At 51.6% G+C, this 57,509-nt stretch carries 57 protein-coding genes and 1 other RNA gene (1 of these 58 running past the window's edge); 27 read left to right on the top strand and 31 right to left on the bottom strand.

What is annotated here, in order from left to right; genetic code table 11:
• Positions 1-1,491, bottom strand: the 5' portion of a protein-coding gene (locus ACO0LK_RS23520) for a TonB family protein (RefSeq protein WP_422979405.1). 474 nt of this gene lie to the left of the window's left edge; the window shows 1,491 of its 1,965 coding nt (coding positions 1-1,491); it begins with the start codon at positions 1,489-1,491; its stop codon lies beyond the left edge, outside the window.
• Between the two features lie 286 nt (positions 1,492-1,777).
• Between ACO0LK_RS23520 and ACO0LK_RS23515 the strand changes: the two genes are divergently transcribed.
• Both ACO0LK_RS23515 and ACO0LK_RS23510 read left to right on the top strand, forming a co-directional pair.
• Positions 1,778-2,335 (top strand): hypothetical protein, encoded by a 558-nt coding sequence (locus tag ACO0LK_RS23515; RefSeq protein WP_422979403.1) that lies wholly within the window; start codon positions 1,778-1,780, stop codon positions 2,333-2,335.
• A 116-nt stretch (positions 2,336-2,451) separates the two neighbouring features.
• Complete coding sequence (locus tag ACO0LK_RS23510) at positions 2,452-3,390, top strand: 4-hydroxyproline epimerase (RefSeq protein WP_422979401.1); 939 nt, start codon at positions 2,452-2,454, stop codon at positions 3,388-3,390.
• 37 nt (positions 3,391-3,427) lie between these two features.
• Here ACO0LK_RS23510 and ACO0LK_RS23505 read toward each other — a convergent pair whose 3' ends face one another.
• Positions 3,428-4,195, bottom strand: a complete 768-nt coding sequence (locus tag ACO0LK_RS23505) for a helix-turn-helix domain-containing protein (RefSeq protein ID WP_422979399.1) — start codon at positions 4,193-4,195, stop codon at positions 3,428-3,430.
• A 450-nt stretch (positions 4,196-4,645) separates the two neighbouring features.
• Between ACO0LK_RS23505 and ACO0LK_RS23500 the strand changes: the two genes are divergently transcribed.
• The gene (locus ACO0LK_RS23500; protein WP_186947439.1) at positions 4,646-5,314 is read left to right on the top strand and encodes a GntR family transcriptional regulator; all 669 of its coding nucleotides are present in this window, start codon (positions 4,646-4,648) and stop codon (positions 5,312-5,314) included.
• 161 nt (positions 5,315-5,475) lie between these two features.
• Here ACO0LK_RS23500 and trxB read toward each other — a convergent pair whose 3' ends face one another.
• The 7 genes from trxB to mrtJ all read right to left on the bottom strand — a co-directional run bounded on the left by trxB (position 5,476) and on the right by mrtJ (position 13,147).
• Entirely contained in the window at positions 5,476-6,441 is a 966-nt protein-coding gene (gene trxB, locus ACO0LK_RS23495; RefSeq protein WP_422979396.1) for a thioredoxin-disulfide reductase, read from the bottom strand.
• 26 nt (positions 6,442-6,467) lie between these two features.
• The gene (gene dsbD, locus ACO0LK_RS23490) at positions 6,468-8,348 is read right to left on the bottom strand and encodes a protein-disulfide reductase DsbD (RefSeq protein ID WP_422979394.1); all 1,881 of its coding nucleotides are present in this window, start codon (positions 8,346-8,348) and stop codon (positions 6,468-6,470) included.
• 142 nt (positions 8,349-8,490) lie between these two features.
• Positions 8,491-9,702: a DUF3570 domain-containing protein gene (locus ACO0LK_RS23485; protein WP_186947436.1), complete on the bottom strand. Its 1,212-nt coding sequence runs from the start codon at positions 9,700-9,702 to the stop codon at positions 8,491-8,493.
• A 15-nt stretch (positions 9,703-9,717) separates the two neighbouring features.
• Positions 9,718-9,948: a DUF4266 domain-containing protein gene (locus tag ACO0LK_RS23480; protein WP_422979392.1), complete on the bottom strand. Its 231-nt coding sequence runs from the start codon at positions 9,946-9,948 to the stop codon at positions 9,718-9,720.
• A gap of 17 nt (positions 9,949-9,965) precedes the next feature.
• A complete protein-coding gene (locus ACO0LK_RS23475) occupies positions 9,966-10,487 on the bottom strand; it encodes a TlpA family protein disulfide reductase (RefSeq protein WP_422979390.1) in 522 nt (173 codons plus the stop codon).
• A gap of 57 nt (positions 10,488-10,544) precedes the next feature.
• Positions 10,545-12,731: a choice-of-anchor D domain-containing protein gene (locus tag ACO0LK_RS23470; RefSeq protein ID WP_422979388.1), complete on the bottom strand. Its 2,187-nt coding sequence runs from the start codon at positions 12,729-12,731 to the stop codon at positions 10,545-10,547.
• Positions 12,732-12,760: 29 nt separating this feature from the next.
• On the bottom strand, positions 12,761-13,147 hold the full coding sequence (gene mrtJ, locus ACO0LK_RS23465) for a JDVT-CTERM system glutamic-type intramembrane protease MrtJ (RefSeq protein WP_422979386.1): 387 nt from the start codon (positions 13,145-13,147) through the stop codon (positions 12,761-12,763).
• 499 nt (positions 13,148-13,646) lie between these two features.
• Here mrtJ and ACO0LK_RS23460 point away from each other — a divergent pair, with 499 nt between their 5' ends.
• The 5 genes from ACO0LK_RS23460 (at position 13,647) to ACO0LK_RS23440 (ending at position 17,564) form a co-directional block, all read left to right on the top strand.
• Positions 13,647-14,249 carry an RNA polymerase sigma factor gene (locus ACO0LK_RS23460; RefSeq protein WP_422979384.1) on the top strand — a complete coding sequence of 201 codons (603 nt, stop codon included), beginning with the start codon at positions 13,647-13,649 and terminating at the stop codon, positions 14,247-14,249.
• Positions 14,246-14,926: a zf-HC2 domain-containing protein gene (locus ACO0LK_RS23455; RefSeq protein ID WP_422979382.1), complete on the top strand. Its 681-nt coding sequence runs from the start codon at positions 14,246-14,248 to the stop codon at positions 14,924-14,926. Before ACO0LK_RS23460 ends, ACO0LK_RS23455 begins: the two co-directional genes overlap by 4 nt.
• Positions 14,923-16,272 (top strand): S8 family peptidase, encoded by a 1,350-nt coding sequence (locus tag ACO0LK_RS23450; RefSeq protein WP_422979380.1) that lies wholly within the window; start codon positions 14,923-14,925, stop codon positions 16,270-16,272. Before ACO0LK_RS23455 ends, ACO0LK_RS23450 begins: the two co-directional genes overlap by 4 nt.
• 27 nt (positions 16,273-16,299) lie before the next feature.
• Positions 16,300-17,016, top strand: a complete 717-nt coding sequence (locus ACO0LK_RS23445; RefSeq protein WP_422979378.1) for a TorF family putative porin — start codon at positions 16,300-16,302, stop codon at positions 17,014-17,016.
• A gap of 122 nt (positions 17,017-17,138) precedes the next feature.
• Entirely contained in the window at positions 17,139-17,564 is a 426-nt protein-coding gene (locus ACO0LK_RS23440; RefSeq protein WP_422979376.1) for a hypothetical protein, read from the top strand.
• A gap of 15 nt (positions 17,565-17,579) precedes the next feature.
• On the opposite strand, the gene ACO0LK_RS23435 is transcribed toward ACO0LK_RS23440, so the two are convergent.
• On the bottom strand, positions 17,580-18,365 hold the full coding sequence (locus ACO0LK_RS23435; RefSeq protein ID WP_422979374.1) for an enoyl-CoA hydratase: 786 nt from the start codon (positions 18,363-18,365) through the stop codon (positions 17,580-17,582).
• Positions 18,362-19,294 (bottom strand): ribosome biogenesis GTPase YlqF, encoded by a 933-nt coding sequence (gene ylqF / locus ACO0LK_RS23430; protein ID WP_186947428.1) that lies wholly within the window; start codon positions 19,292-19,294, stop codon positions 18,362-18,364. The genes ACO0LK_RS23435 and ylqF overlap by 4 nt, the downstream gene beginning before the upstream one ends.
• Before the next feature lie 329 nt (positions 19,295-19,623).
• On the opposite strand from ylqF, the gene ACO0LK_RS23425 reads away from it, so the two are divergent.
• Positions 19,624-20,100, top strand: coding sequence for a DUF4952 domain-containing protein (locus tag ACO0LK_RS23425; RefSeq protein ID WP_422979372.1), 477 nt, complete (start codon positions 19,624-19,626; stop codon positions 20,098-20,100).
• Here ACO0LK_RS23425 and ACO0LK_RS23420 read toward each other — a convergent pair.
• Genes ACO0LK_RS23420 through ACO0LK_RS23410 form a run of 3 tightly spaced genes read right to left on the bottom strand, consistent with a single transcriptional unit; the run spans position 20,097 to position 22,150 of the window.
• Positions 20,097-20,636 (bottom strand): nuclear transport factor 2 family protein, encoded by a 540-nt coding sequence (locus ACO0LK_RS23420; RefSeq protein ID WP_422979370.1) that lies wholly within the window; start codon positions 20,634-20,636, stop codon positions 20,097-20,099. The genes ACO0LK_RS23425 and ACO0LK_RS23420 overlap by 4 nt on opposite strands.
• 18 nt (positions 20,637-20,654) lie before the next feature.
• Positions 20,655-21,212, bottom strand: a complete 558-nt coding sequence (locus ACO0LK_RS23415; RefSeq protein WP_422979368.1) for a GNAT family N-acetyltransferase — start codon at positions 21,210-21,212, stop codon at positions 20,655-20,657.
• Positions 21,212-22,150 carry a histone deacetylase family protein gene (locus ACO0LK_RS23410; RefSeq protein ID WP_422979366.1) on the bottom strand — a complete coding sequence of 313 codons (939 nt, stop codon included), beginning with the start codon at positions 22,148-22,150 and terminating at the stop codon, positions 21,212-21,214. Before ACO0LK_RS23410 ends, ACO0LK_RS23415 begins: the two co-directional genes overlap by 1 nt.
• A gap of 275 nt (positions 22,151-22,425) precedes the next feature.
• Here ACO0LK_RS23410 and ACO0LK_RS23405 point away from each other — a divergent pair, with 275 nt between their 5' ends.
• From ACO0LK_RS23405 to ACO0LK_RS23385, 5 genes are all read left to right on the top strand, one after another.
• Complete coding sequence (locus tag ACO0LK_RS23405; protein WP_422979364.1) at positions 22,426-23,346, top strand: AAA family ATPase; 921 nt, start codon at positions 22,426-22,428, stop codon at positions 23,344-23,346.
• Positions 23,333-24,343 carry a DUF58 domain-containing protein gene (locus ACO0LK_RS23400; RefSeq protein ID WP_422979362.1) on the top strand — a complete coding sequence of 337 codons (1,011 nt, stop codon included), beginning with the start codon at positions 23,333-23,335 and terminating at the stop codon, positions 24,341-24,343. Before ACO0LK_RS23405 ends, ACO0LK_RS23400 begins: the two co-directional genes overlap by 14 nt.
• Positions 24,344-24,348: 5 nt before the next feature.
• A complete protein-coding gene (locus ACO0LK_RS23395; RefSeq protein WP_422979360.1) occupies positions 24,349-26,349 on the top strand; it encodes a transglutaminase TgpA family protein in 2,001 nt (666 codons plus the stop codon).
• 16 nt (positions 26,350-26,365) lie between these two features.
• Positions 26,366-27,511, top strand: coding sequence for a lytic murein transglycosylase B (gene mltB / locus ACO0LK_RS23390; RefSeq protein ID WP_422979358.1), 1,146 nt, complete (start codon positions 26,366-26,368; stop codon positions 27,509-27,511).
• Positions 27,512-27,824: 313 nt separating this feature from the next.
• Positions 27,825-28,124 (top strand): hypothetical protein, encoded by a 300-nt coding sequence (locus ACO0LK_RS23385; RefSeq protein ID WP_110257001.1) that lies wholly within the window; start codon positions 27,825-27,827, stop codon positions 28,122-28,124.
• Positions 28,125-28,485: 361 nt separating this feature from the next.
• On the opposite strand, the gene cysM is transcribed toward ACO0LK_RS23385, so the two are convergent.
• The 3 genes from cysM to ACO0LK_RS23370 all read right to left on the bottom strand — a co-directional run bounded on the left by cysM (position 28,486) and on the right by ACO0LK_RS23370 (position 31,207).
• Positions 28,486-29,388, bottom strand: coding sequence for a cysteine synthase CysM (gene cysM / locus ACO0LK_RS23380; protein ID WP_422979356.1), 903 nt, complete (start codon positions 29,386-29,388; stop codon positions 28,486-28,488).
• Positions 29,389-29,679: 291 nt separating this feature from the next.
• Positions 29,680-30,123, bottom strand: a complete 444-nt coding sequence (locus ACO0LK_RS23375) for a ComEA family DNA-binding protein (RefSeq protein WP_422979354.1) — start codon at positions 30,121-30,123, stop codon at positions 29,680-29,682.
• Positions 30,124-30,313: 190 nt separating this feature from the next.
• On the bottom strand, positions 30,314-31,207 hold the full coding sequence (locus ACO0LK_RS23370) for a LysR family transcriptional regulator (protein WP_422979352.1): 894 nt from the start codon (positions 31,205-31,207) through the stop codon (positions 30,314-30,316).
• 174 nt (positions 31,208-31,381) lie between these two features.
• Here ACO0LK_RS23370 and ACO0LK_RS23365 point away from each other — a divergent pair, with 174 nt between their 5' ends.
• A complete protein-coding gene (locus ACO0LK_RS23365; RefSeq protein ID WP_422979350.1) occupies positions 31,382-32,185 on the top strand; it encodes a DODA-type extradiol aromatic ring-opening family dioxygenase in 804 nt (267 codons plus the stop codon).
• Between the two features lie 57 nt (positions 32,186-32,242).
• On the opposite strand, the gene rfaE1 is transcribed toward ACO0LK_RS23365, so the two are convergent.
• From rfaE1 to gyrA, 12 genes are all read right to left on the bottom strand, one after another.
• Positions 32,243-33,160, bottom strand: coding sequence for a D-glycero-beta-D-manno-heptose-7-phosphate kinase (gene rfaE1, locus ACO0LK_RS23360; RefSeq protein ID WP_422979348.1), 918 nt, complete (start codon positions 33,158-33,160; stop codon positions 32,243-32,245).
• A gap of 24 nt (positions 33,161-33,184) precedes the next feature.
• On the bottom strand, positions 33,185-34,564 hold the full coding sequence (locus tag ACO0LK_RS23355; protein WP_422979346.1) for a UDP-glucose dehydrogenase family protein: 1,380 nt from the start codon (positions 34,562-34,564) through the stop codon (positions 33,185-33,187).
• Positions 34,565-34,741: 177 nt separating this feature from the next.
• Positions 34,742-35,917 (bottom strand): lipopolysaccharide assembly protein LapB, encoded by a 1,176-nt coding sequence (gene lapB, locus ACO0LK_RS23350; RefSeq protein WP_422979345.1) that lies wholly within the window; start codon positions 35,915-35,917, stop codon positions 34,742-34,744.
• A 111-nt stretch (positions 35,918-36,028) separates the two neighbouring features.
• Positions 36,029-36,343 (bottom strand): LapA family protein, encoded by a 315-nt coding sequence (locus ACO0LK_RS23345; protein WP_186947414.1) that lies wholly within the window; start codon positions 36,341-36,343, stop codon positions 36,029-36,031.
• Positions 36,344-36,602: 259 nt separating this feature from the next.
• Complete coding sequence (locus ACO0LK_RS23340) at positions 36,603-36,908, bottom strand: integration host factor subunit beta (RefSeq protein ID WP_110256992.1); 306 nt, start codon at positions 36,906-36,908, stop codon at positions 36,603-36,605.
• A gap of 25 nt (positions 36,909-36,933) precedes the next feature.
• Positions 36,934-38,637, bottom strand: a complete 1,704-nt coding sequence (rpsA, locus tag ACO0LK_RS23335) for a 30S ribosomal protein S1 (protein WP_186947413.1) — start codon at positions 38,635-38,637, stop codon at positions 36,934-36,936.
• A gap of 149 nt (positions 38,638-38,786) precedes the next feature.
• Positions 38,787-39,464, bottom strand: a complete 678-nt coding sequence (gene cmk, locus ACO0LK_RS23330; protein WP_422979342.1) for a (d)CMP kinase — start codon at positions 39,462-39,464, stop codon at positions 38,787-38,789.
• A gap of 30 nt (positions 39,465-39,494) precedes the next feature.
• Positions 39,495-40,832, bottom strand: coding sequence for a 3-phosphoshikimate 1-carboxyvinyltransferase (gene aroA, locus ACO0LK_RS23325; RefSeq protein WP_422979340.1), 1,338 nt, complete (start codon positions 40,830-40,832; stop codon positions 39,495-39,497).
• A gap of 53 nt (positions 40,833-40,885) precedes the next feature.
• Positions 40,886-41,794: a prephenate dehydrogenase gene (locus ACO0LK_RS23320; RefSeq protein WP_422979338.1), complete on the bottom strand. Its 909-nt coding sequence runs from the start codon at positions 41,792-41,794 to the stop codon at positions 40,886-40,888.
• A 7-nt stretch (positions 41,795-41,801) separates the two neighbouring features.
• Positions 41,802-42,875, bottom strand: coding sequence for a prephenate dehydratase (gene pheA / locus ACO0LK_RS23315; protein WP_186947409.1), 1,074 nt, complete (start codon positions 42,873-42,875; stop codon positions 41,802-41,804).
• Between the two features lie 257 nt (positions 42,876-43,132).
• Positions 43,133-44,245 (bottom strand): 3-phosphoserine/phosphohydroxythreonine transaminase, encoded by a 1,113-nt coding sequence (gene serC, locus ACO0LK_RS23310; protein WP_422979336.1) that lies wholly within the window; start codon positions 44,243-44,245, stop codon positions 43,133-43,135.
• Positions 44,246-44,251: 6 nt separating this feature from the next.
• Positions 44,252-46,900: a DNA gyrase subunit A gene (gene gyrA / locus ACO0LK_RS23305; RefSeq protein WP_422979334.1), complete on the bottom strand. Its 2,649-nt coding sequence runs from the start codon at positions 46,898-46,900 to the stop codon at positions 44,252-44,254.
• Between the two features lie 280 nt (positions 46,901-47,180).
• On the opposite strand from gyrA, the gene ACO0LK_RS23300 reads away from it, so the two are divergent.
• The 12 genes from ACO0LK_RS23300 (at position 47,181) to ACO0LK_RS23245 (ending at position 55,883) form a co-directional block, all read left to right on the top strand.
• On the top strand, positions 47,181-47,765 hold the full coding sequence (locus ACO0LK_RS23300; protein WP_422979332.1) for an OmpA family protein: 585 nt from the start codon (positions 47,181-47,183) through the stop codon (positions 47,763-47,765).
• Positions 47,766-48,071: 306 nt separating this feature from the next.
• Positions 48,072-48,731, top strand: coding sequence for an outer membrane protein OmpA (gene ompA, locus ACO0LK_RS23295; protein WP_422979330.1), 660 nt, complete (start codon positions 48,072-48,074; stop codon positions 48,729-48,731).
• Positions 48,732-48,940: 209 nt separating this feature from the next.
• Positions 48,941-49,645, top strand: coding sequence for a bifunctional 2-polyprenyl-6-hydroxyphenol methylase/3-demethylubiquinol 3-O-methyltransferase UbiG (gene ubiG, locus ACO0LK_RS23290; RefSeq protein ID WP_422979328.1), 705 nt, complete (start codon positions 48,941-48,943; stop codon positions 49,643-49,645).
• A 58-nt stretch (positions 49,646-49,703) separates the two neighbouring features.
• On the top strand, positions 49,704-50,405 hold the full coding sequence (locus ACO0LK_RS23285; protein WP_422979326.1) for an HAD family hydrolase: 702 nt from the start codon (positions 49,704-49,706) through the stop codon (positions 50,403-50,405).
• Between the two features lie 19 nt (positions 50,406-50,424).
• Positions 50,425-50,784, top strand: a transfer-messenger RNA (tmRNA) gene (gene ssrA / locus ACO0LK_RS23280).
• 199 nt (positions 50,785-50,983) lie between these two features.
• The gene (locus ACO0LK_RS23275) at positions 50,984-52,243 is read left to right on the top strand and encodes a tyrosine-type recombinase/integrase (protein ID WP_422979324.1); all 1,260 of its coding nucleotides are present in this window, start codon (positions 50,984-50,986) and stop codon (positions 52,241-52,243) included.
• 55 nt (positions 52,244-52,298) lie between these two features.
• Positions 52,299-52,772, top strand: a complete 474-nt coding sequence (locus tag ACO0LK_RS23270) for a hypothetical protein (protein WP_422979322.1) — start codon at positions 52,299-52,301, stop codon at positions 52,770-52,772.
• A 116-nt stretch (positions 52,773-52,888) separates the two neighbouring features.
• Complete coding sequence (locus tag ACO0LK_RS23265; RefSeq protein ID WP_422979320.1) at positions 52,889-53,134, top strand: helix-turn-helix transcriptional regulator; 246 nt, start codon at positions 52,889-52,891, stop codon at positions 53,132-53,134.
• Positions 53,131-53,808: a Rha family transcriptional regulator gene (locus tag ACO0LK_RS23260; RefSeq protein WP_422979318.1), complete on the top strand. Its 678-nt coding sequence runs from the start codon at positions 53,131-53,133 to the stop codon at positions 53,806-53,808. The genes ACO0LK_RS23265 and ACO0LK_RS23260 overlap by 4 nt, the downstream gene beginning before the upstream one ends.
• Before the next feature lie 8 nt (positions 53,809-53,816).
• Positions 53,817-54,341: a hypothetical protein gene (locus ACO0LK_RS23255; protein ID WP_422979316.1), complete on the top strand. Its 525-nt coding sequence runs from the start codon at positions 53,817-53,819 to the stop codon at positions 54,339-54,341.
• 165 nt (positions 54,342-54,506) lie between these two features.
• Positions 54,507-55,187 (top strand): hypothetical protein, encoded by a 681-nt coding sequence (locus ACO0LK_RS23250; protein ID WP_422979315.1) that lies wholly within the window; start codon positions 54,507-54,509, stop codon positions 55,185-55,187.
• Between the two features lie 111 nt (positions 55,188-55,298).
• On the top strand, positions 55,299-55,883 hold the full coding sequence (locus tag ACO0LK_RS23245; protein ID WP_422979313.1) for a hypothetical protein: 585 nt from the start codon (positions 55,299-55,301) through the stop codon (positions 55,881-55,883).
• Positions 55,884-55,957: 74 nt separating this feature from the next.
• On the opposite strand, the gene ACO0LK_RS23240 is transcribed toward ACO0LK_RS23245, so the two are convergent.
• Entirely contained in the window at positions 55,958-57,127 is a 1,170-nt protein-coding gene (locus tag ACO0LK_RS23240) for a GIY-YIG nuclease family protein (protein ID WP_422979311.1), read from the bottom strand.
• 288 nt (positions 57,128-57,415) lie between these two features.
• Positions 57,416-57,509: IS3 family transposase (locus tag ACO0LK_RS23235; RefSeq protein ID WP_422974573.1), on the bottom strand; the 94-nt coding region annotated here is incomplete at its 5' end.

Below are 57,509 nucleotides of genomic sequence, written 5' to 3'. Positions count from 1 at the left end.
CAAAACAAAGGCACCGGCCTTGTCACCGTTCGAGGTGCTACCACCAGGATTACTACCGCTGGCATTGGCGTTGGGGCCTGTGCTTTGCCCCTGATTCTGGTTGGCGGAAGCGGCGTTGGCTGCTGCCGTTGCTGCGGCATTGGCTGCTGCCGTTGCGGCTGCGGCAGCGTTGGCGGCGGCCACCTTGGCAGCAGCGGCTTGCGCCAGTTCACGCTCGCGCTGTTCTGCGGCGACCTGTTCGGCACGCTGGCGGGCCTGTTCTTCGGTTTTTTGACGGGCGGCCAGTTCTTCTGCTTTCTGTTTGACCAGCTGTTCTTCGGCCCTGGTTTTGGCCAGCTGTTCATCCGCCTGTTTTTGACGGGCCACGGCAGCTTGCTGGCGCTGCTCTTCCTGCTTGCGTGCTTCCATTGCCAGTTGTTGTTCACGGGCTTGCTGTTCACGCTGCTGCTGGGCTGCCTGGGCTATCTGAATTGCCTGCGCAGCTTGCGCCAGTTGCACTTGCTGACGCTGCTCATCCTGTTGTTTTTGTTCGGCCTGACGTTTTTGTTCTGCCAGTTTTATTTCTTCAGCACGGGCAGCTTCTTGCTGCGCGCGGCGGTTTTGCTCTTCTGCTTCCAGCTGTTTTTGCAAAGCCAATGCAGCAGCCTGATTGCGCGTCGCTTCATCAGCCTGTTTGCGGTTGTCATCATCGAGCTGTCTGGCAAGTTGCTGGTTCTGTTTAGCGGCATCTGCTGCATTTTGCTGGGCCAGTTCATCAACTTGCTTGCGCATTTTTTCTTCACGCTGTTTGCGTTTCTTTTCTTGCTCGGCAGCGCGGGCAATTTTTTCCTGTTCCTGCTCCTGATCTATGCCTTCCTGTGTCATGTCATCGAACTGTTTTTTGGGTTCGGTTTCAGCTTCAGCCTTTTTCGGAATTTCATCCGGATTGGGCACGGCCACGACAAAGCTGTCGTCATGAAAGGCATCCTGTGTAATCAGGCGCGGCACATCGGGTGCCTGCACCTTGCGTGTTTTTGGCAGGGATGGCGCTGCGTCTGCCGTGTTTTTCTTGCTGGCACGCGGCTTGTTGGCAGCTTTGGCTGGCACAGCGGCTGGCACGGGTGCGGCTTTTTGCGGTGCAACCAACTGTATGCCAGCGACGGCCTGCTTGCTTTCCATGCGATCGGTTGTCGTCACTGGCGGTGTCGCTTGCGGAACAGGGGGCACTACAGAGGGCGTGACAGGTGCGGGAGGAACAGGCGTTGGCGGCACAGGCGAACTGACAGGATTAACCGGGTTGGCAGCCGGATTGTCAGCAGGTGCCGCTGGCGCTACCGGATTGGCAATTTGTATGCTGATAGCAGGGGTCTCTGCCCTGCGCTTGTTCCACGGGGCTTCCAGCTCAGGCATACCAAGCCCTGGCAAGCCAAATTGCAGTGAAAGCACAAATGCATGGATCAATAGCGAGATGATCAAACCGCCGGTCAGGCGTTTTTTGATCCCCTCAGGCATCGTGTGCTCATTTTTAGCTGGAAACAGATTCATGCAACAAGTATAAAAATTCCTTATGTCTGCCGGGATTATCGCACGGCAAATTTGCGACCCCTACTTTACCATCTGTCTGCCTGACTGAGGATGATATATTCTATGAAAAACCTGTGGTAATCATGTAGTCAAACCAGCTTTGTCATGTGTGAATATTGCTGGAGTTGCCATCGTTTCCACAACGTCCACACATCTGTACCTAAAACACCGCAATCAGGAAGAAGCGCAAGAAAAACCCCAAAAGGAAACCACCATGAACTTCACATCCATCTCATTTGCTTTTTGTGCATTATTTTTTGTCACAAGTCATACCTCGGCTGAAGTAATCAATGTCAGTCCCAACGGTTTTCTGATAAGGCATGAGGTGCAGTTGAATGTTCCCGCAGAACAGGCTTATGACTTGATGGTCAACCAGGTCAGCACATGGTGGAACCCGTCTCACACTTATTCACAGAATGCGAAAAACCTGAGCATTGATGCCCGTCCCGGTGGCTGCTTTTGCGAAAAACTGCCGAATGGTGGCGGTGTGCAGCATCTGAGCGTGGTGTATGTCGCCCCTGGCAAAACCCTGCGCATGACCGGTGCACTGGGCCCCATGCAGGGTTCCGGCCTGGCAGGCAGCATGACCTGGGATTTCAGTGCCATCAAAGCGACAGAAACTGGCAAGGCACTCAGCAAACTGGTGCTGACCTATAGCGTCGGCGGTTATATGCAGGGCGGCTTTGACAAGATGGCACCGGCAGCAGACGGCATGCTGGGTGAGCAATTGACCCGGTATAAAAACCTGGTGAATACGGGCAAACCGGATTAAATCGCCTGTTTTGGCATTGTGCCGATTTCTTCACAGCCAGTTTGATTTCATGTCAAGACAGCAGCGGCGTGCATACCCTATGCTGAAGGCCTGTGTCTCTATTATGGCAAAACAACATGAAAAAAATCACAGTCATTGATTCTCATACCGGCGGCGAACCTACCCGCATCATCGTGGATGGTGGTCCGGATCTGGGGCAAGGCAGCATGGCGGAACGCCTGCATGTTTTTCGTGAGCAGTTTGATCATTACCGACGCGCGACGGTATGTGAACCGCGCGGTTCGGATGTCATCGTCGGTGCGCTGGCCTGCACGCCGCAAGATGCTTCCTGTGCTGGTGCACTCATCTTTTTCAATAATGTCGGTTATCTCGGCATGTGTGGTCACGGCATGATAGGTTTTATCGTCACGCTGGCGCATCAGGGCAAAATAAGTACAGGCAAACACCGTATAGAAACCCCGGTGGGTATTGTGGAAGCCAAACTGCATGCCGACCATACCGTGACGGTACATAATGTTCCCGCCCACCGTTACCGCCAGGGTGTGCAGGTGGATGTGCCTGGTTACGGTCTGGTCACAGGTGATATTGCCTGGGGTGGTAACTGGTTTTTCCTCATCAATCAGCATGGGCAAGATCTTCGGCTGGACAATGTCGATGTGCTGACCGACTTTAGCTGGCGTGTCAGAACAGCGCTGGAAGCCGATAAAATCACGGGCGATGGCGGTGCGCTGATTGACCACATAGAATTGTTCGGTGCCCCTGCATCAGCAGAGAATCACAGCCGCAACTTTGTGCTTTGCCCAGGCAAGGCATATGACCGTTCACCTTGTGGCACAGGTACCAGCGCAAAGCTGGCTTGCCTGGCGGCAGATGACAAACTGGCAGAGGGCCAGATCTGGCGTCAGGAAAGCATCATCGGCAGCGTGTTTGAAGCGTCTTACCGTATAGCGGATGACGGCAAGCTGTTACCCAGCCTGCGCGGCAGTGCCTTTGTTAATGCCGAAGCCAGCCTGCTGCTGGATGAACGCGATCCTTTTGTGTGGGGCATACGCTAAACCCATGTTACCTGCAACGCTGTATCTGCCAAATTAGTCAGTCCCTGCGCACCACATCGCGGTAATCGCTGGGAGTCATTCCTACTGTCGCCTTGAAGATGCGCGAAAACGCGCTGTGGTCCTGATAGCCGCAGGCGACGGCAACGTCGGTGATGCTCAACGTTGATTCTGCCAGCATACTGGATGCGGCATCCAGCCGTATCTTGACCATCATCTGACGTGGCGTCAGTGAAAATATTTTGTGGAAATTACGTTCCAGCTGGGCCACCGATAAACCGGTCAGTTTCACCAGGTCTGCCATGGCAACCGTCTGCGTATAATTTTGATGCAGGTGTTTGACTGCTGCGGCTATCTTGGCATACACAGGGTGCCGCTGATCCGGCATGGCCAGGTCGCGTGAAATGCCAGTCATGCCAACAATCTGGTGACGCACATCGCGCAGTGGGATTTTTTGGGTCAGGCACCAGCCGGGTGTACGGTTAGGATACAGATGCAGTTCCAGCTGATCATGGATTTCTTTCTTCCCCCCCAGTACCAGCGCATCTTGCGCCGCATAGCTGGCGGCCAGTGAAGCGGGAAATACCTGCTCTGCCCGCTTGCCTACCAAGGCATCCTTGTCACGCATGCCGCAACGACGCACCAGGGTATGGTTCACCACCACATAACGCCCTTCCAGGTCTTTGACAAAAAACACGATGTCAGACATCACATCGAACAGGGCTTCAGAAAAAAATACATTCGCCAGTTGGCTGGCCAGTTGCTGACGTTTTTCCTGCGCAGGAAAAGTTGATGCATGCAGTGTCAATTAATCACTCCACAATAAAACAGGACAGCCTGCGCCACACCGGCTGACCAACATAGCCAGTACTGTAGCCAGTGCTGACGGCCACCATGCACGCGCTGCCATGTGCTTTGGGTAAGTCCAAAAAAATAAGAAAACAATGCTGCGAACCGGCAGGCACGCCTGGCATTTAGCTGCACAAGCCACAATTTAAATATATTAATATTATATTTAAAAAAGCAAGCATAAGGTAAAACATGGTCCGTAAACCATAAGTATGCTGATTTCTGTGTAATTTATGGGAAAAACTCAATAACGCATGGCAAATTCTGGCAATTGAATATATTCCAATATGGCAAAAATCAGGAATCCTTGTAGAAAAACACGCGGAATTTGATAATGACCGCATTTTACAAGGTAAAATTCGCATTCAAATAGGTAAAATCCATACAAAATACAGAACATGGATATCTGATGCTTGCTACTTCTGAAAAAATTCTGACTTTCACTCCCAAGCTGCGTGCAGCCGATGTGGCTTATGATGCCATCGAAAGCATGATCGTCACACTGCAACTGAAGCCTGGTTCTCCGGTGGTGGAGTCTGAACTGGTGGAAAGAACCGGCCTGGGCCGCACGCCCTTGCGCGAAGCACTGATGCGCATGTCATCCAATGGCCTGATTTTGCAAATGCCGCGTCGTGGCCTGATCATCAGCGATATTGAAGCTGCCGAGCACATGACGCTGATAGAAACCCGCCGCGTCATAGAACGTCTGATTGCCGCCAGCGCTGCCCGCCGCGCCACACCGCAACATCGCAAAGACATCATAGAATGCGCCGACAAAATGCTGGTTGCTGCCAAGCGCAATGACTTGAATGACTACATGGCTGCCGACCAGGCACTGGACCATGTCGTGCATGAAGCATGCCGCAACCCGTCTGCGGTGTCTGCCGTGGTCCCGCTGATCATCAAGTGCCGCCGTTTCTGGTATGCCTTCCAGCATGAAGGCGATATAGAAGAAGGTGCGCGCTGCCATATGCTGGTCGCCAAGGCGATTGCAAAAGGCAATGAAGAACAGTCAGCCAAAGCGGCTGACGGTCTGATGGATTATCTGGAATCCTTCGCCCGCAAGGTCATCGGTTAAGAACCTGTTCACGATCTTAAGCGCGGGCGCAATCAGAGACTACGCGGGGCTCATGCGCTGCTCAAAATGCTCATGTACTAGAGTACATTCCGCTTTTTGCGCTGCGCTTTATGCTGCCCTGACCCCGCAGACGTCCGCTCGCTACAGATCGTGAACAGGTTCTAAGTTTCCAAAAAGCGTTGCGCATCCAGCGCAGCCATGCAACCTGTGCCCGCACTGGTGATGGCCTGGCGATACACATGATCCTGCACATCACCGGCAGCAAACACGCCAGGTACATTGGTGGCTGTTGCCATGCCTTCGGTACCGGTACGTGTCTTGATGTAGCCGTTATGCATTTCCAGCTGACCTTCAAAAATGCTGGTATTCGGCTTGTGACCAATCGCGATGAATACACCATGCAGAGTGATAGGGGTCACTGTACCGTCTGCTGCCTTGACCTTGATGCCGGTCACGCCTGATTCATCGCCCACCACTTCATCCAGCGTATGGTTCCATTTGACTTCAATCTTGCCTTCAGCCACCTTGGCCATCAGGCGATCGATCAGAATCGCTTCGGCACGGAACTTGTCACGCCTATGGATCACTGTCACCTTGCTGGCAATATTCGACAGATACAGCGCTTCTTCAACCGCTGTATTGCCGCCACCAACGACGGCTACTTCCTTGCCGCGATAAAAGAAACCGTCACAGGTAGCACAGGCAGACACGCCTTTGCCCATGAAAGCCTGTTCAGACGGCAGGCCCAGGTATTGGGCTGATGCGCCGGTGGCGATGATCAGTGAATCACAGGTGTATTGCGCCTGGTCGCCGATCAGGCGTATCGGTTTTTCATCCAGCTTGGCGGTGTGGATGTAATCAAAAATGATTTCAGTATTGAAGCGCTCTGCATGTTGCAGAAAACGCTGCATCAATTCCGGCCCTTGCACGCCCATAGGGTCGGCGAGCCAGTTTTCGACATCGGTGGTGGTCATCAGTTGGCCACCTTGCTCAACACCGGTGATCAGCACGGGTTTCAGATTGGCGCGGGCTGCATACACGGCAGCAGAATAACCTGCGGGGCCAGAGCCAAGAATTAGTACATGAGCGTGTTTGGGCGTGGATGCGGGTACGGGAGTATTGGTCATGCTAGGCAATCTGGAATGAGTTGATTTTACAGAGCAAAATGGCGTGACAAGTGTTGTACGAAACGTTCAGGTTCCAGGTAGCCAATGATGCGGCTGTCCGGCACTTCCTTGCCGCTGCGGTCAAACAGGATGATGCCTGGCGGGCCAAACAATGAAAAGCGTTTCATCAATGCTTTTTCCATGTCGCTGTTGGCGGTTACGTCCACTTGCAGCAGGCGTACCTGCTTCAGTTGTTCGCTGACCTTGGGTTCAGAGAAAGTGAAACGTTCCATCTCTTTGCAAGACACACACCAGTCGGCATAAAAATCCAGTATCACAGGTGTGCTGGTCGCAGCCAGAGCGGCATCCAGTTCGGCGACGCTTTTGATGCGGGTAAATTTATTTTCCGCATGGTTTCCCGATGAACCCGCGTCGGCCATTTGTGCGGTATTCGCTGTACTGCGCAAATGGGCTAAAGGCTGCAATACATCCTTGCCATCGCTGGCGGCACCGATGAGTTCAAACAAACCCAGGAACAGGAAACTGATCCCCAATGCCTTTGCCACATAGGCACGCAAGCCTGCACCGGCGGGCAATGTATCAAACACATGCAAAAACACGGCGCACAAAATCGCAAAGCCACCCCATACCGCCATCATGACCTTGACCGGAAACACCGGGCTGACCATCCAGATGGCAACAGCAATCAACAACAGACCGAACAGTTTCTTGACCTGATTCATCCAGGCACCTGCGCGTGGCAACAGGCTGCCGGCAGAGATACCCGTCAACAGCAATGGCACGCTCATACCTACCGCCATGGAAAACAGCGCCCAGGCACCGATCAATACATTGCGGGTCTGGCTGATGTACAGCAAGGCACCAGCCAGTGGCCCCGCCACGCATGGGCCAACGATCAACGCAGACAGTGCGCCCATCACAAACACACCAATGAACTTGCCACCGCTGAAATTGCCACTGGCCTGACTCAGCCGGCTTTGCAGACCGCCAGGCAGTTGCAATTGATAGACATCAAACATGGACAGCGCCAGACCTACCAGCAAGGCGCCAAAGGTCAACAATACCCAGGGCTTTTGCAATGCCCCCGCCAGGCCTTCACCAGCCAGACCGGCAGCCACACCCAGCAAGGTGTACACCAGGGCCATACCCAGACAATACGCCAGCGCCAGCATGAAACCACGGCCACGCGAGACATTACCCTCACCCACAATAATCGATGACAAGATCGGCACCATGGGCAAGACACAAGGCGTAAATGACAGCAGTAAGCCAAATACCAGGAATGCCATGCCTATGCGCCACAGGCTGCCACTTTGCAGGGTACGCTGGGCCAGTGAGCTGTCATCTTCCTTGTGAGCAGATTCGCTGCCGGCGGCTGGCGCAGTGACAGTAGCTGCGGTCGCCACTGCTGGCGTCGCAGATACTGCGGTTGTCGCATCTACCGCTTGAAGTGTCAATTTTCCGGGTGTAGAAGTATCAACACGATAGTGTTGTTCTGCCGGTGGATAACAGAGACCAGCATCGGCACAACCCTGATAACCCACCTTCAGCGTAAACACCTTGTCAGCTTTGGTGATGGGCAATTCCACCAGCAGACGGTCTGCATAGGTCTCTACTTCCTTATTGAAGGTCGTATCAAATTTGCGTATGCCATCCGGTAGTTTAGGTTCACCCAAAGTGATGCCCGGTTCCGTTGCATTGAAGCTCAGACGCTCGCGGTAAAGGTGGTAATCCTTGGCAATCGTCCAGGACAGCACCAGGGTTTTCACATCGCGTAATTCAGCTTGCAACTTGAAGGCCTGTTCAGGATCCAGGAAGTCGTCTGCTGCCGCTGCATGCTGTGAAAAACCACACATCAGCAAGAGCAACGATGCGGAAAACCATTTATAGAAAAAATTATGTTTCATTCAAACTCCCGAATTTTTGGGGCAGTAAATCTTTGGGTCTATTTGCTGATGCAGGATAGTCAGGACGCAGACAGTCCTGCGCCACGCATAGTGCATGGCGCATGGCCTGTAGAACCGGCAATCATCGACTACCGTCAAGCATCTACCACTGCTTGCTGATACCCAGTTGTATGCTTTGTGCTTCCAGTGCTGCCAGCCCTGGGCTACCCTTGTGGAACAGACGCCAGTTGCCGCGCTGTTCATAGTTTTCCAGTTTCACGTCTACCGTCCAGTCACGTGTCAGTTGCTTGCTCACTTTGATGCCGAAGGTGAGTGCACCAAAGCCTGACAAACGCTGATCAGCAGAGTTGAGCTGGTTGGAAGAAAACACATAACCCGGAGGGAAAGGAGCCCCCAGTTTGGCATCGTAGACCGGATCAAAATAGAAACTGGCCGCACTTTGCGAATACATGCGCAGCGACGGTGTGACAGTCCAGCCTTGCGACAGGGGCTGCACATATTCCGCCGTCAGCGTATGCGCCTTTACGTCATAGCTGTCGCTGTAATAGCGATAACTGAAACGACCGGTGCCGCCGGTGTCCAGAAAGTGATGATTCCAGCGCGCCAGCACGGTAGTCTGGTTGCGTTCTCTGGGGCGGTTATCCAGCGCCTTGTAAGGATCGGAAAAATAACCTTCACCCCGGCTATGACTGAGCGTCAACTGCGCGATATCCTGCGCAGTGATGACCTGCGTCACACCGGCCATAAGGCTGATGGTTTTTTTGGTTTCGTTTTTGACGATCAGGTTGGTGGGATTGATGCGGTCATGGCTGCCACCCAGGCCGGCGGTCCAGGTGGTGTTCTTGTCTTCACTGGAATACGTACCGGTCAACGACAAGGCGCGTGACTCGTAATCATGCTCAGTTGAATAGGCCGTACCCACTGTCAGGCTGGCACGCGGAAAGTAACGGGTAAACGCCACGTCACCCGCCGTGCGCTGGTCATTCATGCGGGAAGCGCCAGAAATCGCGGTATGGTAACGCGGCGATGCGCCGGATACATCATCTGATGTCAGGGTCGCATCCAGCGACCATTCTGAACCCAGCGGGGTAATCAGGGACAGTGAAGGAGAATTGGCGGTAATGCGTTTCAGGCCGGCCTGTTTTTCTTCATAGTTCAGGTATTTGAGACTGAGGCTGGCATGTTCTGGCGGCGTTTCGGCACGCGCTACGCCCACGCCCAGGCCGGGTAACAACATGGCTGCGGTCAGCAATGCAGCACCTATGGCTTGCGATTCAACATTTGCTGATGTAGCTGACGCCGGCGATGTTTCAGATAAAGTCGAAACAGAAAGAGGAGCAGTTATTTTATTCATGTCGGAATTCTCTGATTAGTTGCAACCACAACCACCGCCACCCACACCGGCACCACCGGATGCCGCTTCGCGGCTGGTGTAGATGTGTTCGCTGTAGCGGGACTCGAGTCTGTCACCTTCAAATGTCATTTCCGGTTTTGCTAGCGTACCTTTTTCCCATGGTTGAACAACCTTGATCAGGCTGCATCCGGATGTGGCAAGTACACTGCTGCCGACCAGCAGCAGGCAGGCTGTTTTTTTAAACATGGTGTTCAGGCGTGACTTCATTTGATGGCTCCCAGCGAAGATTTGATTTTTGCTTCCAGTGCGCTTTTGTCAGCTTCCTTGAAGCCCGCATGTTCAAACAGGATTTTTCCATCCGGACCAATCAGAACACTGCTGGGCATGCCTTTGACACCATAGCTGCGTGGCGTGGCTCCGGCGGGGTCAAACGCCACCACAAAGCGGGCCGGTGTGGTGGTCAGGAACTGACGCGCATCTTCGTTTTTCTGATCCAGATTGACGCCGATAATTTGCAAACCCTGGGGACCATATTTGGCTTGCAGTTCATTCATCCATGGGAAAGACTGGCGGCAAGGTCCGCACCACGACGCCCAGAAATCCAGATACACCAGCTTGCCCTGGTACTTCGCCAGGTTGACATTTCCTTCTGCGCCACTCAGATCAAATGCGGGTGCTGCGCTGCCTTTGTCGAGTGCCATTGCCGAGCTCACCAGCATTGTGGCAGCCAGGCCAGATAGCAACTTGCTGATGCGTTTTTTATTCATATGTAACGTAAATTTCATCGTTCAACCTCTTTTCTTTCAAATCAGAAAAGCCGGACCGCGGTCCGGCTTCCATTATTACTTTTGCGTCGCGCCTTGGCGGGCCTGACGTCGGCGCCAAACGATGACTGCCGCAGCCAGCATTACCAGGATGGGCAACATCGGGTCATTACCATCACGGGCGACCGAGCAACCACCGCCACCTTCATTTCTGGGCACATTGCCAGTCACGACAGGCGCTGTGGCAGTCACTGCCGTGGCAGCCAGGGAAATACTCCAGGTCGTGGTGGTGTCAGATGAACTGATGACGACACTACCGTTGTTGGCACCTGCATTTGCCGGTGTATAGCTCACCACCAGTTCACAAGAAGTATTCGCCTGCAGGCTGAACGGGAAGCGTGGGCAGGATGCACTGTCCACCACTGCTGCATACGGCCCGGTGAAGGCAGCATTGGTCAGGGCGATGGCACTGGTACTTGGGTTGCTGAGCGTGAAGCGTTTGACCAGGCTGGCACTGCCTATCGTGGCGGAACCAAAGTCAAAAGATTGTGGATTGATGTTCAGCGTCACTGTCTTGACAGGGATGGCAACGCCAGTACCCGCCAGGCGAACACTCAGTTGCGCACCACCATCAGTCACCACCAGCACATCTGCGGTTTTACTGCCGGCACTGGTCGGTTTGAAGATCGTATCTATGGTGCAACTGGCCGCCGGGCTAACTGTGCCATTGACGGCGCAAGTACCTGCCAGTGAAAAGTCATTGAGCTGGCTGCCGTTCAATACCAGGCTGGTAATCTTCAATGCAGCTGTGCCGGTATTGCTGAGCGTTGTCGTATGCTTGACCGAGCTGACACCTACCTGGGTATCGGTGAACTGCACTGTGCCAGTATCAGACAACACGGGCTTGGCGACTGCCTTGCTGGTTGCCGTGCCGGTGATGGCAACCTGCAATGCTGCGGCGTTCGAAGTCACCGCCAGGCTGGCGCTTGCATCACCTTCCGTTGCCGGAGTGAATACCACAGGTACATTGCAACTGGCCCCCACTGCAAGGCTGCTACCGCAGGTACCGCCCGTACCGATCACAATCGCTGATGAACCGCTGACTTTGACAGCTGACAGTGTCAGCACCACATTACCTGTGTTTGACAGACTGATCTGCTGCGTGACAGGGTTACCACCAACGGTCTGCGCACCAAAGGCAAGCACGCTTGGCGTTGCAATGATGGCAGGAGTGGCAGCAGCGCCGCTACCGGCCAGGCTGACGACAACACTACCGTTCGAAGCATTCGAAGCGATATTCAATGCCGCAGCAAAAGCGCCCGCTGTAGCTGGGGTAGCCTGTACGGTTACCGTACATTGGCCACCGGCAGCAACGGCAGTTTGTGTGCTGCAGCTACCGCCCAGGGCAAAGATGGTGGCGTTCGTGCCAGTCAGTCCGATGGAACTGAAATTCAGGGCTGCCTGACCGCTATTGGTGATCGTGATGGTCTGTGCTGCCGATGCCGCATTCACCAGTACTGAACCAAAGTTAAGGCTGGTGGCAGACACTGCTACACCGGCCTGGGCAGCGGCATTGCCGGTACCACTGAGGCTGACCAGACTGGATCCACCAGTTGCATTGTGGCTGATGCTGATGCTGCTGCTGCGAGTGCCTTGCGCTGTCGGCTTGAAGGTAGCCAGCACAGTACAGGTCGCGGCAGGGGCCAGTGCAGCACCCGCTGCGCAGCTGCCACCAGCCAGGCTGAAGTCTCCGCTATTGCTGCCAGTCAGCGCGATGGCTGTGATGTTCAATGCGGCAGAGCCGGTGTTACTGACTGTGGTGCTGAGTGCCGTGCTGGTCTGACCTATGGTCGTACCATTAAAGCTAAGGCTGGCTGGTGATACGCTTGCAATCGGGCCGGCGGCGACGCTGGGGTTACCAATAAATGCCGCCAGATCGGCGATTTCTGCCTGGCTGAATTTATTGTTATATAAAGTGCCCATGCCGCCCTTGTTCTGGGCCCAGGCGTTGCTGATTTCGGTCGGATTATTCGCGCCTCGCAAAATACCGTTGACGTTATTGGCAGGGCTGGCACCGTGGCAGGCAGTACAACTGGTACCGCCAGAAACCGGGCCATTCAGGTACAGGCTTTTACCATTCAAGGCATCGGCAGCATAGGCCGCCGACATGCCGGTTGCCAGTTCAATGGCGATGCCTGCAGTTAAGGCCGCGCCCAGCACACCTGCCTGTCGCAATAAGCGAGTAAAACGAAAATTCAACTTCATCATAGTTTCCCTTCAATGATTAAAATAGGTCACTGCATGCAAACACCAAGAGCCATTCCATTGAAGACGGCATGCATTAACGCGCACAGCCGCCAGTCACGCGTCCACTGGTACAGCATCGCCAGCAACAGGCCGGGCACAAAAATCGCTGCCACCATCGTCCAGCCCGCTGCCACATGCAGTACGCTGAACACCGTCGCCGATATCACTACCGGTAACCAGGTCGCATTGGCACCGGATTGCCGGAACTGCCCTGTCAGGTACTGCTGCAGACCGGCACGGACCACCAGCTCTTCAAGCACAGGTGCCAGCAACAGCAGCCGCAACAACACGCCCACATCAGGTGCACGCAGTTGATTTCCGCACATCGCATGTTGAACAAAAAAAGGAAAAATTACATTCGCCTGTTCAAGCATTCAATGTCCTGCAATGCTGGTTTAAAAAAATTCGCGCGCCGTTCCGGTGATCTGAAATACGAGTTCACGCATGGTCAGAGCAGTTTCTTTTTTCATGTGTGACGACATAAAAAAAATAGACCTCTCCGTTTGTTTCAAGCGGTTAATGCGCCATTCATTCGAATTGGTTCAAAGAAAAATAAAATATTTTTTTGATGCGTGCTGAAACTGCATTGCGGCATCGTGAAATGACAGTCAGGTGCTCAAGGGAGAATCCGGGCCGGAAGAAAACAGTAGATAAAAAACCATGCGAAATGGGCGGACAAAAACAATATGCGCATATCGATGCGATACAATCGTCTGATAATCTGGCTAAGTGTCGCAGCATGTGAGACCGGCAATTCATCTTGTTATTTTTTACGCAAGCCCCCTCAAAAGCCTGACATCAACATTTTTTTAACCTGCAATGAACCTTTTCCACCTGATCAGGTATTAACGTTTCATCGAGGAGAATGCAGGCATGTTTGAGAATTGGGGATGGCGAGGTAAAACAGACAACAAGCGTCCAACTACCCCGGAAGCACAGGAAGTTCAATTGATCGCCTCGATTGCGAATGCCGATCGCCAGGCGTTTGAGGCTTTGTATCGCCTGTACTTTGGCAGACTGGCTCGTTTTCTTGACAAGATGACACGCGACACGCACCTGATAGAGGAAATAGTCAACGATACGATGCTGGTCGTCTGGCAAAAAGCGTATACCTTTAACCAGACTTCACGGGTCTCGACCTGGATATTTGCGATAGCCTATCGTCAGGCTTTGAAAGCCATACAGACATTTGATGCGGCGGTTGAATCCAATTTTGAGCATCATGCAGCAGAAACCCGCTATGAACCCGAACACCAGATGTCTGCCCAGCAACTGGAAGGTGACCTGAACCGGGCCTTGCGTGCCCTGCCCATGGAGCAGCGCGTGGTCGTCAGCCTCACTTATTATCATGAGATGGGATACAAGGAAATTGCTGAAACCATGGAATGCCCGGTCAATACCGTCAAAACCCGGATGTTCCACGCAAGACAGCGTTTGAGATTCATGCTTTCCGACAGCATGGAGGAAATATTATGAACATGAAAACAAGCCAGCCCTATCTGTCTGACGAGGCAATGCATGCCATCGTCCAGGACTTGCTGCCCTGGTATGTTGTCAATACCCTGCAGCCAGACGAAAAACAGCTGGTACAAAAACATTTACAAACATGCACGACGTGCAAGGATGATCTGCAATGGCAAATTAAGCTGCAAGCCCAGGAACCGGCGGCCAACACGGCACCCAACCCTGAGCGCGCCCTCGCCCGCTTATTGCCCAAGCTCGATACACAGAATAAACCAGTGCAGCCAGCCGGGGTTAAAGAAAAAAATAGCTTGCTGGAGCACTTGCGAACCCTGTTGCCGGCAAGTGGTACCCGATCCATGGGCTGGATCATGGCAGCACAGACAGCGATCATTGTGGGGCTGGTGGTACATCTGGCCCTGCCCACGCAGGACAATAGCAGTTATCATGTACTGGGCAGCGGCGAACGCTCGTCCGGCAATATTGTCGTCGTCTTCAAACCGGAAACCACAGTCAAAGATATACAGCGCATCATGTCATTGAACGACGCCCGCATCATCGATGGCCCAACGGTCACCAATGCCTATCTGCTCAACGTCCCTGACGACAGGTTGACGCAAAGCGTGGACGAGTTGCGCTCTGAAGCGGTGATTGAACTGGTAGAATCCCTGCAAGCCGGAGGTGCCAAATGAGTATGCGCGGCAAACCTCACGGGACCAGGCTATGGCTCAGATTCGGACTCAGGTTGTTGCTTTGTACCTTGCTGGCACTGACAGCAGGATTAAACATATCAACAGCCAGCGCCCGCAGCGACAATGAAGCAGAAGCTGTCACGCAGAAAGAGCCGGAAGCCAAACGCCGGCTACTGGTCATGTTGCATCTGCCAACACCACATTTCCGGCCAGATGTCAGCTATAGCGGCGGTTACGCCAATGATGTCAGTCGCACGGCGCGCCGCCGCATCGCTGCAGAACTGGCAACCGCGCATGGCTTGAAACTGCTGGAAGACTGGCCCATGCCCGTCTTGAATGTCGATTGCTTTGTGATGGAAGAAACCGAGACCACGTCTGAAGCGCAGATGATGGAAACACTGAGCAAGGATGCCCGCGTCGCCTGGGTGCAGACCATCAACACCTTTGACGCGCAAGCCAAGAATGATCCCTTGTTCCCCGTGCAGCCAGTCAACAAATACTGGCAACTGGATGACGTACGCAAAATTGCTACTGGTCGCAATGTGGTCGTGGCCGTCATCGACAGTGGGGTAGAAATCAAACACCCTGACCTGGCCGGACAAATCACGCTGAACCAGAATTTCATCGACGGCAACCCTTACGTAGGCGAAACCCATGGCACCGGTGTTGCCGGCGTGATCGCTGCACGCGCCGGGAATGGCATAGGCATAGAAGGCATCGCCCCCGATACCCATGTCATGGCCCTGAGAGCCTGCTGGCAAGAACCTGAAAATAAAACCAGGTGCAATAGTTTTACTCTGGGCAAGGCATTGAATTTTGCCCTGACGCAAGGTGTGCAGGTGATTAACATGAGCCTGTCCGGCCCGCCAGACCGCCTGCTGCAGCAACTGCTGGATGCAGCCATTTCCCGCAACATCAAGATTGTGGGTGCGATGGACCCAAAGCGTGCTGATGGCGGTTTCCCGGCATCGCACCCCGGCGTGTTTGCGGTGGCAGACAGCAAGACCACACAACTGGCGAATGACATCCTGGTAGCGCCGGGGCGCGATATACCAACGACTGCACCGGGGGCACGCTGGAATTTTGTGTCAGGCTCATCCTATTCGGCGGCGCATATTTCGGGGATGATGGCATTGCTCAGCGAGCTGAAACCATCGGCCAGCCTGGCGCAGGTACGTGCGGATCTGGTGGTCAATCCGGTCAACCAGAGCGATGCCAATATCAGCGGCCAGGTCAATCTGTGTGCCACTCTGCACAGGGTTACGCATAAATGTGCGTGTTCATGTCAACTGGCCACCTCTGCTGCCAGTGTGCTGCCATCCACAACCCTGGCCACCCATCCATAAGTGATGCAAATAAGTGATGCAAGATTGATGGCCATTCATAAAGGTGCGGTATTGCTTAAATTTTGTGCGATTTTCATCCTTACCCTGTTTGCTTTTGAAGGCAAGGCCCACGCACAGGTTAGCGGCAGTATCACGCTGGTATCAGATTATTTTTATCGCGGTATCTCGCTCAGTGACGGCCAGGCAGTTCCGCAGTTAAACCTGGTCTACGACAATCCCGATGGCTGGTATGCCGGTGCCTTCGGCTCAAAAGTACGGGTCAACAGCAAGAACAGTGATGGCGAACAGATCTTGCTGTATTCCGGTTTTTCACGCCGCCTGAATTCGGGCGTGGTATGGGAAGCGGGTGCCACAGGCTCATTGTTCCCCAAAGCTACGGACCTCAATTATGGGGAAATCTTCACCGGCATCATGGTAGATAATCTCAGCGCACGCATCTACTATTCCCCCAATTACATAGGTTTGGACGCAAAAACCCTGTACCTGGAAGCGAATGCAGATTATGCGCTGCATGAACGCATAGACCTGTTTTCGCACATAGGCTGGCTGACGTATCCGGATGCAAAACCAGGCCAAGTCATCAATAACCGCTTCGATGCGCGCGTCGGCCTGGGTGTCAATTTCGCCGCATGGAAACTGCAACTGGCCTATGGCATCAGCAGGCAAAGGCGTAGTTACAACACAGGTAAATACCAAAGCCCTGTACGCGACAGCCTGGTGTTCGGCGCCAGTTACCTGTTCTGATTTCCTTGCCTGGGCCACCGACCATACGGCATGTGTAAGTCTGTGTAAATGCACGCAATACAAGCAAAAATCAGCCCAAAGCTGCGCAAATCTTCAGCAGCACAGGGTATAATCCCGCCCTTATGGCTTTCCAACCCTTTATTTCCAAACCCAATCCTCACGCCATCGCGCTGGCGACGGTGTTGTATGGCTTGCTGTATTTCGTATTTATTACGGCGCTGAAGATATCGATGAGTCCGGCCGCAGATGCCGGTACAGATACAGGTTTGTGGAGTAACCCGATTTTCATGACCATTTTTGGTTACATGCAATACCTGTTGCCTGGCCTGGTGGTCGGTTATCTGGCGCGACGTTCACCCATGATGCATGGTTATTTGCTGGGTATCGCCACCACTGCGCTGGTATACACCTATGCCAGTGTCGCCTATAGCGATACACCAGATTCCCTGCCCACCACCTACACCGTGTTATATACCTGCTTCGTGGCGGGGGTATGGTGTTCGCTGGGAGCGATTATTGCTGATCACTTCAGTTCACGTAATCAATAGCTTTTCGTACTCTACTTACTTCCAGGATGGTGGGCGTTTTTCCAGAAAAGCCTTTACGCCTTCCTGCGCAGTGTCATCCATCATATTGCAGGCCATGGTTTGACCGGCCAGTTGATAAGCCGCCTCCATCCCCATTTCAAGCTGCTTGTAGAATAATTGCTTACCCATACGTATTGCCAGCGCGGGTTTGGCGATGATGCTGGCTGCCAGTCCGGCAACGCAGGCATCCAACTGTTCAGGGCTGACCACATGATTGATGAGGCCACGCTGCCATGCCGTCTGCGCATCGATAAAATCACCGGTCAACAACATTTCCATCGCCTGTTTACGTGAAACATTGCGTGACAAAGCAACCGCAGGGGTAGAACAAAACAAACCCACATTCACCCCAGACACTGCAAAGCTGGCATTGTCACTGGCCACGGCTAGGTCACACATGCCCACCAGTTGACAACCGGCAGCAGTTGCCAGGCCCTGCACGCGGGCGATAACCGGCTGCGGCAATTTCTGGATAGTCAGCATCAGTTTGCTGCATTGCTGGAACAGGGCTTTGTAATACTCTTCCGACGGTTGGGCACGCATTTGCTTCAGATCATGCCCGGCACAAAATGCCTTGCCGGTGGCAGCCAATACCACCACGCGCACGGTTTCATCAATTGCAATGGCCTTGAATTCAGCCAGCAAAGCGGCCAGCATTTCTTCTGACAGGGGATTGAAACGCTCGCCACGGTTCAAGGTCAGGGTAGTGACGCCACCCGCATCATTGCGCAATACCCAGGGCGTGTCCGCTGCAAGGTTCATTCTGCGTCTTCCGGCTCTGGCTCCATGCCTGTCTGCACGCTCTTGCCCTGACCTAGCAAGACAGGCGGCACATAGGTCGCCAGCAAATGCTCACGACTTGCCGGGGTTTCCAGGCTGATGCGACCAAGAGCACCGCTGCGGTAATCCAGCAACAGGGTATGCGAGGCCTTTTCATAATCCCAGTCGCCGCCTTTGAGTTTATAGCCGCGTTTTTTTGCTACGCCTTCAATCACAGAGACAGCATCAATGCCTTCGACTGAAAAGCCATAGCGCTCAGTGATGAATTTCGGGTAATGAATCAGCAACTGCTCAGCCAGGAAAGTGGCGATTTCTTCTTCGATCAGCGCATTCACACCCACTGCATGGCTGGCAGCCAGCATCAGGCCATCCGTAGGATGTTCTATCTTGGGCCACAGCATGCCGGGGGTGTCGGTCAAAATCATGTTCTTGCCCAGATACAGGCGCTGCTGGGTCTTGGTCACGGCCGGCTCATCACCGACATTGGCAACACGCTTTTTCAACAAGGCATTCATCAATGTCGATTTACCGACATTGGGTATGCCCATGATCATCATGCGCAAGGGCTTGGTCGGCACACCGCGATGCGGGGCCTGCTGTAAAGCCAGGCCAGGCACTTTTGCAACATCAGATGGTTTTTTGCAGCTCAGGGCGACGGCAAACACACCTTTCTGGGCATTATAAAAATCCAGCCAGGCTTTGGTGGCATTCGGGTCAGCCAGATCGGCCTTGTTCAAAATCTTCAGGCAGGGGCGCTGGCGAAAATTGCGCAGCGACTCGACCATGGGGTTACAAGAGGCTTGCGGAATGCGGGCGTCCAGCACTTCTATCACCAGATCGGTATTTTCCATGGTTTCCGCCGCCTTCTTGCGGGCGGCGTTCATGTGGCCGGGGAACCATTGTATAGACATGCTTATTCTTCTTTTTAGCAAAAACAAAGCGATATTGTACGGAAGTCTGCCCTGCTTGCGCCGGAAGTTTCTCTACTTCTGCTGCTGCAATCACAAAACCATGGGGGTATAGCAATATTTACTTCATTTTCCTTATAAGAAATCAGGTAAATTAAATATACATACCCCAGTATGTTTACCATGAAGAAGTCGCCGAATTGAGCAATACTGTTGAAGAATGCACGACAATCAGGGTATTTCGGTGGCATTTTAAACAATTTCTGCAATTTTCATGGCGCGTCGCTGGCTATGATCAAGATGACAAATACGCAAACCAGGCTGGCGATTTCATGCACATTGTTCAACAAATTTTATTGATAGGTCGGATGACCATTCCAGGCATTGCAGCTTTGCTGCTGTCAGCAAGCCTGAACATGGCATGGGCGGCAAATCCGGATGTGTCTGGAGATGACCCTGTCTGCGCGGATTTTTTACAACAAATAGCCAAAAAACCTGCCTCACTGGAATTCATGTCTTGCGAACCCACGATGCAGGCGCAAATCCATGTCTTGCGGGTCAGTTACCGTGTTGCCGGGTCAAAGGCTGCCAAAGTGGAAGCCTATTTGGTCAGGCAGGCACACATGGGAAGGATGAAACGGTTTTGCTGTATCTGGGAAACCCACCCCAGCGGGCACTTCGCCAGCGGCCATGAATTTGATTACGACATCAGCATGGCTTCGGAAGAAACCCTGGTCAGCCGCCGGGCGGACTGGCCAAAAATCAAATGGTTTTATGTGATTGTCGAACTGCCGCTGGAATCCCCTTAGGGCTTGGGCATCAGCTTCTGTTCAGCGTTTTTCTCATCCAGTTTTTTGACACCTGCAGCCAGATAATCGGTCAATTCATTCGGTACCGTCAGCGATAACTGGTAATGCATGATTTCCAGTCCCTGTGCAGTCTGCTGGATGACGCCGGTTGCCTGACAGATGCCCATCTGGGTATGTAACTGTTCATCAAACCAGATCCAGCGGCGGTCTTCTGAAAAACTGATATGCCGGTTAAAAGATTTGAAAGCCCAGGCTGAAGGGCGTTCGAAAAAGCGTTTGGCCCAGGCCTTGAATTCATCCCGCGTCCAGCGTTCGGTCTTGTCGGTGCCTATGTACACGCCGTCTTTTGCCATCTTGTCGAAATAACTGAGGCGTGCATGGGCGGCATCGTCATGCCATTCATCGATAAAGCGGGCGACTTTTTCGTTCAGCAGGGCACGTTCATCAACGACCTGCGCCGATGCGCATGTACAGGCCACTGCAAGGCCAAGTGCCAGGCTAAATTTCAAAAACGGCACTGCAAAGAATCTTTTCATCAGTTGGCTCACTGTTTTTCAAGATACTGCGTTCAGAAAATCTTCTTTTATAATGCGATAGATCAGACTCGCTTCCTGGCCAGGCACGTCATCCACGGTGCTGCACAATTGCATGCCCATGCGTTCCAGCGCGCGGCGTGACGGGCTGTTGGCGGGGCGCACCAAGCCATACACTGCCGCTTCGTCCAGTGTTTCAAACGCCACTTGCAGGGCAGCTTGTGCCATTTCACTGGCATAGCCATTGCCCCAGGCGTGGGTAGCAAAGCGGAAATACATGTTCAGGCCAGTAAAATCGCCAATCTGCTTGCGCATGATGCCACCAAAGCCCAATACCTGGCTGTCATCATCACCCGCGCAGACTGTCCAGTAGCCAAAATGCTGTCGCTCCCAAAAGCTAACCCAGTCATCCACCACGGCCACGGTTGCTTCACGCGAGCGTGCGCCACCTGGGTTATGCAGATTGGTTGCGGGGTCGCCGTGGATAAGGGCAGCGCTATCGATATCCGAGCGTTCCAGTTTTCTGAGCAGCAGGCGTTCGGTCCTGATACTGTGCAATTGCGCAAACGGATACCTCATCAATCGAGATCTGCCAATACTTTGAGATGAGCGACCACGCTCCTGCCCAGGGCCGACAGGTTGTACCCGCCTTCCAGACAACTGACGATGCGCTTATTGGAAAATTCTTTGGCGATGCCCATGATTTCCCGCGTAATCCAGGCATAGTCGGCTTCCACCAGGCCCAGCTGGCCCATATCGTCTTCACGATGGGCGTCGAAACCGGCAGAGATAAAAATCATTTCCGGCTCAAATTCCCGCAGGGCAGGCAACCATTGCTCGGTGACCAGTTGCCTTACCACGTCGCCATAGCTATGCGCCGGTACCGGCACATTCACCATATTGGTGGCTGGATGATCGGTGCCGGTATACGGATAGAACGGATGCTGAAAAAAACTGACCATCAATACCCGGTCGTCATTGCGAAAAGCTTCTTCGGTGCCATTACCATGATGCACATCAAAATCAACAATGGCGACACGCCTGAGTCCACGTGCCTCAAGTGCATGTTTGGCCGCCACGGCAACATTATTGAACATGCAAAAGCCCATGGCTTCACCTGGTGTGGCGTGGTGGCCGGGTGGCCGTATCGAGCAAAAGGCGTTTTCAACCTCACCATCCAGCACGGCATCAGTGGCGGCCACGGCTGCCCCTGCTGCCCGTAGCGAGGCACGCCAGGTATAGGCATTCAGGCAGGTATCGGCATCAAGTGGAAAGTGCTCATACTCTGATTGTTCGGACGGGCAATTCTCGCGTATGCGGTAAATCGCATCTTCCGTATGCACCCTTGCGAGGTCAGCCTCACTGGCCTGAGGCGCATCGCGATGATCAAGAAAGTCACTGATACGACTGGCGATCAACTGATCATCTATGGCTTGCAGGCGTTCTGGTGATTCGGGATGCCAGGAGCCCATTTCATGGCGTTTGCAATCAGCATGGGTGTAATACGCAGTAGTCATGTCTCTGTATGTCTCTATGCCAGGCATTGGGGAAAGCTGCCCTGAAACCCACGGTGGGCCAGGAGAATTTTACCTTTAACCTGTTTATCGTATCTGTCTTGGCATCAGTTTCACCCTATTTCACCGATTTTGCAAACCCGTGTACTTAAAACTTTTCACCCCAGGCAACAGTTTGCGACAATTCCGTTTACACTGTCTGACGTAGACAAAAGCAATCCGCCAGTGCATGACGGCCCGGATTCTTATCCGGCCAGCGCGTTTATTTGAGGAAAAAAATGTTTTCCAAAGTACATAAAGTAGCAAAGCAGGTCAATGGCATCATCATTGGCAAAGAGCAGCAAATCCGCCAGGCCCTGGTCTGTCTGCTGGCCGGCGGCCATTTGCTGATCGAGGATTTGCCGGGTGTCGGCAAAACCACACTGGCCCATGCGCTGGCTATTTCCCTGGGTCTGAAGTTCAACCGCCTGCAATTTACCAGTGACCTGTTACCGGCAGATGTCATCGGCATTTCGATTTTTGACCGGGAAAAATCACAGTTCGTATTCCACCCCGGCCCCGTGTTTACCCAGGTATTGCTGGCCGATGAAATCAATCGCGCCACCCCGAAGACCCAGTCTTCCCTGCTGGAGGCCATGGAAGAGCGTCAGGTATCCACTGAAGGCCAGACCCGCATGCTGCCACAGCCATTTTTTGTCATTGCAACGCAAAACCCGGCACATCAGGTTGGTACTTTTGCCTTGCCTGAATCGCAACTGGACCGTTTCCTGATGTGCCTGTCACTGGGCTACCCGGATGCGGCGGCAGAGCGCGCCCTGTTGCTGGGCGAAGACAGGCGCAGTTTGCTGGCCAGCCTGCCAGCCGTCATGCAGGCAGAAGAATTAATGGAAGCGCAACAACTGTTGAGGCAAATCCATACCTCGGCCCCGCTGATCGATTATGTACAGGCTCTGGCACATGCTACCCGTCAGGGTGACCTGTTTGCCGAGGGCATGAGCCCGCGTGCCTCTATCGCCCTGTTGCAGGCTGCCCGTGCCTGGGCCGCACTTGAAGGGCGTGACCATGTCTTGCCGGAAGATGTGCAGGCCGTGCTGATACCGGTGATTGCCCATCGCCTGCGCCCACTGAAATCCACCACAGGAAAAGTCAGTGCCAGCAGTGAATTACTGGCGCAGCTGATGAAGCGTGTCAGCGTCTGATGGCAGTATCATCCTTTTCAGCCCCAAGGCCATGCTGACCGCCATCAAGAAAAAGCTGCGCAAAATCATTTTTCTGGAAAACAAGCCGGAAAGCGGTGAAGTCTTCCTCAAGCAGCGGCGTGTTTTTACATTGCCCAGCAAGGCGGGCTGGTTCTTTGTAGTGCTGTTGCTGATCTTGTTTGTAACGGCCACCAATTACAGTCTGAACCTGGGCTTTGCCCTGACTTTCGTACTGGGCGGCGTCGCCATGGTGAATGCCTTCTTCGGTTTTCGTAACCTGGCTTACCTGCATTTGCTGGCAGGCCCCAGCAAATCGGTGTTTGCCGGTGAAGAAACCGAATATACGGTGTTTCTGATCAATCGCAAACCGACCCAGCGGTATGCGATCTGGGTCGGTTTTGCTGGCCACCCCGACAAGGCGGTAGATATTTCACCGAACAGTCAGACAGCGATACAACTGAGCTGCCCAACCCAGACACGCGGCCTGCAGGCCATTCCCAGAGTACGTTTGCAGACCTGGTTCCCGCTGGGTTTGTTGCGCGCCTGGAGTACCTGGCTGCCAGATGCCCAGGCCATCGTCTATCCACAACCGGAACTGAATCCACCACCACTGCCGGTTTCCGGCAAGGCCAAAAACGAGGTGCAGGGGCATGCCGGTGAAGAAGATTTTTCCGGGGTACGCGCCTATCAGCCTGGTGACCCGATGAAACACCTGGCCTGGAAGCACATCGCCAGGGTCGATACCGCACTGGGCGGGCAACTGGTGACAAAACAATTTTCCGGCGGCTCGGGCAGTGATGTCACCATCGATTTTTCTGCCCTGCCCAACCACATGGATACCGAATTGAAACTGTCACGCATGACCAGTTGGGTGCTGGAGGCCGATCAGCATGGTCTGACATTTGGATTCCGTCTGGGCCAGACTGACCTGTCCCCGGCACAGGGGCCGGAACACTGCGAAACCTGTCTGCGCGCGCTGGCGCTTTATGACTTATGAAAAGCATGCAATCCCCGTGGTTCCGCCCCATCCTGTCTCGTGACAAATCCGACACACTACTGCTGATTTTTGCCTGCTTTTGCGTGCTGCTGCCGCATGCAACCCATATCAAATGGTGGGTCAGCCTGGCCTCTGCCCTGTTGCTGATCTGGCGTGGCTGGCTGACGCTGAACGGCAAGCGGCTGCCACCATCTTTACTGCTGCTACCAATCGCCCTGTTGATGATGGGCGGGGTTTTCCTCACCCATAAAACCTTCTTCGGGCGCGAGGCCGGAGTGACAATGCTGGTTTTGCTGCTGACCTGCAAGCTGCTGGAAATGCATGCCAAGCGTGATTTATTCGTGGTGATTTTCCTGGGCTTCTTTTTGCTGCTGACCAGTTTCTTTTATCAGCAAACTATAGGCACCGCCTTTGTCACCATGCTGGCGCTATGTTTTTTGCTGACGGCGCAGTTATCCTTTCATTACACCGGCGTGGTGCCGCCCTTGAAGCAGAGGCTGAAATTGGGTGCCAGCATTCTGGGGCTGGCGATACCGGTGACGATTATCGCTTTCCTGTTATTCCCACGCATACAGGGCCCATTATGGGGCTTGCCGGGGGATGCACAAACCGGACGCACCGGTCTTTCCGGCTCCATGGCACCCGGCAATATCAGTGAATTGGTGCTGTCGGAAGATATCGCTTTCAGGGTGTTGTTTAATCAGGCGGTGCCGCAAAAATCCCTGCTTTACTGGCGCGGCGTGGTCATGACTGATTTTGATGGCCGCACCTGGTCGCAGGATGAAAGAGCCGGGCCAGTGTCCAAAAACCACGTGGTCTTCAGCGGTAACAAGATACGCCAGGAAATCATCCTCGAACCGAATGGGCAGAACTGGATGTTTGCCCTCGATGTAGCCGCAGGCCAACCACAGATAGAAGGTGCCCCTATCACCAGCACTCTGGTGAATGCGCAAATGGAAATACGCAATGCACGCAACATCAGTCAAAGGCTGCGCTATGAGGTCGATTCCTACCCCGCGTATCAGCTGGAAACCAATGCTGGCGAGAATACCCTGCTTGCAGCCCTGCGTCTGCCCGAAGGCTACAACCCGCGCACCATGGCTTTTGCCAACAAGCTGCGCGCTACCTATCCAGACAACCAGCAACTGATAGGCGCGGTGCTGAACCACTTCCGGCGTGAAGCCTTTTCTTACACGCTGGAGCCGTCACGCCTGGGTGTGCATAGTGTGGATGAATTCCTGTTTGATACCAAGGCCGGGTTTTGTGAACATTATTCCAGCGCCTTTGTGATACTGATGCGCGCCGCCAAAATACCGGCACGGGTTGTCACCGGCTATCAGGGTGGTGCCATGAATACGGTCGATGATTACTTTGAAATCCGGCAATCTGACGCCCATGCCTGGGCCGAAGTCTGGCTGGAAGGTCAGGGCTGGGTACGTGTCGACCCGACTGCGGCTGTGGCACCTGAACGCGTGATGCAATCGCTGAACTATGCAGTACCACGTCGCGGCCTGGCAGGGCTGGTAAACCTGGGACCAGCCGGCACTTCACTCTTGAATGTGGCACGCATGCAATGGGATGCCATCAATAATTCATGGAACCAATGGGTACTGAATTACAATCAGGGCTCGCAAAAAAGCTTGCTGAATTCGCTGGGTTTTCTGGATGTCGACTGGGCACAGATCACCTTGCTGTTTTTTATTACCGCCAGCCTGGTCATTGGCCTGATGGCCCTGCCTTTGATGCGCGACCGGCAGCGTACAAGCGCGCTTGATAAGGTATACTTTTCTTTCTGTCGCAAAATGGCAAGAAAAACAGCGGCACGTGAAATGCACGAGGGCCCGCAAGCCTATCTGCAACGCTTGCGTGCTGTGTTGCCAGCCACGGAAATGGCAAGCGTGGAACGTTTCTTGTTGCTGTATGCAGCAACACGCTACGGTAAAATCTCTGAGCCGGAAACCCTGGTGGTCCGGCGTTTAAAAACTTTGCTGGCTGAATGCCGCTAATTTTCGATACCGAATTTTGAACTCTTCTTATTCTTCTGTAGCAGGCCGCTTGTTGACGCTGATAGTCAGTTCCCTGCTTCTTGCACCTCAGGCTCATGCCCAGACCACGGCAATAAAAAAGCCAAAGAAAACCAGCTCGGCAGCCAGTGCATCCGCCAGCAGTGACAATACATCCGGTAAAAGCACTGTCATCAAAAAAGATGATGTGCATTTTGACCAGTGGAAAGAAGTGTCTGCCTTCATCGGCAAAATGGTCAGCAAGCATGGCTTTGTTGAAGCAGATTTGATCGCCACCTTCAAGCAGGTGCGCTATGTGGAACAGACCAGGCAATTGATGCGCCCGGCCCCACCTGGCAAACCCAAAAACTGGAAGGCATATCGCGCCCGTTTTGTTGAACCTTACCGCATTGAAGCCGGAGTTGCCTTCTGGGACAAATATGCTGATGACCTGGCGCGTGCCGAACAGCAATATGGGGTACCGGCAGAAATCATTGTCGGCATCATCGGCGTGGAAACCATCTTTGGCAAACAGACCGGCAATTTCCGCGTCATGGATGCGCTGACGACACTGGCCTTTGATTATCCGGATACAACGACACGCGATGCCCGCATGCAATTCTTCCAGTCTGAACTGGAAAATATGCTGCTGATGGCACGCGAATCTTCGCTCGACCCCTTTGTGTTCAAAGGTTCGTATGCCGGTGCCATAGGCTGGCCACAATTCATGCCTGGCAGCATCAGAAAATACGCAGTGGACTTTGATGGCGATGGCAAGATCAACCTCACTGACTCGCCTGTGGATGCCATAGGTAGCGTTGCGCATTACCTGGCTGAACATGGCTGGAAGAAAAATGTACCGGTGGCATTTCCCGCGACACTGTTGAGTCACGATAAATCAGAGGCACTTACGGCTGCAATAGGAAAAGGTTTAGCTGCCAGCTTTCAATTACAGGAACTGAAAACACTGGTCAGCACCGCCAGCAGCGATGCCCCTACCAACGTGCTGTATGGCCTGATTGATTTACAGAATGGCACTGATGCCACCGAGTATTGGCTGGGAACAGATAATTTCTATGCAATTACCCGTTATAACCGCAGCTATTTTTACGCGATGTCGGTGTTCGACCTTGGTCGTGTGATTGCAGCCGCCAGAGGGAAATAATAGACTTAACGAAATTTAACAGAAGATAAATCAGATTTTGATGTATGTTTAGAGAAGAAAGGTTAAAAAGCAATATTTATTTTGTGAATTAGTTTTCCTAATAAACATTGCTAAACGGTATGATTTAAACTAGAGTAATGTTATCTAGTTGATACATTTACGTATGAATAAGGCAATGTGTCAAGAGATTTAACAATGATTTGCTATTTTTCTGATAAGCAAATTCTATTTTAAAGATACAATATTACCGTTTGATTAATTTTTTATTGAAGCAACTAATTTCAGCATCAATAAACTAAACAGCGAGGTAATTATGGCAAATCTGACCCAGCTTGAATCCGATGAAATCGACTATGATCCAAACAATCTGTTGGATACTCTGATCAAGCAATTGCATTTGAAAAACGATGCCGCACTTTCACGGGCATTAGAAGTTGCACCACCAGTAATCAGTAAAATCAGGCATCGTCGCCTGCCAGTCGGCGCATCACTGCTGATCCGCATGCATGAAATCAGCGATGTCAGCATCAAGGAATTGCGTGAATTGATGGGTGACCGTCGTGCGAAATTCCGTATCAGCGACAAACAATTCAAACCAAAAGACGCAGCATAATTTTGTTTTGATTTGGTAGTTGCTTGATTTAAAGCTTTAAATCAAAACGGCTATTGCATATTGAAAAATACCGAAAGCGCTCCACAAGTGCGGTTTCGGTATTTTTTTATTTGCAGCCCCTTACATCGGACCTTTGGCATCGGACCTTTGAATATACAAACAATACAAAAACAGAATCAAATCTGCTTGCGGGTCTGCTTGTTTTTCTTGTCGTGCATAATTTAAAGCCTTTCAATCACCGTCAGCTATAGTAATACCACAGCTTTATGACAGCTTTGTGAAACATCAAGCTGCTTGCACTGATGCCATGGCATCAATGCACATACTTCAATCCGCCCTACTCTACTACCAAGCCGAAAAATCAGGCCGGAAAGACACCGGTAGACAGATAACGATCACCACGATCACACACCACAAACACGATGGTGGCATTTTCTACGTTCTGTGCGATTCTCAGCGCAATCTCGCAAGCACCTGCGGCAGAAATGCCACAAAAAATACCTTCTTCAATCGCCATGCGCCGTGCCATATGTTCTGCATCTGACTGGCTGACAGACTCCACCTGGTCTACCCTTGCCTTGTCAAAAATCTTGGGCATATACGCTTCAGGCCATTTGCGTATGCCAGGAATTTGCGAGCCATCTTCAGGCTGTGCACCGACGATCTGAATCTGCGGGTTTTGCTCTTTCAAATAAGCAGACACGCCCATGATGGTGCCCGTGGTACCCATGGCGCTGACAAAGTGCGTCACCTGCCCCTTGGTATCCCGCCAGATTTCTGGCCCCGTAGCTTCGTAGTGGGCCAGTGGATTGTCGGGATTGGCGAACTGGTCGAGAATGACACCACGGCCTTCAATCTGCATTTGTTCGGCCAGGTCGCGTGCATATTCCATACCACCGGTCTTGGGCGTCAGGATAATTTGCGCGCCATAAGCAGCCATGCTTTGACGGCGTTCTATGCTGAGGTTTTCTGGCATCAGCAAAACCATCTTGTAACCACGCATGGCAGCTGCCATTGCCAGTGCAATCCCGGTATTGCCACTGGTGGCTTCAATCAGGGTATCGCCCGGCTTGATGCGGCCACGTTCTTCTGCCCGCTTGATCATCGACAAGGCTGGCCTGTCCTTGACGGAACCGGCTGGATTATTTCCTTCCAGTTTGCCCAGGATGATATTGTTGCGACGCCGGTTTTCATCGCCGGGTATCCTCTGCAACATGACAAGCGGGGTATTGCCAATGGTATCTTCGATGGTCAGATAGGGCATAGTGAGCAGCTATAAAGAATCAAACGCTTATTCTAATCCCAGTTACCTATAGATGCTTGCCGTATAAGACAGTCAATCTGGGTGCGGCATCGCCAACAGCAATCGCAAAAACTGCCTGACAGCCTGATTCCTCTATGAAAATCAACTGCTTTTGTGATCAGAACAAGGGCGCAGGCAGCTTATACAGAATTTAAATAAGCAAATAAGCAAAGAAAAACCCCTGATTTGTCATCAGGGGTTTTTGTGTACCGCGACCTGATTGCCATACCGGCTGGCCGCCAGTGCGGTCAATTATTTCTTGGTTTCCTTGGCACTTGCCGATGCTTTGGCAGATGCAGATGCGGATGCCGGCGCTGCTGCAGGCGCAGGTGCTGCTGGTGCGGACGCAGATGCCGCAGCCTTGTCAGCCTTGGCTGGCTTGGAAGCTTTCTCTGCACTGGCTGCTGGTTTAGCGGCGGCACCAGCTTTCGCCTGGCCGTTGACAGTCAAACCGGCTTCTGACAATTTGGTGGAATTCTTTTCGCCTATGCCTTTGACGCGTTTTTCAAAATCAGCCCAATCCTTGAAGCTGCCGTTTTTTGTACGTTCTTCGATAATCGCTTTGGATTTGGCAGGCCCTATGCCTTTGATACCATCCAGTGCAGCCTGATCACCTTTGTTGACATCCACGTCAGCAAATGCAAAACCCGAAGCAGCCAACAAAGCCAGCATAGCAAACATCAATTTCTTAAACATGCGAATACTCCCTATTAAATTGAACAAACATTGAATTGAACAACTATTTTTATTCAGGCATAGTCCGGTTTGAATTCCATTCCTGCCCGTATAACAACGACGCAGCTAACAAGTCGTTGACAAGTATTTCACAGATTTCTTTCAAGAATATTGCCAGTACAGGAATTTATCATGGTGTTGAGAGCCAGCCCTATGATTGATCACCCAGTTTCTCAATCAAAAAATCAATAAAGCAACGTAACTTGGGCGGCATCTGGCGGCGGCTGGCGTACACCGCGAACAAATGACCGGCAAACCCAGGGCCGTGATCACTCACCTGAACCAGGCGGCCAGATGCAAGGTCATCGGCCACCAGCCAGGCTGGCAAAAAAGCTGCGCCCATATCGGCCAGCACGCAGTGGTAACTCAGCGTAGTATCACTCGACTTCATGACCGCATCCAGCTTGAACGGCACGGTGTCTGCATTGGCAGAAAACTTCAGGCGTTCCAGTTGTACATAGTTGGGAAAAATCATGGCAACCGGCAATGGTTGCGCCGTATCGGCTACTGCCTTCAGGCTGTGCAAATAAGCAGGCGTCGTCACCATATAAAAAGGCACGCTGCACAGTCGTCTTGCAATCAGATTGGGTGAGGGTTCGGCCGTGGCGCGCAGGCCCAGATCAAAACCATCAGCGACCAGATCCACCATATGGTTGTCCAGATGCAGATCCAGCCGTATTTCTGGGAAGCGTTGACGAAATTCAGCCAGCAGGCTGGCAAAACTGGCCGTAGCACACCAGACCGGGGCACTGATTTTCAACTCACCACGCGGCGGCCCGCTGTCCTGCGCAACAGCGGCGACGGCAGCATCGAGGATATCCAGCGCCTGCCGTCCCTGTTCAAAGAAGGTCTTGCCAGCTTCGGTCAGACTCATGCTGCGACTGGTACGGTTCAATAACCTGGCCCCCAGTTTGCGTTCCAGCCTGGCGACATGCTTGCTGACCATAGGCGCAGCCATGCCCAGCCTGTCGGCAGCAGCGGTAAAACTGCCGGACTCTATGATTTCGCGAAAGACCCTGATGCCATTGAGTTCAAGTTCATCCATATGTTGTCTCCGGCCAATGTTTCCAGTTTTGGAAATGATTCAATGACTTTACCACTATCGATTTCCCAATTGGGAAACATTATGATCTTAAGTATGGGCACACTTTTTATGTCGAATCAGTTCTTTAGCTTCACACACTGAAGTCAACATTGCCAAACCAAGGAATTTTCAAACATGCGCTTACCTACTTATTTTATTTCTCATGGCGGCGGCCCCTGGCCGTATATGGATGACTTGCGCGCCCGCATGCAAGTGCTGGAAGCCTCACTAGTCGATATCCCGCGCCAGTTACCGCAAGCGCCAAAAGCCTTGCTGATGATATCGGCACATTGGGAAGAAACCGCTTTCCGCGTCATGACCAATCCACAACCACCCATGGTGTATGACTATGGCGGCTTCCCTGCCCATACTTACGAGGTCAGCTACCCTGCCCCCGGTTCACCGGTATTGGCAGAGCAGGTGATGGACTTGCTCAGAGCAGCGGGCTTGCCGACGCAGGCCGATGCCAGACGCGGCTTTGATCACGGCACGTTTGCGCCGCTGGCTGTGATGTATCCAGAAGCACAGATGCCGGTGGTGCAGGTATCGCTGAAAACCGGGCTGGACCCGGAGGAACATCTGGCCCTGGGACGTGTGCTGGCCCCTCTGCGGGATGAAGGTGTGTTGATCATAGGCAGCGGGCTCAGTTATCACAATCTGCGGCATTTTGGCCCACAGGCCAAAGAGCCTTCGTCCCTGTTCGACCAATGGCTGCAAAAGATTCTGCTGGAATCCAGCGTGGAAGAGCGGGTACAACACCTGATCAACTGGTCGAAGGCACCGGCAGCACGTCTTGCCCACCCCAGGGAAGATCATTTGTTGCCGCTAATGGTAGCACTCGGTGCGGCTGAGGCAGAGGCTGGTACCTGCGTGTACCATGAAGAAAACATCTTTGGTGGCGTGGTGGCATCGAGTTTTCGCTTTGGTGCAATAGCTTAAGGCTAAAAAAAGAGCGGGCTGAGAAAAATCAGCCCGCTTTACAGGAAATATGCCACTTCAACCTGCTGCACCAGCAAACAATTCTTCCCTGGTCACGGTTGCCGTACCCAATTTTCCGACGACGATGCCGCCGGCACGGTTAGCAATCGCTACCGCGTCCTGCATAGGCACGCCATTTGCCAGCATCACAGCCATGGTGGCGATGACGGTATCACCAGCGCCGGACACATCAAACACTTCTCTTGCCATGGCTGGTACGTGGGTGATCTGTTCTTCGGTGAACAGGGTCATGCCTTCTTCGGAACGGGTCAACAGCAAACCCTGAATTCGCAAGTCACGGCGCAATTGCTGCGCCCTGGTGGTCAACTCTTCTTCGCTGCTCCAGTCACCAATGATCTGTTTGAGTTCCGATTTATTCGGGGTCAACAGGCTGGCGCCGGCATAGCGATGGAAATCACTTCCCTTGGGATCCACCAGCACCAGTTTACCGGCAGCGGTAGCCGCTTCTATCATGGCGCTGACATTTACCAGGCTGCCCTTGGCATAATCAGACAGGACAATCACATCAAAACCAGCCAGCAGTGAATTGAAGCGATTGAGTTTGTCACGCAACACCAGTTCGGTAGGACGTTCTTCAAAATCGATGCGCAGCAATTGCTGCTGACGACCTATCACCCGCAGTTTGATGATGGTGGAAATCTGTGGGTCACGGATCAGGTAAGCCTGTATGCCAGACGTTTCCAACAGGTTTTCTACGCTGTTACCGGCATCGTCGTCGCCAACGATGCCCATCAGCGCGGCCTGTGCGCCCAATGCCACGGCATTGCGCGCGACATTGGCAGCACCGCCCAGACGTTCCTCACGCTTTTCCACGCGCACGATAGGGACTGGCGCTTCTGGCGAAATACGGTTGACTTCGCCGAACCAGTAACGGTCCAGCATCACATCGCCAGCCACCAGGATTTTTTTACTCATGGTCTTGTTTGTCCTGCAAGCTTATTATTTGTCGGCGCGGGTCAGCACGGAACGGCCTATGCCGTGGTATTCAATACCCAGCTCGGTCATGACGGTGGGTTCAAACAGATTGCGGCCATCAAAAATCACCGGCTGTTTCAGGCGTGCCTTGACTGCATCAAAGTCCGGGCTGCGGAAGGCCTTCCATTCCGTGACGATAGCCAGCGCATCGGCATCCACCAGGGCATCCATGGGGTTGGCTGCATAGCGTATGGATTCCAGCAATTCTGGTGCGTCATAAAAATCCAGTTCCAGCACGCGTTTGGCTTCCTGCATGGACACCGGGTCATACACTGCCACGCTGGCGCCTGAGCGCAATAATTCACCCAGCAGGACACGCGAAGAAGCGGCACGCATGTCATCCGTATTCGGTTTAAATGCCAGACCCCAGATGGCAAAGTGACGACCGCTAAGGTTTTCACCAAAGCGTTGCTGTATCTTGTTGCCCAGCACCTGTTTCTGGCGTGCATTGACGGCTTCCACCGCCTGCAATATCAAAAGATTCAAACCATAATCCTGAGCGGTACGCTCCAGCGCCTGCACATCTTTAGGGAAGCAGGAACCGCCATAACCGCAACCGGCATACAAGAAGCTGTGGCCTATGCGTGGGTCAGAACCGATGCCGTGGCGCACCGCTTCAATATCGGCACCGACATGATCAGCCAGGTTGGCCAGTTCATTCATGAAGGAAATGCGGGTCGCCAGCATGGCGTTTGCTGCGTATTTGGTAAATTCAGCCGAACGTACATCCATCCAGAAAGTACGTTCGTGATTGCGGTTGAAAGGCGCATACAGCTTCTTCATCTGACTGCGGGCTTTTTCGCCCTGCGACGTCTGGTCACAACCGATGACGATACGGTCAGGGCGCATGAAGTCTTCGACCGCCGCCCCCTCTTTCAGAAATTCGGGATTGGATACGACAGAGAATTCCAGGGTCGCTGCACGGTTCGCCAGCTCTGCCGAGATGGCAGCACTGACACGATCAGCAGTACCAACCGGCACCGTGGATTTATCAACGACAACCTTGAAGCCCGCCATGTACTTGCCGATATTTTTGGCGGCTGCCAGCACATATTGCAGATCGGCAGAACCATCTTCATCCGGCGGTGTACCAACGGCGATGAACTGCACGTCTCCATGTCTGACGCTGGCTTCTACATCGGTAGAAAACTGTATGCGACCCGCAGCACGATTACGCGCCACGATTTCTTCCAGGCCCGGTTCATGAATAGGGATGCCGCCGTTGTTGAGGATATCAATTTTGCGCTGATCGACATCCAGGCAAAAGACATCATTACCCAATTCAGCCAGGCAGGCACCTGTGACCAGACCGACATAACCCGTACCAATAATTGTGATTTTCATTTTTTGATCACCATATAAAAATAAGTCACGCTGCTTATCTGATTTTCTGACTGCTTAACCATCCAGCACATACAGATCACAGCACTTATTCAAGATTCTTCACAACACATCCCTGCTTCTGCATGGAGCACATCACCCAAAATAATCGGGACATGCTTAATTCAGATGCAGGAGTTCTCAATTCATGACATTCAGCTCTTCCGTCCTGCGCGGTGGATAGGTTTCCCATCTGCTGCAACCCGGGCAGTGCCAGTAAAACTGTCTGGCCTTGAAGCCGCAATGCGAACACTGGTAACGCGCCAGCTTTTGCGCATAGCCGTGTACAAGGTTTTTAACCACGGCCAGCTCAGGGCGGACTTCTGGCGGCGCTGACATCAGGCGTGCATCGAGCAGTTTATCCAGGCCCAGCAAGGTCGGTGTGCGACGCAGTTCATCACCTACCAGCAGATTAACCGCCTCAATGCCTTCCAGTTCTTGCGTGGCCTTGAAGACGACTTCCAGCAAATCGATAGACGGCGCTTCAGCCAGGTAGTTTTTCAACAGGTTCAAGCCTTCTTGCGGCCGGTCCAGCTTACGGTAACCATCCATCAGGCGCTGGGCCACCAGGGCTACATGCGGCACGCTTTGCTGCTCTACCCGGCGCCAGGTCAGGACGGCTCTTTCGACATCGCCATTGGCCAGAAACACGTCACCCATCAGGATAATCGCACGGACATTGTGGCGGTCAGCGGCCAGGGCACGGTCCAGCATGGCCAGGGCGGCGTCGGCATTGGTGTGCACCAGTTCATCCTGCGCGATTTCGCAATAGAACTGGGCGACTTCTTTTTGCCGGCCACCGGCACCACATTCCTGCAAGGCATTTGCCGCTTCAATGGCACGTGCCCATTCTTTTTCACGCTGGTAGATTTCCAGTAACGCCCGCCGTGCCTGGGCTTCAAACGGGCCATTCACGAGCTGGTTATAGGTTTCTTCAGCCCTGTCCAGCAGACCCGCTTTCAGGTAATCCTGCCCCAATTCATACATAGCCTGGGTTTTTTGTTCGGTCGGCAGATCGGGCCTGGCCAGCAGGTTTTGGTGCACACGAATGGCGCGCTCGGTTTCACCACGACGGCGAAACAGATTACCTAGGGCGAAATGCAGGTCCACAGCTTCAGGATCAAGCCTGACGATATCGATAAAGGCATCAATGGCCTTGTCTGGCTGATCATTCAGGAGGAAATTCAGCCCCTTGAAATAGCCGCGTGGCAGGCTGCGTGATTCAGAGATCAGTTGCCGGATATCGATACGTGCCGCAGCCCAGCCCAGTGTAAAAAACAGGGGTATGCCCAGCAACCACCAAATTTCAAATTCCATATGTATTTTTTCTTATTGAACAGGCCCTAAAACTGGGTATGCTTGTTTTGCTCACTGCGGCTGACGTGTGCAGTCTTAAACATGCTCCATGCCGTGTCAGCCTTGCTGGTATCAGGTATTGCGAATGCTATCAGCTGGCGGTGCCTGTGTGCTTGCCCTTTGCGCAGCTTCACGTTCTTTTTCAATTTCGGCCAGGGTTTTCTTGTGTTTGGACAAATCCCGGCGATGACGGAATACCATGGGCACCATGGCCAAAGCGCCCAAACTGGCACCCGCGGCGAAGAAAATCAGCAGCATGATGACCAGCGGTGCCGATTGCTGGTAACCAAAGAAGTATTGCAGGGTGACAATCTGATCATTTTTCAGGGCAAAGCCAAAGAAAAAGATAAACAGCACCACTGCGAGAAACCTGGAGATATATTTCATGTATGCATCCTAGAAGATAAACAGGAACAAAACCCGGCAAACTGGCTGTCACTTGCAAGCGCACCTGCGCCAGCCTTGCTCCATTTGCCCATTATGCCACTGCCACACTGGCATGGTGGGGCTGTCCTGGTAGTCTACATTTTATAAAAGTGCATTGTACTGAAAAAAAACGGCATATCGGAGTACCGATATGCCGTTTTTATTTTTACATCGCTTTCGAAGCCAAATAATTCGAACCCAAATCCAAACTCAAGCGAGTTCAGTCATCGTGTATGGGCTGCCCGACCATGGCATCAACACGCTCGCGTAATTCCTTGCCTGGTTTAAAGTGCGGCACCCGTTTTTCAGGCACCATCACCTTGTCACCCGATTTGGGATTACGGCCTATGCGTGGTGGACGACTGTTCAGTGCAAAGCTGCCAAAACCACGAATCTCTATGCGCTGCCCGGTTGCCAAAGCATCCGACATCGCATCGAGTATGGTTTTAACAGCGATATCCACATCCTTAGCTACCAGTTGCGGATATCGCTCTGCCAGACGAGCTATCAGCTCCGACTTAGTCATACGAATAAAACCTTATGACCTAAGCTTAGTTTTTATTGTCGAGCTTGGCTTTCAACAAAGCGCCCAGGCTGGTTGTGCCGGATGCTGCGTTGGAATCAGTAGTGGACATTTTTTGCATGGCTTCTTGTGTTTCAACGCTATCTTTAGCTTTGATAGACAATTGGATACCACGTGCTTTGCGGTCGATGTTCAATACCAGGGCTTCAACGCTGTCGCCGACTTTCAGGTGTGTACCAGCATCTTCCACGCGGTCGCGGGAGATTTCGGATGCACGCAGATAGCCTTCAACGTCGTCTGCCAACTGGATTACTGCGCCTTTGGCTTCAACAGATTTAACTGTACCAACGACAACTGCACCTTTGTCATTCATTGCGCAGTAGTTGTTGAATGGGTCGCCTTCCAGCTGTTTAACGCCCAGGGAAACGCGCTCACGCTCAACATCGATAGCCAGAACGATGGCTTCCAGTTCGTCACCTTTCTTGAAGCGACGAACAGCTTCTTCGCCTGTTTCGTTCCAGGACAGATCAGACAAATGTACCAGACCGTCGATATTGCCAGACAAACCGATAAATACGCCGAAGTCAGTGATGGACTTGATCGCGCCGCGAACTTTGTCACCTTTCTTGTGGTTGATCGCGAAATCATCCCAAGGATTGGCTTTGCACTGTTTCATGCCCAGGCTGATACGACGACGTTCTTCGTCGATTTCCAGAACCATGACTTCAACTTCGTCGCCCAATTGAACAACTTTGTTTGGTGCAACGTTTTTGTTAGTCCAGTCCATTTCGGAAACGTGAACCAGACCTTCGATGCCTTGCTCGACTTCAACGAACGCGCCGTAGTCGGTCAGGTTCGTTACTTTACCGAACAGACGTGTGTTCGCTGGGTAACGACGTGACAAACCTGTCCATGGGTCGTCGCCCAGTTGTTTTACGCCCAGGGAAACACGGTTTTTCTCTTGGTCGAATTTCAATACTTTTGCAGTGATTTCCTGACCAACTGTCAACACCTCGGAAGGGTGACGTACACGACGCCATGCCAGGTCGGTGATGTGCAACAGGCCATCGATGCCGCCCAGATCAACGAACGCGCCGTAGTCAGTGATGTTTTTAACAACACCAGTAACCACTGTGCCTTCTTTCAGGGTTTCCATCAGTTTTTGACGCTCTTCGCCCATGGACGCTTCAACAACAGCGCGGCGGGACAGCACAACGTTGTTACGTTTGCGGTCGAGCTTGATAACTTTGAATTCCATGGTTTTGCCTTCGTAAGGAGTTGTATCCTTAACTGGGCGTGTATCAACCAAAGAACCTGGCAAGAAAGCGCGGATGCCGTTCGTCAGAACAGTCAGACCACCTTTGACTTTGCCATTTACTGTACCAGTAACGATCTCGCCAGACTCCAGCGCTTTTTCCAGCGCGAGCCAGGAAGCCAGACGTTTAGCTTTGTCACGGGACAAAATAGTGTCGCCGAAACCGTTTTCCAGCGAATCAATCGCTACGGAAACGAAATCGCCGATATTAACTTCCAGGTCGCCCTGGTCGTTTTTGAATTCTTCAACAGGGATAAAGGCTTCAGACTTCAAGCCAGCGTTAACGATCACGAAGTTGTGGTCGATACGGACGACTTCAGCAGAAATCACTTCACCGGAACGCATATCCTGACGTGACAGGGATTCTTCGAACAAAGCTGCGAAGCTATCTGCACCGGTTGCGAAATCTTGGGACATGAAAACAGTAGACATAGTATTTACAAGTTAGCCGGAAGAGTACAAAGGTACTATTTACCGGGTTAGGTTGAACATCCCTTTATTAACCTTGCGTCAATAAAGGCACTTGAAACGACACCTGCAAACTTCACCACAACCATTACTACAGTTTATATGGCGTTGTTTGTCTGTGTTTGCGCATACCAGACCAGCACTTTACTGACTGCTTCTTCAGCAGTTAATTCAGAGGTATCCAGGATGATCGCGTCTGGCGCGGGTTTGAGTGGCGCTGTTGCACGGGCACTATCCCTTGCATCACGTTCCATCAAATCTTTTACCAAGTTTTCCATATTAGCAGAAATTCCCTTTTCAATCAATTGCTTATATCGACGGCTTGCGCGCGCCTCGGCACTTGCTGTTAAGAAAACTTTTAAGCTGGCATCGGGAAAGATGACAGTTCCCATATCGCGCCCATCCGCCACCAGGCCGGGCGTATAGCGAAAAGCCACCTGCAAATCGACCAGTGCCTGCCTGACTGCGGGCAAAACCGCAATGCGCGAGGCAGCGACACCGACTTCTTCTGCCCTGACGGCATCGGTGACATCCGCTTCTTCCAGAAAAACATGGCCATGAACAAAACGGCAAGGCAAGGTCCTTGCCATTACAGCAATAGCAGCTTCATCATCCAGGGCAATGCCCTGGCGACCAGCCATCAGAGCGGTCAGGCGGTACAGTGCGCCAGAATCCAGGTAATGAAACCCCAGATGCTTGGCCACCCTGTGCGCCACCGTGCCTTTGCCGGACGCGGTGGGACCATCAATAGTGATAACAGGACTACGGGTAGTCATAAATACAAGAAAGCCTTTTAAAACAAGGGATTAAAACAAATCTTTGTGATTAATCCTGGCAAACACTTCGAAATAATCTGGGAAGGTCTTTGCCACGCATTTCGGATCATTGATGCGAATAGTAGCACCACGGCGGGCATGACCGTCCAAACTTGCCAAAGAGAAACACATTGCCATGCGATGATCATCATAAGTATCTATCGTCGCCGGCAAAATCTGTTCTGGTGGCGTGACCTTCATGTAATCCGGCCCCTCCTCCACCGTTGCCCCCAACTTGCGCAATTCAGTCGCCATGGCGGACAGACGATCGGTTTCCTTCACGCGCCAACTGGCAATATTGCGCAGGGTCGTGGTGCCATTGGCATACAGGGCCGCAACCGCAATCGTCATGGCGGCATCGGGGATATGATTAAAGTCCATATCGATGGCTTGCAAAGTGCCGTTTGAGCTGACTTCTATCCAGTTATCGCCACGGGTGATACTGACGCCCATTTTTTCCAGCGCTTCGGCAAAACGCACGTCGCCCTGTATGCTGGCCTTGCCTACACCTTCCACTCGGATAGGGCCACCAGCAATCGCGCCCGCCGCCAGAAAATAGGATGCAGATGAGGCATCACCTTCGACATGGATCACACCAGGCGATACGTAGTGCTGCCCCGTTTTGACTGTAAAAGCCTGCCAGCCATCACGCTCTACTGTCACGCCAAATTTCTGCATGAGGTTCAGGGTGATTTCTATATACGGCTTGGAGATCAGCTCGCCTATGACTTCGATAGTCACATCATGTTCTCGCGCCATCAGTGGTGCCGCCATCAGCAAGGCGGTCAAAAACTGGCTGGAGACATTACCCTTGACTTGCAGGCGCTGGGCATGAACATGGCCACGCCGTATGTGCAAGGGCGGGTAACCGGGGTTGCCGGTATATTCAATCTGCGCGCCGGCTTCATTCAATGCATCAACCAGGTCACCGATAGGACGTTCATGCATACGGTGCACGCCATGAATGGTGTAATCACCACCCAGGACTGCCAAAGCAGCGACCAGCGGACGGATGGCTGTACCGGCATTACCCATGAACAAATCAGCCTGATGTTTGGGGAAATGTCCCTTGGCACCTTCCACCGTGTAATTCTGGGTATCACCATCCTGTTCCCAGTGCACACCGAGCTGGTTCAGTGCATTCAGCATGACCATCGTGTCATCCGATGCCAGCAAGTCCATGATCTGGGTCTTGCCTTCAGCCAGCGCCGCCAGCAACAGCGTGCGATTGGAAATACTTTTTGAACCGGGCAATTTGACTGTGCCCTGCACCTGCATGACAGGTTGCAGATCAATGTGATGCGGATAATGTTTGCTTGCTTGTGTCATGGTCTATTCAATTCTGATCTGAGTTTGAAAGCGAGAGAAACGCATCAGCGTTATCAATCCCCACCTTCACGCTGCTGTTTTTCGGCTGCCTCGATGGCGCTGATCCAGTTATGGCGTGCGCGCTGGGCATTGGCATAAATCCCTTCGATACCGGCGCTGTCTGCATCCACCAGATACTGGCGCAGGACGGACAACCTGGCAGTGTAAGAATCCAGTTCCTGCAACATCGCAGCCCGGTTCGCCAGGCTGATGTCACGCCACATTTCCGGTGATGAACCGGCGATGCGGGTAAAGTCCCTGAAACCACTGGCGGCATACTGAAACAGGGTATCGGCATGCGGCTTGCGGGCAATATCATCCACCAGCGCATAGGCCAGCAAATGCGGCAAATGACTGACAGCAGCAAACACGGCATCATGGGCCGCTGGCTCCAGATGATGGATGATGGCGCCGCATTGCTGCCAGGCCCAGGCCACCCTCGCCACATCGGCATCCGTATTTTCTGGCAGGCGGGTGATGACGGCTTTTTTGCCCACATACAAATCCACCAGTGCTGCTTCCGGCCCATTCAGTTCACGCCCGGCTATTGGATGCGCCGGTACAAATTGCGCTATCTTTTCACCCAGATTCGCGCGTGCGGCTGCCACCACATCGGCCTTGGTGCTACCAGCGTCAGTCACAATGGTGCCCGGCTGCAGATGCGGATAAATTGCAGCCAATATCGCGCCGGTTTGTGCCACGGGTGCAGCAATCAGCACCAGGTCACAATCCAGCAGCGCCTGTTCGGCATTGGCAGCAATTTCATCAATGATGCCCAGTTGCTGCGCTTTTTCCAGCGACGCCTGGCTGCGCCCTACCCCGACTATTTGTTCCACCGCCCCCGCCTTTTTCAAGGCCAGGGCAAACGAACCACCGATCAAACCTACGCCAAAAATGGCGATGCGTTTAAAAGCTTTTTGCATCACGATCTCACAAGGTACAAGGGTAAGAGCCCAGCACCTTGAAGAAGGCTGCCTTGTCATTCAGTTCGGCCATGGCGGCTGCGACCTTGCCATCCATGACATGGCCTTCGACGTCTACATAGAAATAATATTCCCAATTGCCGGTACGTGCAGGACGTGACTCAAAACGGGTCATCGAGACGCCGTGCTTTTCCAGCGGGGCCAGCAGGTTATACACAGCACCGGCCTTGTTGGGCGTTGCCAGCACGATGGAAGTCTGGTCCTTGCCGCTAGGCGTGGTATGCAGGCGGCCAATCACAGCAAAACGGGTACGGTTATGCGGATCATCCTGAATATGTGCAGAAACGATGCCCAGGTTGTATTGGTGACCGGCAATTTCGCTGGCGATGGCGGCAACGGTAAAATCACCGCTGGCCATGCGTGCCGCTTCAGCATTCGACGCAACGGCCTGTCTTTCCACATGCGGATAGTGCTGGTTCAACCAGGCCTGGCACTGGGCCAGTGCCTGCGAATGGGCGCAAATACGGCTGATGCCTTCCATATTGCCGGATTTGGTCATCAGACTATGTTGCACAGGTATTGCCAGCTCGCCACTGATGGCCAGGCTGGTTTGCAAGAGCAAATCCAGCGTGCGGTTAATCGCGCCTTCAGATGAATTTTCGATAGGGACGACACCAAAATCAGCCGTACCCGCTTCAGTCGCGCGAAAGACTTCATCAATCGACACACAAGGCAAAGCCTGTATCGCATGACCAAACTGCTTGTACACAGCCTGCTCACTGAAAGTACCGACAGGGCCAAGGAAAGCCACGACCACGCGACGTTCCAGCGCCCGGCAGGCAGACATGATTTCGCGGAAGATCAGTTGTATATCATCGCTAAGCAAGGGGCCAGGATTACGCTCGGCCACGCCGCGCAAAACTTGCGCTTCGCGTTCGGGACGAAATACCGGTGCATTGGTTTCAGCCTTGACATGGCCGACTTCTTCGGCCACACGGGCGCGCTGGTTCAGCAAATCCAGGATTTGTGCATCGATGGCATCGATCTTGATGCGCAGAGGGAGTAATTTATTGTCGCTCATAATGACCTAAAAACCGTGTTTGACAGGGGTGGGCAGGCAGCAATACTGTAGCGCATGTGCCTCGCCGGATATACTTTTTTCGCCGGGCTTTTGACCCGGTTCATCAGCGCCACGGTTTCCAGGTGATGGTGAGTACCATGCTCAGAAAGGGCTGATGATGAAAATAATTAGTGGCGGTTGCCTATAGAGTAAACAAAACAGACGCTGCATGCTTTCTTTAACCGCTGACTTTAAACCCTTACCTTTAAGCACAGGGTTTAACCATATCTGTGTTCAAAATCCTCCATAAAATTACGCAGGGCATAAACGCCTTGTATCGGCATGGCGTTATAAATCGAGGCACGCATGCCGCCTACCGATTTATGACCTTTCAATTGCATCAGACCTCTTTCCTTGGCTTCTTCCAGGAATGTCTCATTCAGACTTTCATTTTTCAGATAAAAAGGCACATTCATGCGTGAACGGCTGCCTTTCTGTACCCGGTTTTTATACAAAAATGATTTATCCAAGCAGCCATATAGCGCCCTGGACTTAGCAATATTCCTTTGTTCCATCACTGCCACGCCGCCCTCACGCTTAATCCACTGAAACACCAGTCCAGCGATATAAATCGCATAAGTTGGCGGGGTGTTGTACATGGAATCATTATCAGCAATGATTTTCCAGTTAAAGGCAGAAGGGCAGCATGGCAAAGCATGACCGAGCAAATCTTCGCGCACGATGACGACGGTCAGACCAGCCGGGCCGATATTTTTTTGCGCCCCAGCGAAGATGACGCCATATTTCGATACATCAATCACACGTGATAAAAGATGCGAAGACATGTCGGCAACAATAGGTGCATCACCTGTTTCTGCCGCCACATCCGGGGTAAACTGGTATTCAACGCCATCAATGGTTTCATTGGTGCACAGGTGCACATAGGCGGCATCTGGTGTCAGCTTCCAGCTATCACGTGGTGGCACGGTGGTAAACCCGCTTGCCTCGCCGGAAGCTACGATATTCACGTTACCGTATTTCCTCGCTTCCTTGATGGACTTGCCAGACCAGGAACCGGTATGCACAAAATCTGCCGTTGCAGGCTGTGGCTTGCGCCCCATGAGATTCATGGGGACGATGGCGTTTTCGCCCAGGCCACCACCTTGCATGAACAGGATTTTATAATTGTCTGGCACCGCCAGCAATTCGCGCAAATCACTTTGCGCGGCAGCGAGGATGGACATGAACTCTGGCCCGCGATGACTCATTTCCATGACGGACATGCTACTGTCATGCCAGTCCAGCATTTCGGCAGCAGCTTGCTGCAATACCTCTTGCGGCAATACCGCCGGGCCTGCAGAGAAATTGTAGGAATAGAAGGGTTTCGTCATGATGATTTACTCCGCTGCATCGGCTTCTGGCGCACTGCCTTCACTGTCACTGTCTGCATCTGGTGATTCTGGATCAGCATCTGTTTCCACGATACGTTGCAGGCCAGACAGTTTGGTACCGTCTTCCACCGCGATCAGAGTCACACCCTGGGTCGCACGGCCCATTTCACGGATTTCGGAAACACGGGTGCGTATCAAAATACCGCCGGTAGTAATCAGCATGATTTCATCGGTGGTTTCAACCAGAGTAGCCGCTACGACCTTACCGTTACGTTCAGATGTCTGAATTGCGATCATGCCCTTGGTGCCACGGCCATGACGGGTGTATTCAGTAATCGGCGTACGTTTACCGAAGCCGTTTTCAGTCGCAGTCAAGACGGATTGCTGTTCGTTTTCAGCCACCAGCAATGCAATGACCTGCTGGCCTTCATCCAGGTTCATACCGCGTACACCACGGGCAGTACGGCCCATAGGACGTACATCGTTTTCATCAAAGCGTACTGCCTTGCCGGAATCAGAGAACAGCATGACGTCATGCTTGCCATCGGTCAGCGCTGCGCCGATGAGGAAATCGCCTTCATCCAGATCGACCGCGATAATGCCGGCTTTACGTGGATTGCTGAAGTCAGTCAAAGGTGTTTTCTTGACCGTACCCAGGCTGGTGGACATGAAGACATAATGGTCTTCAGGGAAAGTACGGTTGTCGCCAGACAAAGGCAGGATGACCGTGATTTTTTCACCGTCCTGCAATGGGAACATGTTCACAATCGGCTTGCCGCGTGAAGTACGCGAGCCTTGTGGCACTTCCCATACCTTCAACCAGTACATGCGGCCACGGTTACTGAAGCACAGGATGTAATCATGGGTATTGGCCACGAAGAGTTGTTCGATCCAGTCATCATCCTTGGTCGCTGTCGCCTGCTTTCCACGGCCACCGCGTTTTTGCGCACGGTATTCGGACAGGGGCTGCGACTTCATATAACCGGTGTGGGACAGGGTCACCACCATGTCTTGCGGCGTGATCAGGTCTTCTGTACCCAGGTCAGTGGCGTTATGGGTGATTTCTGAACGGCGTACATCTTTATTGCCTTCGCCGTATTCATTGCGGGCCAGGGTCAGTTCATCAGTAATGATGACGGTGACACGTTCTGGCTTGGACAGGATGTCCAGCAAATCGGCGATTTCTGCCATGACGTCTTTGTATTCATTGACGATCTTGTCTTGTTCCAGACCAGTCAGGCGTTGCAAACGCATTTGCAGGATTTCTTGCGCCTGGTCGTCAGACAGTTTGTACATGCCATCTTGCTGTATGCCGTAATGCTTGGGCAAGTTCTCTGGACGGAAAGCGTCAATACCACCTGAATTGTCGGCCGCAGTGCGCATCAGCATCTCGCGCACCATGGAACTATCCCAGGCACGGGTCATCAATTCCTGTTTCGCAATCGGCGGCGTAGGCGCAGCGCGGATGATGGCGATAAAGTCATCAATATTCGCCAGCGCAACGGCCAGACCTTCCAGGACATGACCACGTTCACGCGCCTTGCGCAGCTCAAACAGGGTGCGGCGCGTTACGACTTCACGGCGGTGCGACAGGAAGCAGGACAGCATTTCCTTCAGGTTCAGCAATTTAGGCTGGCCATTCATCAGGGCCACCATGTTCATGCCGAAGGTGTCTTGCAACTGCGTTTGCTTGTACAGATTATTCAGTACCACATCAGGTACTTCACCACGCTTGAGTTCGATGACCACGCGCATGCCCGACTTATCGGATTCATCGCGGATATCAGAAATACCGTCCAGCTTTTTGTCACGTACCAGCTCGGCAATACGCTCCAGCAGAGACTTCTTGTTTACCTGGAAAGGCAGCTCATCAACGATCAGTGCGGTACGACTGTCTTTGCCAAATTCTTCAAAGTGGGTCTTGGCGCGCATGACCACACGGCCACGGCCAGTGCGATAACCATCGCGCACCCCAGACACACCATAGATAATGCCGCCAGTAGGAAAGTCTGGCGCAGGGATGATCTCGATCAGTTCATCGATCGTACAGTCAGGATTGCGCAAGACATGCAGGGCACCATTAATGGTTTCGGTAATATTATGTGGCGGGATATTCGTCGCCATACCCACCGCAATACCGGATGAGCCATTGATCAGCAGATTCGGGATACGGGTAGGCAGAACTGAAGGTTCTCTTTCCTTGCCGTCATAGTTAGGAACGAAATCGACCGTTTCTTTTTCGATATCCGCCAGGATTTCATTGGCGATCTTGTCCAGGCGACACTCGGTATAACGCATCGCCGCAGCATTGTCACCGTCGATGGAGCCGAAGTTGCCCTGGCCATCAACCAGCGTATACCGCAGGGAAAAGTCCTGCGCCATACGCACCAGCGTGTCGTAAATGGAGGCATCACCATGGGGATGGTACTTACCCATGACTTCACCGACCACGCGCGCGCACTTGACGAAGGGGCGGTTATAGACGTTGTTCATTTCGTGCATCGCGAACAAAACGCGACGATGCACAGGCTTTAAGCCATCACGCACATCCGGCAAAGCTCGACCTACGATCACGCTCATCGCGTAATCGAGATAGCTTTTGCGCATTTCTTCTTCAAGGGAAATCGGGAGTGTTTCTTTTGCGAATTGATCCATTGGCGGGCCGGCAAATTAGAGCTTGGTTAATTGGTAACGTCTTTCACAAAGTCTGACGTTTAACTCTTGATTTTAGCATGCCTCGATAGCCGAATTCCATTTATAGCAATTCAGTTGGCAAACTGAGCGCAATGCAGGGGCAAAGTCAGCGTTTCACATCGCAATATTGCCTTTTGGCAACTGTCATCCAAATGACAGCCTCATCGCAAATTTATATGATTTAATCAAAAGCATAATAAAAAACACCTGACAAAATAATCCATCCCTCACGGAGACAACCATGTTAAAAAAATTGACAGCACTTTACGTGCTCGCAGCATTCGCCCTGCCCGTTTCCACAGCTTTTGCCCAAACCAGCGCCGCTGCGCCGGCAGCGCAAACTGCGGAAGCCCCCGCATCTGCCGCCACGGCAGCAACTCCTGCGGTGCCCACGCCAGCAACAACACCTGCCCCGCCCACACCACTCAAGCGTTGCGACTTTGCCATCACGCTGCAAAGCGATGACATCTTTGAACACAAGAAGTCTGTACAGCTACCTGTACTAAATAGCAAGGGTAAAGAGCGTATCGACAATGAAGTGATGGGCAAGCTGGCAAACTGCACCAAAGTTGAGCTGATCGTGGTGAGTGGCCATACGGACCTGATCGGCAGCCATGCGCAAACCCAGAAATTATCTGAAAAGAATGCCGATGCCGTGGTCGCCTACCTTGGCAGCAAGGGCCTGAATGCCCCTATGGATACCATGGGCATGGGAAAAACCCAACAAATAAAAGCTTGCGATGACAAGTTACCGAAGGCAAAACTGACCGAATGTCTCGCACCAAACCGGCGCATCGTTATTGAAGGACGGGGTCTGGCTAAATAATTTCAACGGAGAAAACCCTCTAATTCATGGTCAAAAACAAAATATTTCTGCTTCAAAACTGGATTTAACTTGCCAAAGCATACGTTTCGTTGTCAAAATACGACATATTTAACTAACTGTGACTTTGCCGATTTAACAATTTTCGTCTTTATATTGATGGCTATGGCAAAATAGAACGCATGTTAATTTAAGGCTGTTGGGATGTTTGACGAAATAGTAATGTCATCATCCCCGTGGTAATATCTGGTTTTATGCAGTAATTCGCGCAGTTCATCTGCGGTAATAATCTCACCCGAGAGGAGAAATATGAAAAATTTAGTCAAGCTCGTTATCGCAGCGTCCGCAGTTGCATCCTTTTCTGCTTCCGCACAGCAAGATATCAAAGCAAACACACCATATAGCGCTTATGTGCAAGATGGTCGTGGTGTAATTGCTCGTGATCCATTTGGTCTGTGCTGGCGCACTGGCTACTGGACACCAGCTGATGCGGTTCCAGGTTGCGATGCACCATTGGTACAACCAGCGCCACCAGCACCGGTTGCACCTCCAGTAACACCTCCGCCAGCAGCACCAGTAACACCACCGCCACCACCACCAGCACCTACTTCTGAAAAAGTAACGTTTGCTGCTGACGCGTTCTTTGATTTTGACAAAGCTGTTCTGAAACCAGAAGCGAAAGTCAAACTGGATGACATGGCATCGAAACTGAAAGCCATCAATCTGGAAGTCGTGATCGCTGTTGGTCATACTGACTCTGTTGGCTCTGACGAATACAACCAAAAATTGTCCATCCGTCGCGCTGAAGCTGTAAAAGCTTACCTGGTAAGCAAAGGTATCGAAGCTAACCGTGTGTACACTGAAGGCAAAGGCGAAAAACAACCAGTTGCAGATAACAAAACTGCAGATGGCCGCGCCAAAAACCGTCGTGTAGAAATCGAAGTTGTTGGTACACGCAACCTGAAGTAATTCAGCACGCAAGCAAAACTCGTTTTGCTGTAAAAAACCCCGCAATCGCGGGGTTTTTTGTTTTTTGGTGATATCAAACAGCATCCCGGATGGATGCGCCATCACTCCCGTGCCATCTTGCTGCGCTTACACAATGCGATCAGGACTTGAATAGCCTACAATACGGTTTTTGCAGTTTGTGCCCTTGCTGGCATTTTCAGGTAACTACCATGTCCACTTTGAACGCTGATCCCGCAGAAATCCAAAAATTTAGTGAGCTGGCCCATCGCTGGTGGGACCCCACCTCCGAATTCCGCCCCTTGCATGAAATCAATCCCCTGCGCCTGGAATGGATCAATCAGCTGGCACCGCTGGCTGGCAAACGCGTCATCGACGTCGGTTGCGGCGGCGGCATCCTGGCAGAATCCATGGCAAAAAAAGGCGCCAATGTCACCGGCATAGACCTGTCCGACAAGGCACTGAAAGTGGCTGACCTGCATGGCCTGGAATCTGGCATCAGTGTGCGTTATCAAAAAATCGCTGCTGAAGACATGGCAGAAGCAGAAGCTGGGCAGTTTGACATCGTCACCTGCATGGAAATGCTGGAACATGTGCCCGACCCGGCATCCATCGTCAAAGCCTGTACCAAAATGGTCAAACCGGGTGGCCATGTATTCTTTTCCACCCTGAACCGCAACTTCAAGTCTTATTTGTTTGCCGTCATCGGTGCAGAATACCTGCTGCAAATGCTGCCCAAGGGCACGCATGACTATGCCAAGTTCATCACCCCGGCAGAATTGTCGCAAGACATCCGTAACGCCGGCTTACAAATTCAATCCATGAAGGGCTTGAGTTATAACCCCTTGACCCAAATCTATTCTCTGAATGCAGATACCAGCGTCAACTACATGGTCGCCTGCACACGCCCAGTGTGAATTGAATAACCGGGTACCCCGTGCCGCCAGGCAAGAGGTACCACCTTGATTTTCTCCTATGCAAACACCACAAGCGATTCTTTTTGACCTGGACGGCACCCTGGCAGACACCGCCCCCGATCTGGCAGCAGCAGTCAACGTCATGCGCGCCAAGCGTCAACTGGCTCCCGCCCACTACCAAAGCCTGCGTCCCCATGCATCTGCCGGTGCCAGGGGTTTGCTGGGTGCTGGCTTCAATATCACCCCGGAACACCCTGATTTCATCGCCATGCGTGATGAATTTCTGGACCAATATGCGTCTGCGCTGGTTGTCCACAGCACCCTGTTCAAACAGGTACCCGATCTGCTCAGGGGGCTGGACGTACTGGGCGTCAGCTGGGGCATTGTCACCAACAAAGCCATGCGTTTTACCCTGCCGCTGATTCCGTTGCTGGATCTGCAAGAGGCGCGGTGCGTGGTATCCGGCGACACCACGCCCCACTCCAAACCTCACCCTGCCCCCTTGCTGGAAGCAGCCAGACAGCTGGGTATACGCTCGGAAAACTGCTGGTACGTCGGTGATGACCTGCGCGACATCCAGGCTGCCGAAGCTGCCGGCATGACCAGTATTGCTGCCGCATGGGGTTATTGCGGTGCCACCGAACCCAAGCACTGGAAAGCCGATGCCATCATCGACAGCCCGCTGGAACTGCTGGAACTGGTACGCGCCAAACATTTACAGGCGTCGGCTCTTGAATCTTACGCCCACAGCCACATATGAGATATACTAGCAATGCTTAGGGGTCGACCAGGTTTCGACAGGGGTTGCAAAGCAGCGCAGGGCATACCGAGGCCAGACTACCTCGTAAATACAATCTGAACTATATAACTGCAAACGATAACTCGTACGCATTAGCCGCTTAATACCGGCTAACCTTACACCACTTCGTCCATAGGGTGGGCTGGCAACAGCAGTAAGGACATTCATATGGAATCGTCTTGAGCCGGGTTACTTGACTCTCGATTAAATAATAGGTAACTCGTCCTGCCGCAGCGTGTGCGTCCGCGTCGTCAGGATTAAATCAAATGGCAGCACTAAGTATGTAGAACTGTCTGTAGAGTGCTTCTGGACGCGGGTTCGATTCCCGCCGACTCCACCATATTACTGCAAACGCATTACCGAGTTTGCCTAAAACCCGCCCTTCCTCATAGGAGAGCGGGTTTTTTATTGCCCATAGTCACCCATTGTTAACCATCCATAGCAATGCTAATATGCAGTAACTATCGCAGTAACGCGCAAAATCGTCATTTACTGCAAGCGAGTTACTGCATTTACGGTTACTGCACGAGGGTACTGCAATGGCAATCAACAAAATATCCAGTTCGACCCTAGCCGCCTTAAAAAAGGACGCTACGACCCACGAGGGTAAAAAGCGCCTGGACGATGGCGGCGGTCTGTATTTGTTGCTTGCCGTCAAAGGCAGTGCCAGAGCATGGCGGTTTGACTACACTTTTGCAGGAAAGCGCAAAACCATCAGCCTTGGCAGCTACCCAGATACAAGCCTTAAACTTGCAAGAGAAAAAGCCGCAGAAGCCCGCGCTCTCGTTGCCGCAGGTACTGACCCCAGCAATGCACGTAAAGAAATCCGCGCCACACAACAGAAGGCCATTGCCAATGAAAAGCTGGAAGCGTCAGGTTTGCCGCCTGTAGATTCTTTTCAGCATGTGGCGCAAGAGTGGTTCGACAACCAAAAACACACGTGGTCAGACAGCCACAGCAGCCGCACCCTGGCTTATCTGGAAAAAGACCTGTTCCCCTGGATAGGCCGCAAACCCATTGCAGTCCTTGAAGCCCCTACCCTTTTGGAATGTTTACGCAGAGTGGAGCAGCGTGGCGCATCCGAAGCGGCAAACAGGTTACGCGCAGTAGCAGGGCAGATATGGCGCTATGCAATCGCCACTGGCAAAGCAAAGCGTGATATTGCAGCCGACCTGATAGGCGCACTAAGCCCGCACGTTACCAAGAACTTCTCGCACATAAAAGACCCCAAACAACTAGGCCAGTTAATACGCGATATCGAGGGCTATACCGGTACACCAATGGTCAAAGCAGCCTTGCGCATATTGCCTTTTGTTTTTACCCGCCCCGTAGAGTTCAGGTGCGCCAAGTGGGAGCAAATCGACCTTGACGCGAAAGAATGGCGCTATGTCGCCACCAAAACCGGCGCAGATCACATCGTACCTCTTGCAGACCAAGTAATAAGCCTGTTGCGCGATTTGCAACCGCTAACCGGTAATGGCGAATTTGTATTTGGAGTCCGCGCCGGAGCAAGGCCACTTTCAGAAAATACCATCAATGCCGCATTAAAGACGCTGGGTTACACCAGCGACATTATCCAGCCACACGGCTTCAGACACACAGCAGCAACCATGCTGGCTGAATTGGGCTGGAATACTGACGCCATAGACCGCCAATTAGCCCACAAGGAACAAGGCGTAAAAGGCGTGTACCAAAAGGCGCAATACTTGGACGAGCGCAAACGAATGATGCAGGCGTGGGCCGATTACGTTGACGGTTTGAAGGTAGGCGCACAGATTATACCTATAAAGGCCGCATAGAAAATAATCAAGCCATTTGTGGTAATCATTACGGTTACGAAAAGAAGGTAAGGCTATGGAAAATAACGAAATAGATATTGAAACCAATTCTTTGATTCAAGCTGAGGTTTTAGCCGGAATTCAGGGCGTTTGTGACGCATTGCCCAATTTGAACTTAGGAGAATTTCATCAGTGGGCTAAACTCACAAGAACAGATATTGCAGTAGCAAATAAATTATTTGAGATAGCAAACCAATCGGGTATAGATGTACTTCAGGAGTATATCGAAAAAAATCCCCTAAATGCGCGGACCATTGCCTTTCTTGTGATTACGGTTCAATGCCAGACCCGCTCGAAGAATTCAAAAAAAGCGGCTGACGTTATGCATGATAAGAATGGAAATCGTGCAAAACGAGATGCAATAAGGCAAATATGGGCAAGCGGAAAATATAGCAGCCGTGATATCTGTGCAGAGCAAGAATGTGCGGCACTTGAAATGTCATTCTCGACGGCAAGGAAAGCCCTGCAAAACACGCTTGCGCCTACTTAGTCGGTGCACGCAAAGGCTAGCCGCTGCTCGCAGAAGGTATTCTAGCTTTAATTGAGTAAGTCTATTGTGGCCACAATCCGCTGTATATGGCGGCAACAAAGCAACGATAGGCGCTCATGAGAAACTTCACTCAGAATTTAACCATACCATCCCAAACGCTGCCCTTGGATGGTTTTTCACGCTGGCATCAAATAGCCCCTTTTTCACCGTTCTGCCGTGAAAAATTCCGCCAGCTAGTCCGCGCCGGTAAAGCACCGCAGCCGGTACGTTTTTCCGAACGTTGCACGGCCTATCCTAACCGCGAACTACATAAATTCTTTGCCGACCCGCTGAATTATCAAGCAGATGGGTTTGCAAAATGAGCCAGTCAATCAATCTTGCGACCAATGAAAGGCTTGTGCATCTGCATAACGGCAAACCCGTGACAAATTCTCTGATCATCGCTACGGAGTTTGGAAGGCGGCATGACAATGTGCTGCAATCGCTAACAAAATTAATTGATGAAGGAATGATAGGACACCTAGAATTCAAGGAGTCCATCTATTTAAGCGAACAAGGGAAAAAGCAAAGACTCATAGAGCTAAGCGAACGGGCGGCCCTTTTTTCAATGCCATTTATCGGCGGGAGAAAGTCACGGCAAGGCCAGGCCAGGTTAGTAGATGCATTCCTTAAAATGCGCGACGAATTAGCGCAGCAGTCAACTTGGCTAGATACCCGCAAGGAAGTATCTATAAGCTTTTGCCGCATGATGGATACGCTAAAAGAAGTGCGTGCAGAGGCAGGCAAAGAAACGCTAAGCCACCATTACACCAATGAAGTAAAGATGATTAATCAAGTTGTTTTTGGTAACCCCGCAAACTTGAATCGAGCATTGTTAACCAAAGGCGAATTGAATTTTTTGGAAAAGATCGAATCGCGAAATGCTTATCTAATTGCCCGTGGAAAGAACTATCAAGAACGTAAAAAGGAACTCGCTGAACTGGCAACTAGCGAACGTCTGAAATTGCAACTGCCATGCCTGGTCACAATGCATTAGGTGAAAACATGAGCAACGCAAAATCACGCGCTCTTAAACAAGCAAAAGCATCGCGAGCCGGAGGGCAATTTTTAACTTTGCCTTTACAGGTTCTCCAGTGCAAAGCCTTGGCACGGCTATCGCCCTACGCAAATAAATTATTGCTTGATTTGTGCAGCCAATATCGCTGGGGACATAACGGGGACTTGTCGCCAGCATGGACTTTAATGCGTCAGCGCGGCTGGAAATCTAAAGATACTCTCAATAAGGCTTTAAAGGAGCTATACGCATCTGGGCTAATTGACCTTACCAGACAGGGTGGATTGCATAAATGCAGCCTGTACGCCTTGGGATGGCTTGCAATCGACCATTGCGAGGGCAAGCTTGACGCAGCATCAACAACTCGCCCAAACAATCGTTGGCTAGACGCGATACAGATATCTGAAAAAAAAATGCCCAGTACGACCAGCGTAGTTAAGCAATTGAAAAAAAGTGATTTAAGTACGCCTCCCGTACCAGCAAGAGAAACGAATGCACTGTCTAACTACGGATAGCGTACTTAAATAACTGTTTTCTGCTTGTTTCTTTGTACGCCTAACGTACACCTCTATAGATTTACCATCTCAAGGGGAATTTAAGCAAGCATTGGACTGCCCAAGAAAAGCAATATCGATCCGGCACAAGCTGCCATAAAAATGACAAGTTTAAAAGGTGTGCACATGTCCAATTCAGTAAAAAATAAGTCTAGCGCAGACAAGAATTTAACGGTAACAAAAATCGAAGGAAAAACCCCTGAACAGCAAATTGCAGAGTTGAGCCTCTCGCCAATTGTTCTAAATGCCTACACCGCCGCCAATTTTTCAAAGTTTCTATTTGGTAGCGTCAATGCGAATGAGGCTGTGGGAGTTATTCGAGATCAAACCAAAAAAGTGGAATCAGGGGACTTATCTGAGGTGGAAAATACACTTACGGCCCAGGCGATAGCACTTGACGCGATGTTTAATGAGTTAGCAAGGCGTGCAGCTTTGAATATGGGCGAGCACATGAATGCAACCGAAATGTATATGCGCCTGGCATTCAAGGCACAATCACAATGCAGGACGACCTTAGAAACACTGGCGGAAATCAAATACCCTAAAGCCGCCACCTTTGTGCGACAGCAGAATGTCGCCTATCAGCAGCAAGTCAACAATGACGGTATGAGTATTCCGAGCAATACGCGCACACCCGCGCACGCGCACGGAAAAAAAGAAATTCCCGCAAACGAACTATTAAACGAGGCAGATCATGAGAAAGTGGACAGTAGAGGAACGGACGAAACAATCAGAGTTAATTCGCCAGTGGAAACCGTGGGAGCGGTCAACAGGGGCAAAAACACTGGGAGGAAAGGCAGCAAGTAGCCTTAACGCACTGATCCATGGGGGCTATAATAAAGCCAGCAGGGAGGCAAAAAAAGCCTTGACAGAGTTCTATACCGAAAGCCGTGCATACATTCGAGAATTAGAGCAAAAATGAAAAAATTGCTTTTATTGGCTATCCTAACTTGCAATTGTGCGACTGCACAGAATTTCTCAGTCGCCACAGCAGCACATTCCGACTTTCAAATCACGAGAGATGAAGGCGGGCAAAAGTCATGTGGGGCACGTTCCATGATTGTCTACAATGACCCGTTGCAAAAAAATAGTGCCAGAGCAATTGATTTTTCCTTGGTCATTTATTCTAGTTTTATATCTGCTATTAAATTTGGCGTATTAGATGCTAATGAGATTAACGGGCAAGTGACTCCATTAAAACGTCAAGATAAAATTTACCTCGCATTCCCTACACAAAACATTAACCTTATTTCCGAAAATGCCATCGATTCTGAGAGTGAAAACTATACACTTGCAACATTTAAAGATACCGTTTCTGCAATGCGGATTCTAGACGCTATTTCGATGGGAGGAACTATGCAAGTACAAATCCCCAGAAAAGCCGATTCTATGTCTACAACCGTTCAATTCGTCGCACCGTTTTCCATTCCTGAACAGCAAGCACTAAAAGAGTGTCTAAGTAATTTAATAGAGAGAATCAAAAAAGAAAATAATATTAAATGAGTACGGTCATATTTCAGAATACAGAATCTATTAAATTCTTGAAATATCTGTATCTCCCAAAAATCCTATCAAAATTAATCTACAACTTTGAAACTACTAGCGATTTTTAAAACTTCTTCGTTCCAATGTTTTTTTTCTGACTCTGGATAAGTAATTTCTAAGGTAACGAAATGATTGTCGACTAAAAAACATTTTAGATAGAAAATTTTTCTGTCAGATATTCCAGAAACCACATACCAATTATTTTTAAGTTTTTTATATGTAATTTGTCGACTCAGCTCTGGAGTGTCAGGACGTAGTATCTCCGCATTAAATGCGTTTTCTAATGAAAGTGCATCAATATTTAATGATCCATATACCCTTAGTACGGTAGTCAAATTATTTGATGAAAAAACTTGTCCGTCGCCATTTTCAGATTCGCCCTGAGCAGATAGTTCGCTTGGAATATATCCTATTGAAAACTTAAAGCGACTATTTCGATATCCGGTTTCCGGCTTATTGGAAATTGAATCTCTGCCGTCATTAATTGTATCTCGCGGCCAAGACGTGAATGCAGGCGACGCCACGGGAACTAATGGAGCAGTATTCTTTTGGCGAGGCTCAAATAAAGGGGAAAACCCAAAAAAAACACAAGCAGCGAGACCTACAATCAAGACTATATTAGTAGTGCAAACTATTTTCTTTTTCTCATAATCGACATTTACCAAGACTTGATTTGGGGTTTGCACTTTTGTAGTGAGATCGGGTATTTGAATATTTAATCTGCCTTCAATTTCGACTTGATGTTTTGCATGTGAGGTGCTTTTGTTGAGACTATCTGCGTCTAAATCGATAGTTTTTTCCACACTACTTAGAGTATCGAAGCTGCTATCAACCTCGCTACAAATACGCGCAATTACACTTTTTACCAAACTCAAATCGACTTCAAAAAATTCTTGCCCCCATTTCCCTCGTCGATAGGGTGTTAATTCTGCGAACACTAATTTTTCGGACAAACCACAATCTTTAGTTCTGAATTCAACAAGTGCGCGGAACATGCCTGGGGTACCCGTTGTAGCATCTCGATTTAATTCTTTTGCCCTTTTCTCACCGGAATAGCGACTGCATCCAATCTTGTAATACCCCTGTGCAAGTCCTGGGTTTTCAAGAATATAAACTACGCCCGCAATGCCATCATTACGGTTAAATTTAGCTGTTAATGCACTTTTGTTTTTAAGTGCATAATTTCGGTGTCTACGGCGCATAATTTTTTCAATAGCATTTATTTATTTTGCAATATTTCAGATTGGGCTTTTGAAGTTTTTATTAAGAAGTATCTACTGTATTCCAAGGTTTACTTAGATACAGTAAGTTTGCAAGCTGAATTGCACTTTGTCGGAACGAAGAAAATTAAATGCAGTAACTATCGCAGTAAATTCCATGAAGTCGGCCTAATAGCCTTTATTTGCGTACTTTTCGATTCCCGCCGACCCACCAAAATAGAAAAGCCACCCGGCATCTGAAGTGACCCCATTAAGTTGGACGTTAATTATCTAAGTAGCCAAGGACTGATTTCTGTATTGCACAGGACTCAGTCCTTTTAGTTTGACCTTGATCCGGTCGTGATTATAGTAGTGAATATAATCC

The sequence above is a fragment of the Undibacterium sp. Ji49W genome, from assembly GCF_049340205.1.
Lineage (GTDB): Bacteria > Pseudomonadota > Gammaproteobacteria > Burkholderiales > Burkholderiaceae_D > Undibacterium.
This window is presented reverse-complemented; position numbering and strand designations above follow the sequence as displayed.

Bases quoted from the DNA above. Each gene is read 5' to 3' on its own strand.
- cmk (WP_422979342.1), bottom strand. From the start codon at position 39,464: ATGACTACCCGTAGTCCTGTTATCACTATTGATGGTCCCACCGCGTCC.
- ACO0LK_RS23260 (WP_422979318.1), top strand. From the start codon at position 53,131: ATGAGCCAGTCAATCAATCTTGCGACCAATGAAAGGCTTGTGCATCTG.
- ACO0LK_RS23250 (WP_422979315.1), top strand. From the start codon at position 54,507: ATGTCCAATTCAGTAAAAAATAAGTCTAGCGCAGACAAGAATTTAACG.
- ompA (WP_422979330.1), top strand. From the start codon at position 48,072: ATGAAAAATTTAGTCAAGCTCGTTATCGCAGCGTCCGCAGTTGCATCC.
- ACO0LK_RS23480 (WP_422979392.1), bottom strand. From the start codon at position 9,948: ATGTTTAAAAAAACAGCCTGCCTGCTGCTGGTCGGCAGCAGTGTACTT.
- ACO0LK_RS23470 (WP_422979388.1), bottom strand. From the start codon at position 12,731: ATGAAGTTGAATTTTCGTTTTACTCGCTTATTGCGACAGGCAGGTGTG.
- ACO0LK_RS23385 (WP_110257001.1), top strand. From the start codon at position 27,825: ATGGCAAATCTGACCCAGCTTGAATCCGATGAAATCGACTATGATCCA.
- ACO0LK_RS23510 (WP_422979401.1), top strand. From the start codon at position 2,452: ATGAAAAAAATCACAGTCATTGATTCTCATACCGGCGGCGAACCTACC.
- ACO0LK_RS23365 (WP_422979350.1), top strand. From the start codon at position 31,382: ATGCGCTTACCTACTTATTTTATTTCTCATGGCGGCGGCCCCTGGCCG.
- ACO0LK_RS23450 (WP_422979380.1), top strand. From the start codon at position 14,923: ATGAGTATGCGCGGCAAACCTCACGGGACCAGGCTATGGCTCAGATTC.
- ACO0LK_RS23415 (WP_422979368.1), bottom strand. From the start codon at position 21,212: ATGAGGTATCCGTTTGCGCAATTGCACAGTATCAGGACCGAACGCCTG.
- ACO0LK_RS23445 (WP_422979378.1), top strand. From the start codon at position 16,300: ATGGCCATTCATAAAGGTGCGGTATTGCTTAAATTTTGTGCGATTTTC.
- ACO0LK_RS23320 (WP_422979338.1), bottom strand. From the start codon at position 41,794: ATGCAAAAAGCTTTTAAACGCATCGCCATTTTTGGCGTAGGTTTGATC.
- gyrA (WP_422979334.1), bottom strand. From the start codon at position 46,900: ATGGATCAATTCGCAAAAGAAACACTCCCGATTTCCCTTGAAGAAGAA.
- ACO0LK_RS23500 (WP_186947439.1), top strand. From the start codon at position 4,646: ATGCTTGCTACTTCTGAAAAAATTCTGACTTTCACTCCCAAGCTGCGT.
- ACO0LK_RS23300 (WP_422979332.1), top strand. From the start codon at position 47,181: ATGTTAAAAAAATTGACAGCACTTTACGTGCTCGCAGCATTCGCCCTG.
- ACO0LK_RS23395 (WP_422979360.1), top strand. From the start codon at position 24,349: ATGCAATCCCCGTGGTTCCGCCCCATCCTGTCTCGTGACAAATCCGAC.
- ACO0LK_RS23460 (WP_422979384.1), top strand. From the start codon at position 13,647: ATGTTTGAGAATTGGGGATGGCGAGGTAAAACAGACAACAAGCGTCCA.
- ACO0LK_RS23405 (WP_422979364.1), top strand. From the start codon at position 22,426: ATGTTTTCCAAAGTACATAAAGTAGCAAAGCAGGTCAATGGCATCATC.
- ACO0LK_RS23255 (WP_422979316.1), top strand. From the start codon at position 53,817: ATGAGCAACGCAAAATCACGCGCTCTTAAACAAGCAAAAGCATCGCGA.
- ACO0LK_RS23265 (WP_422979320.1), top strand. From the start codon at position 52,889: ATGAGAAACTTCACTCAGAATTTAACCATACCATCCCAAACGCTGCCC.
- ACO0LK_RS23275 (WP_422979324.1), top strand. From the start codon at position 50,984: ATGGCAATCAACAAAATATCCAGTTCGACCCTAGCCGCCTTAAAAAAG.
- ACO0LK_RS23285 (WP_422979326.1), top strand. From the start codon at position 49,704: ATGCAAACACCACAAGCGATTCTTTTTGACCTGGACGGCACCCTGGCA.
- lapB (WP_422979345.1), bottom strand. From the start codon at position 35,917: ATGGAATTTGAAATTTGGTGGTTGCTGGGCATACCCCTGTTTTTTACA.
- ACO0LK_RS23420 (WP_422979370.1), bottom strand. From the start codon at position 20,636: ATGAAAAGATTCTTTGCAGTGCCGTTTTTGAAATTTAGCCTGGCACTT.
- ACO0LK_RS23245 (WP_422979313.1), top strand. From the start codon at position 55,299: ATGAAAAAATTGCTTTTATTGGCTATCCTAACTTGCAATTGTGCGACT.
- ACO0LK_RS23485 (WP_186947436.1), bottom strand. From the start codon at position 9,702: ATGAATAAAATAACTGCTCCTCTTTCTGTTTCGACTTTATCTGAAACA.
- mrtJ (WP_422979386.1), bottom strand. From the start codon at position 13,147: ATGCTTGAACAGGCGAATGTAATTTTTCCTTTTTTTGTTCAACATGCG.
- ylqF (WP_186947428.1), bottom strand. From the start codon at position 19,294: ATGTCTATACAATGGTTCCCCGGCCACATGAACGCCGCCCGCAAGAAG.
- ACO0LK_RS23355 (WP_422979346.1), bottom strand. From the start codon at position 34,564: ATGAAAATCACAATTATTGGTACGGGTTATGTCGGTCTGGTCACAGGT.
- ACO0LK_RS23375 (WP_422979354.1), bottom strand. From the start codon at position 30,123: ATGTTTAAGAAATTGATGTTTGCTATGCTGGCTTTGTTGGCTGCTTCG.
- rpsA (WP_186947413.1), bottom strand. From the start codon at position 38,637: ATGTCCCAAGATTTCGCAACCGGTGCAGATAGCTTCGCAGCTTTGTTC.
- ACO0LK_RS23410 (WP_422979366.1), bottom strand. From the start codon at position 22,150: ATGACTACTGCGTATTACACCCATGCTGATTGCAAACGCCATGAAATG.
- ACO0LK_RS23270 (WP_422979322.1), top strand. From the start codon at position 52,299: ATGGAAAATAACGAAATAGATATTGAAACCAATTCTTTGATTCAAGCT.
- ACO0LK_RS23455 (WP_422979382.1), top strand. From the start codon at position 14,246: ATGAACATGAAAACAAGCCAGCCCTATCTGTCTGACGAGGCAATGCAT.
- ACO0LK_RS23370 (WP_422979352.1), bottom strand. From the start codon at position 31,207: ATGGATGAACTTGAACTCAATGGCATCAGGGTCTTTCGCGAAATCATA.
- ACO0LK_RS23345 (WP_186947414.1), bottom strand. From the start codon at position 36,343: ATGAAATATATCTCCAGGTTTCTCGCAGTGGTGCTGTTTATCTTTTTC.
- aroA (WP_422979340.1), bottom strand. From the start codon at position 40,832: ATGACACAAGCAAGCAAACATTATCCGCATCACATTGATCTGCAACCT.
- ACO0LK_RS23515 (WP_422979403.1), top strand. From the start codon at position 1,778: ATGAACTTCACATCCATCTCATTTGCTTTTTGTGCATTATTTTTTGTC.
- ACO0LK_RS23425 (WP_422979372.1), top strand. From the start codon at position 19,624: ATGCACATTGTTCAACAAATTTTATTGATAGGTCGGATGACCATTCCA.
- ACO0LK_RS23435 (WP_422979374.1), bottom strand. From the start codon at position 18,365: ATGAACCTTGCAGCGGACACGCCCTGGGTATTGCGCAATGATGCGGGT.
- ubiG (WP_422979328.1), top strand. From the start codon at position 48,941: ATGTCCACTTTGAACGCTGATCCCGCAGAAATCCAAAAATTTAGTGAG.
- serC (WP_422979336.1), bottom strand. From the start codon at position 44,245: ATGACGAAACCCTTCTATTCCTACAATTTCTCTGCAGGCCCGGCGGTA.
- ACO0LK_RS23340 (WP_110256992.1), bottom strand. From the start codon at position 36,908: ATGACTAAGTCGGAGCTGATAGCTCGTCTGGCAGAGCGATATCCGCAA.
- pheA (WP_186947409.1), bottom strand. From the start codon at position 42,875: ATGAGCGACAATAAATTACTCCCTCTGCGCATCAAGATCGATGCCATC.
- ACO0LK_RS23240 (WP_422979311.1), bottom strand. From the start codon at position 57,127: ATGCGCCGTAGACACCGAAATTATGCACTTAAAAACAAAAGTGCATTA.
- ACO0LK_RS23440 (WP_422979376.1), top strand. From the start codon at position 17,139: ATGGCTTTCCAACCCTTTATTTCCAAACCCAATCCTCACGCCATCGCG.
- dsbD (WP_422979394.1), bottom strand. From the start codon at position 8,348: ATGAAACATAATTTTTTCTATAAATGGTTTTCCGCATCGTTGCTCTTG.
- rfaE1 (WP_422979348.1), bottom strand. From the start codon at position 33,160: ATGAGTAAAAAAATCCTGGTGGCTGGCGATGTGATGCTGGACCGTTAC.
- cysM (WP_422979356.1), bottom strand. From the start codon at position 29,388: ATGCCCTATCTGACCATCGAAGATACCATTGGCAATACCCCGCTTGTC.
- trxB (WP_422979396.1), bottom strand. From the start codon at position 6,441: ATGACCAATACTCCCGTACCCGCATCCACGCCCAAACACGCTCATGTA.
- ACO0LK_RS23475 (WP_422979390.1), bottom strand. From the start codon at position 10,487: ATGAAATTTACGTTACATATGAATAAAAAACGCATCAGCAAGTTGCTA.